At 64.9% G+C, this 57,671-nt stretch carries 44 protein-coding genes and 2 pseudogenes (1 of these 46 running past the window's edge); 14 read left to right on the top strand and 32 right to left on the bottom strand.

Going from position 1 to position 57,671, the window contains the following annotated elements; translation table 11 throughout:
- Positions 1–219, top strand: a pseudogene (locus H3V53_RS24965) (LysR family transcriptional regulator); the annotation flags it as partial.
- Positions 220–258: 39 nt separating this feature from the next.
- Here H3V53_RS24965 and H3V53_RS24970 read toward each other — a convergent pair.
- A complete protein-coding gene (locus H3V53_RS24970; protein ID WP_336600241.1) occupies positions 259–666 on the bottom strand; it encodes a hypothetical protein in 408 nt (135 codons plus the stop codon).
- A 105-nt stretch (positions 667–771) separates the two neighbouring features.
- On the opposite strand from H3V53_RS24970, the gene H3V53_RS24975 reads away from it, so the two are divergent.
- Positions 772–1,209, top strand: a complete 438-nt coding sequence (locus H3V53_RS24975; RefSeq protein ID WP_336600242.1) for an MbcA/ParS/Xre antitoxin family protein — start codon at positions 772–774, stop codon at positions 1,207–1,209.
- A gap of 29 nt (positions 1,210–1,238) precedes the next feature.
- Positions 1,239–1,907 carry an RES family NAD+ phosphorylase gene (locus H3V53_RS24980; RefSeq protein WP_336600271.1) on the top strand — a complete coding sequence of 223 codons (669 nt, stop codon included), beginning with the start codon at positions 1,239–1,241 and terminating at the stop codon, positions 1,905–1,907.
- 48 nt (positions 1,908–1,955) lie between these two features.
- Here H3V53_RS24980 and H3V53_RS24985 read toward each other — a convergent pair whose 3' ends face one another.
- From H3V53_RS24985 to H3V53_RS25000, 4 genes are all read right to left on the bottom strand, one after another.
- A complete protein-coding gene (locus H3V53_RS24985; protein WP_336600243.1) occupies positions 1,956–2,693 on the bottom strand; it encodes a metallophosphoesterase in 738 nt (245 codons plus the stop codon).
- A gap of 158 nt (positions 2,694–2,851) precedes the next feature.
- Positions 2,852–4,312, bottom strand: coding sequence for a cytochrome c (locus tag H3V53_RS24990; protein ID WP_336600244.1), 1,461 nt, complete (start codon positions 4,310–4,312; stop codon positions 2,852–2,854).
- A gap of 19 nt (positions 4,313–4,331) precedes the next feature.
- Positions 4,332–5,933: a GMC family oxidoreductase gene (locus H3V53_RS24995; RefSeq protein WP_336600245.1), complete on the bottom strand. Its 1,602-nt coding sequence runs from the start codon at positions 5,931–5,933 to the stop codon at positions 4,332–4,334.
- A gap of 211 nt (positions 5,934–6,144) precedes the next feature.
- Positions 6,145–6,918 (bottom strand): sugar dehydrogenase complex small subunit, encoded by a 774-nt coding sequence (locus H3V53_RS25000; RefSeq protein WP_336600246.1) that lies wholly within the window; start codon positions 6,916–6,918, stop codon positions 6,145–6,147.
- Positions 6,919–7,376: 458 nt separating this feature from the next.
- Between H3V53_RS25000 and H3V53_RS25005 the strand changes: the two genes are divergently transcribed.
- The 8 genes and pseudogenes from H3V53_RS25005 to treY all read left to right on the top strand — a co-directional run bounded on the left by H3V53_RS25005 (position 7,377) and on the right by treY (position 27,775).
- Positions 7,377–8,042: a DUF1345 domain-containing protein gene (locus H3V53_RS25005; RefSeq protein ID WP_336600247.1), complete on the top strand. Its 666-nt coding sequence runs from the start codon at positions 7,377–7,379 to the stop codon at positions 8,040–8,042.
- A 551-nt stretch (positions 8,043–8,593) separates the two neighbouring features.
- A pseudogene (locus H3V53_RS25010) lies at positions 8,594–12,036 on the top strand (maltotransferase domain-containing protein).
- Between the two features lie 9 nt (positions 12,037–12,045).
- A complete protein-coding gene (treS, locus tag H3V53_RS25015; RefSeq protein ID WP_336600248.1) occupies positions 12,046–15,516 on the top strand; it encodes a maltose alpha-D-glucosyltransferase in 3,471 nt (1,156 codons plus the stop codon).
- Complete coding sequence (gene glgB / locus H3V53_RS25020) at positions 15,509–17,734, top strand: 1,4-alpha-glucan branching protein GlgB (protein WP_336600249.1); 2,226 nt, start codon at positions 15,509–15,511, stop codon at positions 17,732–17,734. The genes treS and glgB overlap by 8 nt, the downstream gene beginning before the upstream one ends.
- 794 nt (positions 17,735–18,528) lie before the next feature.
- On the top strand, positions 18,529–20,742 hold the full coding sequence (gene glgX / locus H3V53_RS25025) for a glycogen debranching protein GlgX (RefSeq protein WP_336600250.1): 2,214 nt from the start codon (positions 18,529–18,531) through the stop codon (positions 20,740–20,742).
- A gap of 33 nt (positions 20,743–20,775) precedes the next feature.
- Positions 20,776–22,692, top strand: a complete 1,917-nt coding sequence (gene treZ, locus H3V53_RS25030) for a malto-oligosyltrehalose trehalohydrolase (RefSeq protein ID WP_336600251.1) — start codon at positions 20,776–20,778, stop codon at positions 22,690–22,692.
- Positions 22,693–22,757: 65 nt separating this feature from the next.
- On the top strand, positions 22,758–24,938 hold the full coding sequence (gene malQ, locus H3V53_RS25035) for a 4-alpha-glucanotransferase (protein WP_336600252.1): 2,181 nt from the start codon (positions 22,758–22,760) through the stop codon (positions 24,936–24,938).
- Positions 24,935–27,775, top strand: coding sequence for a malto-oligosyltrehalose synthase (treY, locus tag H3V53_RS25040; protein ID WP_336600253.1), 2,841 nt, complete (start codon positions 24,935–24,937; stop codon positions 27,773–27,775). The genes malQ and treY overlap by 4 nt, the downstream gene beginning before the upstream one ends.
- Before the next feature lie 3 nt (positions 27,776–27,778).
- Here treY and H3V53_RS25045 read toward each other — a convergent pair whose 3' ends face one another.
- Positions 27,779–29,122 carry a hemolysin family protein gene (locus H3V53_RS25045; protein WP_336600254.1) on the bottom strand — a complete coding sequence of 448 codons (1,344 nt, stop codon included), beginning with the start codon at positions 29,120–29,122 and terminating at the stop codon, positions 27,779–27,781.
- A 147-nt stretch (positions 29,123–29,269) separates the two neighbouring features.
- Entirely contained in the window at positions 29,270–30,070 is an 801-nt protein-coding gene (locus tag H3V53_RS25050) for a sensor histidine kinase (protein ID WP_336600255.1), read from the bottom strand.
- A 124-nt stretch (positions 30,071–30,194) separates the two neighbouring features.
- Here H3V53_RS25050 and H3V53_RS25055 point away from each other — a divergent pair, with 124 nt between their 5' ends.
- Entirely contained in the window at positions 30,195–30,536 is a 342-nt protein-coding gene (locus tag H3V53_RS25055) for an FKBP-type peptidyl-prolyl cis-trans isomerase (RefSeq protein WP_336600256.1), read from the top strand.
- 22 nt (positions 30,537–30,558) lie between these two features.
- A complete protein-coding gene (locus H3V53_RS25060) occupies positions 30,559–31,329 on the top strand; it encodes a helix-turn-helix transcriptional regulator (protein WP_336600257.1) in 771 nt (256 codons plus the stop codon).
- Positions 31,330–31,382: 53 nt separating this feature from the next.
- On the opposite strand, the gene H3V53_RS25065 is transcribed toward H3V53_RS25060, so the two are convergent.
- The 25 genes from H3V53_RS25065 to H3V53_RS25185 all read right to left on the bottom strand — a co-directional run bounded on the left by H3V53_RS25065 (position 31,383) and on the right by H3V53_RS25185 (position 56,674).
- Positions 31,383–32,573, bottom strand: coding sequence for an O-succinylhomoserine sulfhydrylase (locus H3V53_RS25065; RefSeq protein WP_336600258.1), 1,191 nt, complete (start codon positions 32,571–32,573; stop codon positions 31,383–31,385).
- Positions 32,574–32,878: 305 nt separating this feature from the next.
- Positions 32,879–34,429, bottom strand: a complete 1,551-nt coding sequence (gene purF, locus H3V53_RS25070) for an amidophosphoribosyltransferase (RefSeq protein ID WP_336600259.1) — start codon at positions 34,427–34,429, stop codon at positions 32,879–32,881.
- Positions 34,430–34,572: 143 nt separating this feature from the next.
- Positions 34,573–35,067, bottom strand: coding sequence for a CvpA family protein (locus H3V53_RS25075; RefSeq protein WP_336600260.1), 495 nt, complete (start codon positions 35,065–35,067; stop codon positions 34,573–34,575).
- Between the two features lie 7 nt (positions 35,068–35,074).
- Complete coding sequence (locus H3V53_RS25080; protein WP_336600261.1) at positions 35,075–36,016, bottom strand: SPOR domain-containing protein; 942 nt, start codon at positions 36,014–36,016, stop codon at positions 35,075–35,077.
- Between the two features lie 27 nt (positions 36,017–36,043).
- Positions 36,044–37,354 carry a bifunctional tetrahydrofolate synthase/dihydrofolate synthase gene (gene folC / locus H3V53_RS25085; protein ID WP_336600262.1) on the bottom strand — a complete coding sequence of 437 codons (1,311 nt, stop codon included), beginning with the start codon at positions 37,352–37,354 and terminating at the stop codon, positions 36,044–36,046.
- A 122-nt stretch (positions 37,355–37,476) separates the two neighbouring features.
- The gene (accD, locus tag H3V53_RS25090) at positions 37,477–38,349 is read right to left on the bottom strand and encodes an acetyl-CoA carboxylase, carboxyltransferase subunit beta (protein ID WP_054923560.1); all 873 of its coding nucleotides are present in this window, start codon (positions 38,347–38,349) and stop codon (positions 37,477–37,479) included.
- A gap of 84 nt (positions 38,350–38,433) precedes the next feature.
- On the bottom strand, positions 38,434–39,249 hold the full coding sequence (gene trpA, locus H3V53_RS25095; RefSeq protein ID WP_336600263.1) for a tryptophan synthase subunit alpha: 816 nt from the start codon (positions 39,247–39,249) through the stop codon (positions 38,434–38,436).
- A gap of 36 nt (positions 39,250–39,285) precedes the next feature.
- Complete coding sequence (locus H3V53_RS25100; RefSeq protein WP_336600264.1) at positions 39,286–40,200, bottom strand: DNA-methyltransferase; 915 nt, start codon at positions 40,198–40,200, stop codon at positions 39,286–39,288.
- An 11-nt stretch (positions 40,201–40,211) separates the two neighbouring features.
- Entirely contained in the window at positions 40,212–41,405 is a 1,194-nt protein-coding gene (trpB, locus tag H3V53_RS25105) for a tryptophan synthase subunit beta (protein ID WP_054923563.1), read from the bottom strand.
- Between the two features lie 60 nt (positions 41,406–41,465).
- Positions 41,466–42,173 (bottom strand): phosphoribosylanthranilate isomerase, encoded by a 708-nt coding sequence (locus H3V53_RS25110; protein ID WP_336600265.1) that lies wholly within the window; start codon positions 42,171–42,173, stop codon positions 41,466–41,468.
- Positions 42,170–42,982: a tRNA pseudouridine(38-40) synthase TruA gene (gene truA, locus H3V53_RS25115; protein WP_336600272.1), complete on the bottom strand. Its 813-nt coding sequence runs from the start codon at positions 42,980–42,982 to the stop codon at positions 42,170–42,172. The genes H3V53_RS25110 and truA overlap by 4 nt, the downstream gene beginning before the upstream one ends.
- Complete coding sequence (locus tag H3V53_RS43710) at positions 42,982–43,737, bottom strand: FimV C-terminal domain-containing protein (RefSeq protein ID WP_419539571.1); 756 nt, start codon at positions 43,735–43,737, stop codon at positions 42,982–42,984. Before H3V53_RS43710 ends, truA begins: the two co-directional genes overlap by 1 nt.
- Entirely contained in the window at positions 43,731–45,131 is a 1,401-nt protein-coding gene (locus H3V53_RS25125; protein WP_336600266.1) for a LysM peptidoglycan-binding domain-containing protein, read from the bottom strand. The genes H3V53_RS43710 and H3V53_RS25125 overlap by 7 nt, the downstream gene beginning before the upstream one ends.
- Positions 45,132–45,497: 366 nt before the next feature.
- On the bottom strand, positions 45,498–46,619 hold the full coding sequence (gene asd, locus H3V53_RS25130) for an aspartate-semialdehyde dehydrogenase (protein WP_336600267.1): 1,122 nt from the start codon (positions 46,617–46,619) through the stop codon (positions 45,498–45,500).
- 300 nt (positions 46,620–46,919) lie between these two features.
- A complete protein-coding gene (gene leuB / locus H3V53_RS25135) occupies positions 46,920–47,987 on the bottom strand; it encodes a 3-isopropylmalate dehydrogenase (protein ID WP_054923572.1) in 1,068 nt (355 codons plus the stop codon).
- Between the two features lie 61 nt (positions 47,988–48,048).
- Positions 48,049–48,702, bottom strand: a complete 654-nt coding sequence (leuD, locus tag H3V53_RS25140; RefSeq protein ID WP_336600268.1) for a 3-isopropylmalate dehydratase small subunit — start codon at positions 48,700–48,702, stop codon at positions 48,049–48,051.
- Between the two features lie 76 nt (positions 48,703–48,778).
- Positions 48,779–48,931, bottom strand: coding sequence for an entericidin A/B family lipoprotein (locus H3V53_RS25145; RefSeq protein WP_054923574.1), 153 nt, complete (start codon positions 48,929–48,931; stop codon positions 48,779–48,781).
- A 7-nt stretch (positions 48,932–48,938) separates the two neighbouring features.
- Positions 48,939–50,348, bottom strand: a complete 1,410-nt coding sequence (gene leuC, locus H3V53_RS25150; RefSeq protein WP_054923575.1) for a 3-isopropylmalate dehydratase large subunit — start codon at positions 50,346–50,348, stop codon at positions 48,939–48,941.
- A gap of 319 nt (positions 50,349–50,667) precedes the next feature.
- A complete protein-coding gene (gltA, locus tag H3V53_RS25155; protein WP_054923576.1) occupies positions 50,668–51,969 on the bottom strand; it encodes a citrate synthase in 1,302 nt (433 codons plus the stop codon).
- 79 nt (positions 51,970–52,048) lie between these two features.
- A complete protein-coding gene (locus tag H3V53_RS25160; RefSeq protein ID WP_054923577.1) occupies positions 52,049–52,321 on the bottom strand; it encodes a succinate dehydrogenase assembly factor 2 in 273 nt (90 codons plus the stop codon).
- 85 nt (positions 52,322–52,406) lie between these two features.
- Entirely contained in the window at positions 52,407–53,111 is a 705-nt protein-coding gene (locus H3V53_RS25165; protein WP_008924387.1) for a succinate dehydrogenase iron-sulfur subunit, read from the bottom strand.
- A 38-nt stretch (positions 53,112–53,149) separates the two neighbouring features.
- Entirely contained in the window at positions 53,150–54,925 is a 1,776-nt protein-coding gene (sdhA, locus tag H3V53_RS25170) for a succinate dehydrogenase flavoprotein subunit (protein ID WP_054923578.1), read from the bottom strand.
- A gap of 4 nt (positions 54,926–54,929) precedes the next feature.
- Positions 54,930–55,298: a succinate dehydrogenase, hydrophobic membrane anchor protein gene (gene sdhD, locus H3V53_RS25175; protein ID WP_054923579.1), complete on the bottom strand. Its 369-nt coding sequence runs from the start codon at positions 55,296–55,298 to the stop codon at positions 54,930–54,932.
- A gap of 4 nt (positions 55,299–55,302) precedes the next feature.
- Complete coding sequence (sdhC, locus tag H3V53_RS25180; protein WP_054923580.1) at positions 55,303–55,719, bottom strand: succinate dehydrogenase, cytochrome b556 subunit; 417 nt, start codon at positions 55,717–55,719, stop codon at positions 55,303–55,305.
- Between the two features lie 154 nt (positions 55,720–55,873).
- Positions 55,874–56,674 (bottom strand): UTRA domain-containing protein, encoded by an 801-nt coding sequence (locus H3V53_RS25185; protein WP_054923581.1) that lies wholly within the window; start codon positions 56,672–56,674, stop codon positions 55,874–55,876.
- 576 nt (positions 56,675–57,250) lie between these two features.
- Here H3V53_RS25185 and H3V53_RS25190 point away from each other — a divergent pair.
- A protein-coding gene (locus H3V53_RS25190) for a malate dehydrogenase (RefSeq protein WP_054923582.1) crosses the window boundary here: on the top strand, positions 57,251–57,671 show its beginning. It continues 563 nt past the right edge of the window; 421 of the gene's 984 nt are visible here — the first part of the coding sequence; it begins with the start codon at positions 57,251–57,253; its stop codon lies beyond the right edge, outside the window.

A 57,671-nucleotide genomic window follows, 5' to 3' on the forward strand; every position in this document is an offset into this window, starting at 1 on the left:
GTCGGCAGCGGCGTCGCGGCCGTGGGCGCGGCGGCGGCGGCAGGACTCGCCATATCGCCGCTGGCCAAACGCGTCGCGCCGCGCGGACTCGTCGATTCGGGCGCGCGGCTCGGGCTGCCGCCATTGCCGCAATCGCGCGTGACGCTGCATTCGCGCGTGCGCGACGCACGTTCCGTCGAATCGCTGCGGCTGTTGACGAACGGTTTGAGCGCCCAATGAGCGGCCAGTCGGCCAATAAGCGACGGCGCGCGAACGGCGTCAGTGGAGCATGGGCGGGAGTTCGCGCGGCGTCAGGCGGCTATTGACCGGGTCGGCCGGACTTTGCGCGACGACGCGCGGTTTGCTCGCCGCGGCGACGGGTTTTGACTGGGCAGGCGTGTGGGATGTCTCGCGTGGAGCAGACGCATGCGCTGTTTTGACGGCGGCGCTGCGCGGCTTGCTGGCTTTCGACGTTGCCGCCTGTTTGACGGCCGGCGCGCGTTTGCCCGCCTGATGCACGGGACGCCCGGCATGCGTGGGGTCCGCCCGCGCCGGCTTCGAATGCCCGCCGTGCTGAACGCCGCGCGCGGCTTCGGGCGGGTTCCACACTTCCTTGTATTCCGCGCGCGCCGCAAGAGACGCACACATCAATCCGATCGCCACCCACACCCTGAATCCGAACGACACCGCCGTCTCCGTGTAAAAACTTTAGGCGCCGATTATACCTTCGGCGCTTGCATTAATCCATAGATGGACTAATATTCAAAAACGGTTCAACTCAGGACTCCGATCATGTCTTCAGCCGCCCACGCTACGAACGCCGAGCGATATCCGCGACGACCGCCCGCCGAACCTTCCGTTGCCGAGATGTCCGCCGCGGGCCTGCGCGCGTTCTTCAAGATCGCCAGCGCGTGGGATTTGAGCGCCGAAGAGCAGATCACGCTGCTCGGCTCGCCCGGCCGCTCGACGTATTTCAAGTGGAAGAACGCGCCGCAAACGGCACGCCTCAACCGCGACACGCTGGAGCGTCTGTCGCTGCTGCTCGGCATCTACAAGGCGCTGCAGATCCTGCTGCCGCAGCCTGCCGCCGCCGACGTATGGGTCAAGCGGCCCAACAGCGCGCCGCCGTTCGGCGGCCGCCGCGCGCTCGACCGCATGCTCGCGGGCAATATCAGCGACCTCGTCGCGGTGCGCCAGTATCTCGACGCAATGCGAGGCGGCTGGGCGTGACTGAACTGCAATGGCAAGACCGCTGGCGCATGGTAACGCTTGCCTGGACGCCTGCGTATCGCGTGATTCCCACCCGCTTTCCCGCCGTCAACCTGTTCGACCGCGTCGCCAGCCCGGAAGACTTCGAAGCGCTCTATGCGCTCGAAGCGATGACCAATGACCGCATCCGCACGGAAGTCGGCGAACTCGATCTCGTGCCGCGCGACGAACGGCGCTTCGGTCCCGGCTACGGGCCGATCATGGCCGCGCTCACGCATCTGAATCCGCAAGGCAGCCGGTTCTCGGACGGCACGTACGGCGTGTTCTACTGCGCGCGCGCGCGCGAAACCGCGATCGCCGAAACGCGCTACCACTCCGCACTGTTCCTTGCCGCCACGCAGGAACCGCCGATGCGCCAGCAAATGCGGCTCTACACCGTGAGCGCACAGGGCGACGTGGTGGATTTGCGCGACGCCGATCCCGCCGACGCGTCGGTGCTGTCGCCGAACGATTACGCGCCCGGCCAGGCGCTCGGCCGCGCCGCGCGCGAGGCGGGCGCGCCGGGCATCGTGTATCCGTCGGTGCGGGACGCGGGCGGCCAATGTCTCGCCGCGTTCAGGACGACGCTGCTGCGCGACTGCCATCACGCAGCCTATCTGGAATACAACTGGAACGGCAGCGCCATCGATATCGTGTTCGAGCTGAACCAGGTGGGGTGACGGCCGGCCTTCGAATGGCGCGGCGCGGTCTGGTGTGGCTGACCCGCCTCAGGGCAGCGCGAGCGCCGACGCCCCGACCGAGCGCGCGACGTCGTTCGTCACGGACCAGCGCCGGGTGGTACGCGCTTCGACCATCGTCAGCTTGCCGCCCAGGCCGAAAGCACCCGTATCGATGAACACCTGCGCGCCGATCTGCTGCACGTCGCGCATGGGCGTGTGTCCGCAATACGTGAGCGACAGGCCGAGCTGGCTCAAGGGATCGCCCGAGCCCATCGCGAGGCTGCGGCCCCACAGCAGTTGCTGGCGCACTTCGTCGGAGAAATGATCGGCGTCGAGTTCGGCGTCGGTGCCGAGAAACTCGGCGTGCAGCACGTTGAAGCGCTCGCTGCCCGAGCCGACCACGCGCACGAGCGGCAGCGCGCGCAGACGCTGCGCATATGCGCGCAGCCTTTCCATCGGCACCTGCACGCTCCACAGCCCGCCGATGCCGTACCACCACTGCTTCTTCAGCCGGCCCTCCACGACGGCGCATAGCGCGTCTTCGTGGTTGCCGAGCACGGCATGAAACCACGGCTTGTCGAGCAGCGCGAGCGCCTCTTCCGACTGCGTGCCGCGATCGACCAGATCGCCGACGGAGAACAGCCGGTCGCGCGCCGGATCGAACTCGACCTCGCGCAGCAGGAAGCGCAATGCGTCGACGCAGCCGTGCAGATCGCCGACGATGAAATCGCGTCCTGCGCGATTGGCGGGATGATGTTGGACGGCGGTGACGAGGGTGGAATCCATACAGCATGATAGTGCGCGAGCACAACCCGCGTATGCGCGGCATCTCGCGTTTGCCCGCCGATCGTCAGCCGGATGCACGCCAAAACCGGTGTCTTTCGATGCATCGCGCATGCGTCCCTGTAGCGGCGGTTGCGCGCGCACGCGTCGCGAAGCCGACCCTATTGTGCCGTCGCGCGCAGCCTGCCGACCTGCTCGGCGTCGACTGTCGATTGCGGATTGCCGAACCGCGTGGTCACGTAGTTGGCGACGGCGGCGATCTGCGGGTCGGTGAGTTCGCGATCGAACGCGGGCATCAGCACGTCGACGTCCTGCGTCGTGCGGCGCACGCCGTGCAGGATCACCATCGTCAGATTGTTGGCGTCGCTCGCGCCCGCGACACTGTTGTGCATCAGCGGCGGATACGCGCCCGGCGCGCTCGCGCCGACTCCCTCGCCCGTCCACTGATGACAGCTCGCGCAGTTGGCGAGAAAAAGCTGCGCGCCGTTCACGCCTTCGATCTTCGTGCCGCGCAGCGCGAGTGCGTCGCTCGCGGGCGAGCCCCATTCGCCGCGCGAGCGCGTTTCGCCGCGGTCAACGGGCTTGAGCGAGCGCAGATACGTCGCCACAGAGCGCAGGTCTTCGCCGCTCAAATACTGCGTGCTGTCCTCGACCACTTCGGCCATCGGTCCCGCGGCGTTCGCGCGGCCAGGCGCGACGCCCGTCGCCAGATAGCCGACAAGCTCCTGATCCGACCAGCCGCCGATACCGCTCGTCTTGTGCGGCGTGATGTTGTACGCGTGCCAGCCGGCCTGGATCGCGCCTGAGAAACGCTCGGTGGTCTTCAGGCCCTGGGTGAGGTTGCGCGGCGTATGGCATTCGCCGCAATGCGCGAGCCCTTCGACCAGATACGCGCCGCGATTCCATTGCGCGCTCTGCTTCGGGTCGGGCACGAAGCGCCCTTCGTCGAAGTTGAACAGGTTCCAGAACACCATCAGCCAGCGCTGGTTGAAGGGGAAACCCAGACTGTTCGACGGCGGCGTGTAGCGCACGGGCACCACGGTGTTCAGGTACGCGCGGATCGCCCGCACGTCCTGGTCGGTGACTTTCGTGTACGACGCGTACGGAAACGCCGGATAGAGCCGCTCGCCTTCCTTGCCGATGCCCTCGTGCATCGCGCGCGCGAAGTCCCCGTCCGTCCAGCGGCCAATGCCCGTGTCGGGATCGGGCGTGATGTTCGGCGTGTAGATCGTGCCGAACGGCGTGCCGATCGCGCGGCCGCCCGCGAACGGACGCCTCTTGTCCGACGTATGGCACGCAATGCAGTTGCCCGCGCGCGTCAGATACTCGCCGCGCCTGACGAGATCGGGGCCCGGACCGGCCGCCCCGCTCGCGCGGCCACTGGCCTGGGCGACGGCCTGGCCGAGCGGCGATTCGTCGGTGTGATGCGGCGCGGCTTCGTCGTTCGCTTCCAGCCACGCCAGATACAGCGCGAACAGCGAGAACGCCGCCGCGAGCGTCGCCATTTTCCAGACGCGGCGGCGGCTCTTGAGCGCCGCGCGCCGGCTGCCCGCAAAAACCGTCGCATTCAGATCGGCGGCGCGACCCTGCGGGCGCTTCGCGCGGGACATGGGCTCGTTCATTGTTTCTCCGTGTGTCCCATCAGATTTCGCGCTTGAGCTTGTCGGCGAGCTTCAGCGACAGCGCCGCGATCGTCAGCGTGCAGTTCACCGACGCCGCGCTGGGCATCACGCCGCTGCCCGCGATGAACAGGTTCGGGTGATCGTGCGTGCGGCAGTCGGCATCGACGACGGAATCGGCCGGCTCCTTGCCCATGATCGTCGTGCCCATGATGTGGTTGTTGGGCGCGAACGCATCGTCGAACGACACTTCGGTGCCGCCGAACAGGCCCGCGATCTGCGCGTAGAGCTCGTGCGTGTGCGCGGCGCTTTTCTTCACGTAGTCATTGATCGAGTAGTGGATCTCGGGTTGCGCAATGCCGAGCGAATCCTTGCGATCGGCGCAAGGCACGATGCGGTTGTCCGGCTCGGGCAGATGCTCGTGAAAGCTGTTGACGACGACCATGCGCGCGGCGCGATCGCGTATCTGCCGGTCGAGTTCCGCGCCCGTCAGCCCGCTTTTGAGCAGCGCGGCCGCGATTGCGATCGTCGGCACGCCGTTCGACACATGCAGCTTCTTCGCGGCGTAATCCGAGCGGAATGCGCCATCGCGATAGTTCACCACCGACGTCATCTCCATCGGCCCGCGTCCCGGCCACAGCGACTCGTTGGCGAGAAACGTCACGCCCGTGCCCGGATGATCCATCAGGTTGCGGCCGACCTGGTCCGACTGGTTGCCGACGCCGCGCGGGAAAGCGTCGGACGTCGACATCAGCATCAGCTTCGGCGTTTCGATGCCGTTGGCCGCGAGCACGAACAGCTTGCCCGTCACGCGCGTGCTGTTGCCGTTCGGGTCCTTGTAGTGCACGGCCGTAACGAGGCCCTTGTCGTCCGCCTCGACGCGATAGACGACGGCCTGCGGGATCAGCTTCGCGCCCGCGCGCTCGGCCTTGTCGGCATGCACGATGCCGTTGTACATCGCGCCGATGGGACAGATCGGCATGCAGTTGTTGTTGCCGCAGCAGGTGGGGCGCGCGTCGTACGCACGGCTGTTGCGCGCGACGGGCTCGGGCACGACCTGGAAGCCGTTCGCGTTGAGCACGCTCGAGAAACGCTGGTCCAGGTACGACAGCGGCAGCGCCGCCATCGGATACGGCTTCGAGCGCGGCGAGCCCAGATCGACGGACGCATCCGGGCCGGACACGCCCAGCTGCACTTCGGCGGCGTAGTACCACGGCTCGAGCGTTTCGTACGGATACGGCCAGTCGCGGCCCACGCCGTAACGCGTTTTCAGCTGGAAGTCCGACGGCAGCAGACGCCACGTCGCGGCCGCCCAATGCCACGTGGTGCCGCCGACGAGCCGCAGATACTGCGGGTTGTACGGGTACTCGCCCTTCTGGATCAGGTAGCCGTTGGCGGGCGTGTATTGCGGATGCGGCGCATAGGGTGTCGACGGATAGGGCGTGGCGAAGTCCAGTTTGGCGGGCGAGTTGCGGAAGTTCTCGACGATCTGCCCGCGCTGCAGGCGCGGCCCCGCTTCGAGCAAGATCACCGACGCCCCCGCGAGCGCCATCTGATGCGCGACGAGACCGCCCGCGACGCCGGAGCCGACTACGACGACGTCGGCGGAAGTTGCGTTTGCCATGCTAGCCTCATGCTTGCCTCTTTCTTGTCGCGCTTTTTGTCGCGCTTTCGGCCACACTCGTCGGGCCCGCTCTGGACCGGTTCCGCTGCGCCCCGTCTGCGCGCGCATCTGCAGCCGCGCGTCACGCAAACCGCCGCGCGCGCTCCACGCGCCCGACGTGCGGCACGGATGCGCGTTGTCGCCAGCGCCGGCGCGTATGGCTGCGCCCGGCTCAAGCATTGGTCGGCTTTCGGGTCCAGTAAAACGGCACGTCGCGGCAATACGACGGCACCGTCAGGATGTCGTTGACGGGCTCGAACATCAGCGCCCGCTCGAACGCAATCACCTGCACGTTCGGCATCTCGCCGACGAGGCCCAGATACCACGCCCGCGCAATCGCGCCCACGGTCTTCGCGAGCTGCGGCTGCTGGGCCTCGAGCGCCTGCGTGACGATGTCCGACGGCACGCCGCCGTGCGTCGCGAGCCACGCATTGAGCGCGGCGACGTTTTGCGCGAATCCGGCGTCCGCGTTCGACAGCGCGTTGTACGCGCGCCTGCCGTGCACGGGGTCGAAGCGGGAGTGCCCGGTGAGCTTGCCCGAGAGCGCGATGAAGACGTCGTAACCACCGCCCGCGGGCGGCTTGTCGGCTGAAGCAGCGGCCGAGGCTGCGGCGGCCGCCGGAGCAATGCCCGCCATCCGCGCGACATCGGGCAGCACGCCGATGCGCGCCGCCGACGCAAATGCGAGCCCGGCCGCCGACGCAAACGCGCCGAGCATCCACGCGCGGCGGCGCAGCGAGCGCACACAGGGCTGCATGAGTGGATGCCCCGGCGCGCGCGCGACACGTCGGATAAGCGCGATACGTCCGCTGTGCCGTGCAGCGCCGCCTTGCGCGCCGGACGCCGTCGCATCGATGTCCGGACTTCCCTGCGCCTCGCGGGCGCCGATGCCGGCGTGCGCGCCCTCGGTCCGATGCGCAACAGCGTGTCGATCGACATCCGTCATGGGGGCTCCAGATGATGTTTGTATTCGACCGGCGCCGCCGTCCGACCATTGGCCGAATCCGCGAGCACGCCGGGCGTCCGCCCCAGCACTGGTCTTGCGCCGCTCTCTTGCGGTCTATGGTGTTCGGGCGCCAGCAGCGCCCGCCTGCTTGCCGATCCGGCAGCGGCCCGTGGCACAGGCCCGCGGCGCCACCGTTGCGCTGGCGGCCGTCGCTGCGTCGACGTCGAATTGATGCCGCCGTTGCGTGCGTCCGGCCTGCTCCGCGCGAGAACGGAGCGCCAGTGAAAGCCGCATGCAAGGGCACTGAGCAAAACTGCGGGAAAACTATACCTTCCAGACACACATTTCGACAAATCATTGCGCATGAAAAGCACACGCGAGAACGTAGGATCGCTGCCACTTTCGGCATCGCATTTCGACATCACGCCGTCACATGACCCTGCCAGGAGCCCGAGCAGATGAACGTCTACCCACAGGTATTGCGCAATCGCCCGCGCATGGTCTCGGGCCTCGCGTTCGGCGTGCTGATCGGCCTGCTGCTGGCGGGCACGCCGATGCGCCCGATGATCCGCGTACTCGTCTCGTGGGATACCGCCGTGTGGACCTACCTCACGCTGATGTGGATCGAGATGGCGCGCGCCGACCACACCCGCGTGCGCGAAATCGCGCAGCGCGAGGACGAGAACGCGACTGTCGTACTGTTCATCGTCTGTCTCTCGACGGTGGCAAGCATCGCGGCCATCGTGCTGGAACTGGCTTCGACGAAAGGAGGCTCGGGGTCGTCGGGCGCGGGGCTGTCGCATTACCTGGTGACGGCCGTCACGCTGATCGGCGCGTGGTTTCTGATTCCCACCATCTTCACGCTGCACTACGCGCGCCTGTACTTCGCGACCGACCGTCAGGAAACGGCGCTGAAATTTCCCGATCACAAGCTCGATCCGAACTACTGGGACTTCCTGTACTTCTCTTTCACGATCGCCGTCGCTTCGCAGACGTCGGACGTCGTGCTGCGTTCGACAGAAGTGCGCCGCGCAGCGCTCGCGCAATCGGTGCTGTCGTTCTACTTCAATGTCGCCGTGTTCGGGCTGTGCATCAATATGGCGGCGGGGCTGCTCGGCTCGTAGTGCCGCAAGGCTCATCGAGCGTGCATCGAGTGGTTAATCGAGCACGCATCGCGTGCTCCTCAAACGCTCGCGTGCCGTGCAAACGCGGCTGTGGCAACATCCCGTGTAACAGCCGGGGCACGACACGCCCGAATTACACGCCTTGCGGCTGTCTCGCGCCGCCATTCGTATGAACGACTCAGGTATGACGGCGCCCCGCATCCGTTTCATCGTGCCGTACCGGGCTGCACCCGCAGCAGTTGCACGCATGTCGCCGTTCAAGACGAAACCTTTGCTGTCGCGCTTTCTGGCATAACGCTTGCTGATAGACGGCCTGTTGACCGGTCCGGGCGCATCGCGCGGACCGTCGGCCTGTCGCGCCTCACAGTCTGGACGCGGTTCGCATCGAATCGTTGAACTGCCGCGCCGCATGTCGATCCATGCACTACATTGAGCAGTACGCGCCGTCGCAGGACGCATCGCGCGGCATCCGGCTCTGAAGCCTAATTGGCGGTCGTGATCGCACGGACGTGCATCCACGCCGCACAGCAGGACGAATCTGGAAACGACCGATGGAAGCTCCTCACGCCTACGCGCCGCGGATCTACTTTGTTCATTCCCCCCTCGTCGGACGGCTCGATGCGTGGCCCGCGCAATTCGAACACGCGGCTGCGCTCGGTTTCGATCATGTGCTGATCGGCGGGCTGTTTCAGCCGGGGCAGGCGGGACATGCGCAGATCGTCAGCGACCACGCGCGGCTGCATCCCGCGCTCGGCACCGATCAGCCCGCGCACGAAGTCCTGCAGCGCCTCGCCGAAACGGCGAGCCATCACGGCCTGACGCTGCTCGTCGATCTCGTGATCGACCGCGCGGCCGCCGATGGTCAGCTGTTTCGCGAGCATCGCGACTGGTTTCATCCGTTCGAGCCCGAAGAAGCGCGGCTCGATCCGCGCCACGCACGTCATGAAGACAACGTCGCGTATGCGAACTTCAGCAGCGAGCAGACCGCCGCGCCGCTGATCGACTGGTGGGCGCATGCGCTCGATGCGCTCGCGGATGCGGGCATCGGCGGATTCCGTTTCGACTCGCCGCACCGCGTGCCGCCGTTCGCGTGGCGCCGTCTCGAACAGGCCGTGCGCTCGTCGCGTCATCCGTCCACGCGCTTTCTCGCCGCCACGCCCGGACTCGCGCGCCAGGACCTCGCCGCGCTCGAAGGCGTGGGCTTCGATGCCGTATTCTCGTCGTCACGCTGGTGGGATTTTCGCGCGCCGTGGATGCTCGACGAACATGCCGTGCTGATGCGCATCGGCTCGCCGATTGCGTTTCCGGAAGCGCCGTACGGCACGCGCCTCGCGGCGGATCTCGAACACGTGCACGACTCGGCGATTGTCGAGCGCGCCTATCGCCGCGCGCTGTTTGCGGCGGTCGCAACGGGCACCGGCTGGTTGATGCCGATGGGCTTCGAATACGGCGTGGCGCAAGCGATGTCGCACACGCTCGGCAGCGCCGAAGACTACGCGCGGCAGCGCGACGCGGCGCGCTTCGATCTGTCCGAACGCGTGCGTCACGCCAACGCGATCCAGCGCGACACATGGTCGTTGCAGACCAATGGCGAACTGCGCTCGCTGTCGGGGCCGGATACGCATGCGGCGATCCTGCTGCGCGACAGCGCGATCTGCGCGACGCCGAAGAAGCCGTGCTCGTCGCGATCAATCCGGAACTGGGCACGCCCGTGCGCATCGACCCGGCGCGCTTTCTCGATGGCGTGCCCGGCGGCTTCACGCGCTTCGTTCCGCTCGGCACGGACGCGCGCGGCGCGCCGCAGCCGCTCGGCGCCTTCACGCTCGCGCCGGGCGCATGCCGGCTGTTGCGCGCCGTCGCCGACAAGCCGGTCCTGCTCGCGCCGCCCATCGACAAGAAGAACACCAAAACCTCCGGACACAAGAGCGTGATGGATGCGATCGCAGCGTCGCGCGTCGCGATCGAAAGCGTGGCGCCCGCCGTCGATCACGGGCGCTTTCCCGCCAAGCGCATCGTCGGCGAGCGCGTGCATGTGACGGCTGCCGTATTCGCCGAAGGCCACGACAAGATCGCGGCCGCCGTGATCTGGCGCGCCGCCGACGAAACTGCGTGGCACGAAGTGCCGATGACGCCCGCGCAGCCCGCCGGCAACGACATCTGGGAAGCGCGCATTCCGCTCGAACGGATCGGGCGTCATGAGTTCACGGTGATCGCGTGGCGCGACGACTTCGCGTCGCTGGTCGATCACATGCAGAAAAAGCTGAAGGCGGACCAGGCCGTCGATCTCGAAGTGGAAGAAGCGAAGCATCTGTTCGCGCTGGCGCTTGCCGAAACGGAAACGGCCGAAGGCTCGCAGCCGCAAGAGCTCGAAGCGATCGTCAACGAGTTCATGAAGGCCGACACGGGCGAGCGCCTCGCCATCGTGCTCGCGCCGACCACGGCCAACGCATTCGCGGCTGCACGGCATCGTCCGGGACTGTCGCGTGACCCCGTCGTCTATCGCGTCGATGCCGAACGCGCTGGCGCGCGTTTTGGCAGCTGGTACGAAATCTTCCCGCGTTCGATGAGCGACGACGAGCATCGTCACGGCAATTTCGACGACGTGATCGGCAAACTTCCGCGCATCCGCGACATGGGCTTCGACGTGCTGTACTTTCCGCCCATCCACCCGATCGGCATGGCGAACCGCAAGGGACGCAACAACACGCTGACGCCGGGCCCGGACGACGTGGGCAGTCCGTATGCGATCGGCAGCGAAGCGGGCGGCCACGACGCGGTGCATCCGCAGCTCGGTACGCTCGACGACTTCAAGCGCATGCTCGCCGCCGCGCACGAGCACGGCCTCGAAATCGCGCTCGATTTCGCGATTCAATGTTCGCCCGATCACCCGTGGCTGAAGCAGCATCCGACGTGGTTCGCGTGGCGGCCCGACGGCACGCTGCGCTACGCGGAAAATCCGCCGAAGAAGTATCAGGACATCGTGAACCCGGACTTCTACGCACGCGACGCGAAGCCCGATTTATGGATCTCGCTGCGCGACGTGATCCTTTTCTGGATCGACGCGGGCGTGCGCATTTTCCGCGTCGACAATCCGCACACGAAGCCCTTCCCGTTCTGGGAATGGATGATCAACGACGTGCGCGCGCGGCATCCCGACGTGATCTTTTTGTCCGAAGCGTTCACGCGTCCGCGCGTGATGGCGCGGCTCGCGAAACTCGGCTTCTCGCAGTCGTACACGTACTTCACGTGGCGCGAATCGAAGCGCGATTTCACCGAGTATCTGACGGAGCTCACGCAAAGCAACTTGCGCGAGTTCTTCCGCCCGAACTTCTTCGTCAACACGCCGGATATCAACCCGCGCCATCTGCAATCGCAGGGGCGTCCGGGCTTCCTGATCCGCGCGGCGCTCGCGACGATGCTGTCGGGCCTGTGGGGCGTCTATAGCGGCTTCGAACTGTGCGAAGCGGCCGCGCTGCCGAATAGCGAAGAGTATCTGGATTCGGAGAAGTATCAGATCCGCGCGTGGAACTGGAACCGGCCCGGCAACATCGTGCGCGAGATCACGGAGCTGAACCGCATTCGCCGCACGAACCCGGCGCTGCACACGCATCTGAACCTCACGTTCCTGCCCGCGCACAACGACCACATCCTGTTCTTCGAGAAAGCGACCGAGACGCGCGACAACGTCATCATCGTCGCGATCAATCTCGATCCGCACAACGAGCAGGGCGCGGATATCGAGTTGTCGTGGGCGACATTCAACCGCTGGGGCCTGCACGATCACGCCACCATCGACGTGATCGACCAGATGTCGGGCGACCGGTTTCAATGGCACGGCAGATGGCAACACGTGCGGCTCGACCCCGGCACGCGGCCGTTCGCGATCTGGCGCATCGTGCCGGCGGGCGGCCTGCCGCGCGAGCCCGTTCCCGACGCAGCCTTCGACGATGGCGACGCGCATCGGGCCGCTCACGACACGACATTCAAGGAATGAAGGTGCGATATGAAACGTGACGATTCCGCCGAAAGCACGTCGCAGGCCCATATCACCGACACGACGGCCGCCGCCGCGCCGTCGAAGGCGCGCACCTCGCGCCGCGGCAGGGTCTCGACGCTGGCCGACGATCCCCTCTGGTACAAGGACGCGATCATCTACCAGGTGCACATCAAGTCGTTTTTCGATGCGAACAACGACGGCGTCGGCGACTTCCCCGGCCTGATCGCGAAGCTCGACTACATCGCGGAACTGGGCGTGAGCGCGATCTGGCTGCTGCCGTTCTACCCGTCGCCGCGCCGCGACGACGGCTACGACATCGCCGACTACCGCAACGTGCATCCCGATTACGGCACGATCGCCGACGTCAAGCGCTTCATCCAGGAAGCGCACGCGCGCGGCCTGCGCGTGATCACCGAGCTCGTCATCAACCACACGTCGGACCAGCACCCGTGGTTCCAGCGCGCGCGCCGCGCGAAGCCGGGCTCGAATCATCGCAACTACTACGTGTGGTCCGACACGGACAAGAAGTACGAGAAAACGCGCATCATCTTCATCGATACGGAGCCGTCTAACTGGACGCACGACCCCGTCGCGGGGCAGTACTACTGGCACCGCTTCTATTCGCACCAGCCCGACCTGAACTTCGACAATCCCGCTGTGATGCGCGAAGTGCTGCAGGTGATGCGCTTCTGGCTCGACATGGGCATCGACGGACTGCGGCTGGATGCCGTGCCGTATCTCGTCGAACGCGAAGGCACGAACAACGAGAACCTGCCCGAGACGCACGCGATCCTCAAGAAGATTCGCGCCGCCATCGACGCCGATTATCCGAACCGGATGCTGCTCGCCGAAGCGAACCAGTGGCCCGAAGACGTGCAGGAATATTTCGGCAACGAAGACGAATGCCACATGGCGTTCCACTTCCCGCTGATGCCGCGCATCTACATGTCGATTGCGAGCGAGGACCGCTTCCCGATCACCGACATCATGAAGCAGACGCCGGATCTCGCCCCGTCGAATCAATGGGCGATCTTCCTGCGCAATCACGACGAACTCACGCTCGAAATGGTCACCGACTCCGAGCGCGACTATCTGTGGAATACATATGCGAGCGATCGCCGCGCGCGCCTGAATCTCGGCATCCGCAGGCGTCTCGCGCCGCTGATGGAGCGCGACCGCCGCCGCATCGAGCTGATCAATTCGCTGCTGCTGTCGATGCCGGGCACGCCCGTCATCTACTACGGCGACGAACTCGGCATGGGCGACAACATTCACCTCGGCGACCGCGACGGCGTGCGCACGCCGATGCAGTGGTCGTCGGACAGAAACGGCGGCTTCTCGCGCGCCGATCCCGAACAGCTCGTGCTGCCGCCCGTGATGGGCTCGCTGTATGGCTTCGACGCCGTCAACGTCGAAGCGCAGAGCCGTGATCCGCATTCGCTGCTCAACTGGACGCGCCGCATGCTTGCGACGCGCCGCGCGAAGCATGCGTTCGGGCGCGGCTCGATCCGTTTCCTGAAGCCCAGCAACCGCAAGATTCTTGCGTACCTGCGCGAGATGCCTGGCGAGGCGCCCATCCTGTGCGTGGCGAACCTGTCGCGCGCGCCGCAGGCCGTCGAACTCGATCTGTCCGAGTTCAATGGCGCCACGCCGATCGAAATGACGGCGGATTCCGTGTTCCCGCGCATCGGCCAACTGACGTATCTGCTGACTTTCCCGCCGTACGGCTTCCTGTGGTTCCTTCTTTGTGAAGGCCAGGGCCGACCGACATGGAGCCAGCCGCCGTCCGAGCCGTTGCCCGATTTCGTCACCATCGTGATCCGCGAAGGCCAGACGGGACCGACGCCGGAGAACGTGCGGCTGCTCGAATCGGAAGTGCTGCCGTCGTGGCTGGGACGCCGCCGCTGGTTCGCGTCGAAGGACCAGAAGATGCATGCCGTGCGGCTCGCCGCCCTCACGACGATTCCCGAAGCAGGCTTCGCGTTCACCGAGATCGAAGCGGATGTGGGCAACCACACCGAACGTTACGTGCTGCCTCTCGCCATCAGCTGGGGCGCCGACACGACGACGCCGCTCTTCATGCAGCTCGCGCTCGCGCGCGTGCGGCGTGGGCGCACCGTCGGCCATCTGACGGACGCCTTCGCGCTGCCGCTGTTCGCGTACGGCGTGCTGCGCAAGCTGCGCGAGCGCGCGGGCGTGCCTACCGTGCAGAAGAGCACGATTCACTTCACGCCGACCGAGCGCTTCGCCGAACTCGACGCTGGCGAACACCCTCTCGGCGATCAGCCGGAAATCCGCTGGCTCGCCGCCGAGCAGAGCAACAGCTCGCTCGTGATCGCCGACAAGGTCGTGCTGAAGCTGGTGCGGCGCCTCTTGAAGGGCGTGCATCCGGAAGCGGAAATGAGCCGCTATCTGACGCAGGTCGGCTATGCGAACACGGCGCCGCTCTACGGCGAAGTGGTGCGCGTCGACCCTGAGAACGTGCCGCACACGCTGTGCATCCTGCAAGGCTTCGTCGACAACCAGGGCGACGCGTGGAACTGGGCGCTGGACACCTTGCGCCGTTCGATCGACGAACTCGCGCTCGTCTATGACGGCGACAACGAGAACCAGGCGAACCAGGACCGCGTGAACGAGGAAGAATCGATCGAAGGCTACGCGTCGTACATCGGCGTCATCGGCAAGCGTCTGGGCGAACTGCATGTCGCGCTCGCGGCGCCTTCGGACAATCCCGCGTTCAATCCCGAGCCCGCCGACGCGCAGCAGGTGCAAGCGTGGATCGACGGCACGCAGAAGCTGCTTGCGACCGCGCTCGAACTGCTCGAAAAGAACGTCGAGCATCTCGGCGAAGATGCGGCGCTGCTCGGCCGCAGCATTCTCGACCGGAAGGACAAGCTTGTCGAAGCGGTGTCGAATCTTGTGAAACCCGATGCCCTCGCGCTGCGCACGCGCATTCACGGCGACTTCCATCTGGGTCAGGTGCTGGTGTCACAAGGCGACGCGTTCCTGATCGACTTCGAAGGCGAGCCCGCGCGCGAGCTCGAAGAACGCCGCGCGAAGTCGAGCCCGCTTCGCGATGTGGCGGGCCTGCTGCGTTCGCTGTCGTATGCGAGCGCGGCCGCGCAATCGACGATGGAAGCCGCGCCGCAAATGACCGCCGATCGCAAGCGCGCGCTGTTCGAGCGTTTCCGTCATGCCGCCGCCGAAGCATTCCTTGCCCAATACCGCGCCGCGACGCAAATGGCCGCGCAGCCGCTCGTCGCGCCGGACCACGAACAGGCATTGCTCGATCTGTTCCTGATCGAGAAGGCCGCGTACGAAATCCGCTACGAGGCAGCCAACCGGCCGACGTGGCTCAGCTTGCCGGTGCGCGGGCTCGCCGCGCTGACGAGCCGCCTGCTCGGCGACACGGGCGCGGCGCCGCATTCGCCGGCGGCCTCGGCGCCTCCCGCGGAATCAGAGGGTGATTATGAGTGAGCAACACAACGTACAGCTTGGCGCGGCTGGTCTGAATCGCGTGGACCTGGATGCCCTCGTCGATGCACGGCATCACGACCCGTTCTCGCAGCTCGGCATGCACCAGACGGCGGCAGGCCCCGTCGTGCGTGCGATGCTGCCGAACGCGTCGCGCGTGTGCGTGATCGCGCGCGACGACGGGCGCCTGCTCGGCGAACTCGAACAGTTGCATCCGGGCGGCCTGTTCGCCGGGCCGGTCAGCGAGGCCGTGCCGTACCGTTTGCGGATCGACTGGCATGGTGTCATTCAGGAGATCGAGGACACCTACTCGTTCGAACCCGTGCTCGGCGACGAACCGCTGCAGCGCGTCGCATGGGGTGATCCGTATGCCGTGCTCGAATGCCTCGGCTCGCGCCCGTACACGATGGACGGCGTGCCCGGCGTGCGCTTCGCCGTGTGGGCGCCGAACGCGCGGCGCGTGTCGGTGGTGGGCGACTTCAACGCGTGGGACGGCCGCCGTCATCCGATGCGGCTGCGGCATCAGGCGGGCGTGTGGGAGCTGTTCGTGCCGCGCATCGGTGCGGGCACGCGCTACAAGTACGAGATGCTGACGCGCGACGGCCATCCGCTGCCGCTGAAGTCCGACCCCTGCGCGATGCAGACCGAGAAGCCGCCCGCGACGGCATCCGTGGTCGCGCATGTCGACGACATCGAGCGCTTTGCATGGACGGACGGCGACTGGATGCAAACGCGCGCCGCGAAGCAGACGCCGCAAGCGGCGATCTCGATCTACGAGGTGCATGCCGAATCGTGGCTGCGCGTGGCGGAGGAAGGGCATCGCGGGCTGACCTGGCCGGAGCTGGCGGACCGCCTGATTCCGTACGCGAAGGAAATGGGCTTCACGCATATCGAGTTCATGCCGATTGCGGAGCATCCGTTCGGTGGCTCATGGGGCTATCAGCCGTTGTCGCAATTCGCGCCGTCCGCGCGCTTCGGCGCGCCGGAGCAGTTCGCGCATTTCGTGAACCGTGCGCACGAGGCGGGGCTCGGCGTGATACTCGACTGGGTGCCCGCGCACTTTCCGAACGATGCGCACGGGCTCGTGCAGTTCGACGGCACACCGCTCTATGAGCACGCAGATCCGCGCGAAGGCTATCACCAGGACTGGAACACGATGATCTACAACCTCGGGCGCAACGAGGTGAGCGCGTTCCTGATCGCATCGGCGCTGGCGTGGCTCAAGCGCTATCACGTCGACGGCCTGCGCGTGGACGCCGTCGCATCGATGCTCTATCGCGACTATTCGCGCGCGGCGGGCGAATGGGTGCCGAACGTGTATGGCGGGCGCGAGAATCTTGAATCGATCGCGTTCCTGAAGCGGCTGAACCACGAAGTGCAGCACATGCCCGACGTGCACGGCGCGATCACGATTGCGGAGGAATCGACAGCATGGCCGGGCGTGACGGCGCGCATCGAGGATGGCGGCCTCGGCTTCCAGTTCAAATGGAATATGGGCTGGATGCACGACACGCTGCATTACATGCACGAAGACCCGATCAATCGACGCTGGCATCACCACAACATGACGTTCGCGATGGTGTATGCCTACTCGGAGAAGTTCGTGCTGCCGCTGTCGCATGACGAAGTCGTGCATGGCAAGGGGTCGCTCCTCGGCAAGATGCCCGGCGACCGCTGGCAGAAGTTTGCGAACCTGCGCGCGTACCTGGCGTTCATGTGGGCGCATCCTGGCAAGAAGCTGATGTTCATGGGCGGCGAGTTCGGGCAGATGGCCGAGTTCGATCACGACGGCTCGCCGCATTGGCACCTGCTCGACGACGAACTGCATCATGGCGTGCAGCGTCTCGTGCGCGATCTGAACCGGCTGTATCGCGAGGAACCGGCGCTGCATCGGCTCGACACCGAGCCGGGTGGATTCGAATGGATTATCGGCGACGACACGGCGAATTCCGTTTTTGCATGGCGGCGCATGGACGGCGCGGGACGCGAACTGATTACCGTATGCAACTTCACGCCCGTGCCGCGACATGGCTATCGGATCGGCATGCCGCGTGGCGGCAAGTGGGTCGAGGTCGTGAATAGCGATGCGGGTGTGTATGGCGGGTCGAATGTCGGCAACGCCGGTTTGCTGTACACCGAGGAGATCGCGGCGCATGGGCGGCCCCAGTCCGCTGCGCTGGTGTTGCCGCCGTTGGGGACGGTGGTGTTGAGGGCCGATTAGCGGTTGTGCCTTCGTGGCGCGGGCGCTGCCGGGGTGTGTTTGCCCTTTGCGTGGGCGTCCGCGTTTGCGCCTTCGCGGCGCGGGCATTTCCGTTGTGTGGTGCCCTTGTGCGCTGGCATCCGCGATGGCGCCTTTGCGGCGCGGACATTTCCGGTGTGTGTTGCCGTTTGCGTTGGCATCCGCGATGGCGCCTTCGCGGCGCTAGCGTTGCCCCTGTGCGGGGCGGCAGTTACTTTCTTTGCCGCCGCAAAGAAAGTAAGCAAAGAAAGCGGGCTCACACCGCCAGTGCTAGTTTCTACCCACGGGCCCCCAACGTCCCCGCGTTTCATGCGGCAACGCTCCGGCTTTTGCTCGTTGCCAACGTGCTCGGCGTGCGCCTCACCCGCTTCACGGGTGCGTATCCCAGTTGGTCGCGTGCGTGGCTTATACGTCGTTATGCGGCAAACCGTATGTAGGTTGTCTCGCCGTTGAAGGCAGCGCCCGAACCGAAAACCATCGCAAGGCGAAGCCGCAATGGGAAGCCTCCGCGCAAAGTCTTCGCGGGCGGTGCGGCGGCCGACACAGAGTTTGCAACGCCCGCGCCGCGAAGCCGCTATCACAACTGCCTGCCAGGCAAAAAACCGCAAACCGACCGGCTGCAAGCCCAAAAACCAACCCAACACCGCGGACAAAACAAAGCACATCCCCGACAAGCAAAACCAAACCTCACCCAAAGCACGAAAACCGAAGGCAAAGTACCAACCACAAGCCGCTTGCAAAGCAAAAAACAGGCGGAAAACAACGGAAAACCTGTCATGCCGCACGTACTGCCAGACCGACTGTTGCCGGGCACTCCATACCCACTGGGCTCGAGCTGGGATGGACTCGGCGTGAACTTCGCCGTGTTCTCCGCCAACGCGCAAAGAATCGAGCTATGCCTGTTCGAACCGACCGGCCGAAAAGAGCTAAAACGCTATGCCCTCCCCGAATGCACCGACGAGGTCTGGCACGGCTATCTGCCCCACGCCCATCCCGGCACCGTCTACGCGTTCCGCGCCCACGGCCCCTATCAGCCGCAGCAAGGCCATCGCTTCAACCCGCATAAGCTGCTGCTCGATCCGTACGCGCGAAAACTCATCGGACAGTTCCGCTGGTCCGATGCGCTGTTCGGCTATCGCGTCCATTCGAACAGAATGGATCTGTCGATCGACCGCAGAGACTCCGCGCCCGCGATGCCCAAATGCGTCGTCGTCGACGAAGCCTTCGACTGGTCCCACGACACGCGCCCCAATGTGCCGTGGAGCGAAACGGTCATCTACGAAACGCACGTGCGCGGCGCGTCGATGCTGCGCAAAGACCTGCGCGCGCCCGAACGCGGCACGTTCGCCGCGCTCGCGTCGCCGGAGTTCATCGAGCATCTGCTGAAGCTCGGCGTCACGGCCGTCGAACTGCTGCCCGTGCATGCGTTTCTCAACGACCGCTTTCTGGTCGAGCGCGGGCTGCGCAACTACTGGGGCTACAACACGGCCGCGTTCTTCGCGCCGGAGCCGTTGTATCTGTCGACGCATCGGCTGGATGAAATGCGCATCGCCGTCCGTCAACTGCACGCGGCGGGAATCGAGGTGATACTCGACGTCGTCTACAACCACACGTGCGAAGGCAATGAAATGGGCCCCACGGTGTCGTGGCGAGGACTCGACAACGCCAGCTATTACCGCCTCATTCCCGGCGACGAACGCCATCACATCAACGACACAGGCTGCGGCAACACGCTGAATCTGCCGCATCCGCGCGTGCTGCAGATGGTGATGGATTCGCTGCGCTACTGGTCGACGGCGTTCAATATCGACGGCTTCCGTTTCGATCTCGGCGTCACGCTCGGGCGCGAGCACTCGGGCTTCGATCCCGGCTCGGGTTTCTTCGACGCGCTGCGCCAGGACCCCGTCCTGTCGCAGCGCAAGCTGATCTCCGAGCCGTGGGACATCGGTCCGGGCGGCTATCAGCTCGGCAATCATCCTCCCGGCATCAGCGAATGGAACGACCGTTTTCGCGATTCCGTACGCCGTTTCTGGCGCGGCGACGCGGGCATGCGGCCGGATCTGGCCGCGCGGCTGACGGGTTCCGCCGACCTGTTCAACCGGCGTTTTCGCAAGCCGACGGCGTCCGTCAATTTCGTCACGTCGCACGACGGCTTCACGCTCGCCGATCTCGTCTCGTATTCGCACAAGCACAACGAGGTCAACAAAGAAAACAACAACGACGGCCACAATGAAAATTTCAGCTCGAACTGGGGCGTCGAAGGTCCGACCGACGAACCCGCCGTCGTCGAAACGCGCGAGCGCGTGTCGCGTTCGCTGATCACGACGCTGTTCGTCGCGCTCGGCACGCCGATGATGCTTGCCGGCGACGAGATGGGCCGCACGCAGCGCGGCAACAACAACGCGTACTGCCAGGATAACGAAATTTCGTGGATAGATTGGGAACGTGCCGCGCTCCCACACGGGCGCAAAATGACTATGTTCTTCGCGCGCGTGATTGCATTGCGCAAGCAGCATCCGCTGCTGCGCGAAAACCGCTTCCTGTTCGGCGATCGTGAAGTGTTGCCGGGCCTCTACGATATCGGCTGGTTCGACGAACAGGGCGAGCCGCTGACCATCGAAGCATGGCAAGACCACGAAGGCCGCGCCTTCACGCTGCGGCGCGCGGGCCCGGGTCTGAACGGAGAAACGGAAGTATTGTTGATGATGTTGAACGCATCGGCGGCGGCGTTGCGCTTCGCGCCGCCGCCGCCGCACCTGGAATGGCATGTGCTGCTGGATACGGCGGACCCCGAGGCGCCGCCTGTGCCGCTCGCCGCGCCCGATGTCGAAGTTGCCGCGCACAGCGTAATCGTGCTCGCGGCGCAGCCGACGGGCGAAGCAGACTGGCAGGCGAGCTGGCGTGCGGGCGCGCATTACGGGCCGCGTCTGTTGACGGCGCTGCCGCCGGACCCCGGCACATCGATGCCGGACCCGGAACAGCCCGCGTAATCCGCGGCCAGCACGGAGAACATGGTGACCATCATGCACGAACGTCCGATCGACCCTCACACGCATCATTACGCGCACTGCCTGCCGTTCGGCGCGCAGCTGCTCGGTGCGGCGAGTACGAAGCCGCGCACCCGCTTCAGGCTGTGGGCGCCTTCGTGCGCGAAGGTGCAGGTCGTGATCGAAAACGGCGCGGCGCACGAAGCGTCCGGCGCGCACGACATGAGTTCGACGGGCAACGGCTGGTTCGAAGCGGAACTCGAGTGCGGCGCGGGGACGCTGTATCGGTACAAGCTCGACGGTGCGCTGCTGATTCCCGACCCCGCCTCGCGCTTTCAGCCGCAAGACGTGCACGGTCCGAGCGAAGTGATCGACCCGCGCGCCTACAGGTGGCAGCACACGCAATGGCATGGACGGCCGTGGGAAGAAACCGTGCTGTACGAATTGCATGTGGGCGCACTGGGCGGTTATCGCGGCGTGATGGAACGTCTGCCCGCAATCGCCGCGCTCGGCGTCACGGCCATCGAGCTGATGCCGCTCAACGACTTCCCCGGCACGCGCAACTGGGGCTACGACGGCGTGCTGCCCTATGCGCCCGACTCTGCATACGGCCGTCCCGACGACCTCAAGGCATTGATCGACACCGCGCATGGTCACGGCCTCGCCGTGTTCCTCGATGTGGTCTACAACCACTTCGGCCCGGACGGCAACTATCTGCATCAGTACGCGAAACCGTTCTTTCGCGAAGGCACGCACACACCGTGGGGGCCGGCAATCGATTTCGGGCGCGGCGAAGTGAGCGAGTTCTTCTGCGACAACGCGCTCTACTGGATCGACGAATTCCGCTTCGACGGACTGCGGCTCGACGCCGTCCACGCCATCGACAACGACGCGTGGCTGCGCACGTTCGCCGATCACGTGCGCAGCCACGTGCAGCACGGACGCCATGTGCATCTCGTGCTGGAAAACGAGCGCAACACGGCGAGCCTGCTCGACACGCACTTCACCGCGCAATGGAACGACGACGCGCACAACACGCTGCACGTGCTGCTGACGGGCGAGCACGAAGGCTATTACGCCGCCTATGCCGATCAACCGATCGAGCGACTCGCGCGCATCCTCGGCAGCGGCTTCGGCTACCAGGGCGACCCATCGCCGATCCACGACGGCCAGCCGCGCGGCGAACCGAGCGGACATCTGCCGCCGACGTCGTTCGTCGCGTTCCTGCAGAACCACGATCAGATCGGCAATCGCGCGATGGGCGAGCGGCTGCGCGCGTTGTGCAGCGACGACGCGTTGCGCGCCGCGACGGGACTGTTGCTGCTGTCGCCGCAGATTCCGCTGCTGTTCATGGACGAGGAATACGGCTCGAAGCAGCCGTTTCTGTTCTTCACCGATTACACCGGCGATCTGGCCGATGCCGTGCGCGAAGGACGCCGCAAGGAATTCGCGTGCTTCTCCGCCTTCGCCGACGAAAAGCGCCGCGCGCTGATTCCCGATCCGAACGATCCGCAGACGCTCGCGGCGTCGTCCCCGCCCAGGCGGCCTGGCGATACAGCGGACGACAAAGACGCGCTCGAATGGATGCACTTTTACAAGTCGGCGCTCGCCGTGCGCGCGAAGCTCATCGCGCCGCGCCTGCGGCACGCGAAGGCACTCGGCGCGACCGTGCTGAAAACGGCGAACGGTCAGCAGACGAACGCGCTGACGGCGCGCTGGAAACTCGACGACGGCGAAACGCTCACCATCGCGTTGAATCTGGCGGGCAAACAAGCCGGCGAAGCGGCGCGCCTCGACGAACGGCCCGCCGGCAAAGTGATTTTCGAAACGCCGCCGCGCGCGCGCGATCGCGCCGACGCGGGCGAACTGCCATCGAACGCGTTCGTCGCCTGGCTGACGGGCGACGTCAGCGAATACGCGTTCGGCCATGACGCGCGCAAGCACGTCGAATAGCAACCCTTGCATGAGACGGGAGCGAGGCGCCAATCCGCGCGCTCCCGCCGACAGGAGTGACACGCTTGGCCACGACCCGACGCCCCGGCATTACCCTCGACGCCCTCGCCGCGCGCGCAGGCTTCGAAGTCGAATGGGAAGACGCGCATCACAACCGCAAGCGCGTGCCCGACAGCACGCTCGCCGCGCTGCTCGACCGCATGGGTCTGCCGTGCGGCAATGCCACGCAGATTCGCCAGAGCGCGGCCGCGCTCGAAGCCGAATTGTCCGGCCGCAAGCTGCCGCCGCTGATGACGGTCGAGTGCGGGCGCGGCATCGCGCTGCCTGCTGCGTCGGTCAAGTCGGGCAGCCATTACCGGATCGAACTGGAAAGCGGCTCGCTGATCGACGGGCGCTTCACCGCGCCCAAAGGCGAAGCCGCGCTGCTCTCGCCCATCGACGAACCCGGCTATCACACGCTCGTGCTCAACGATCACCGGATGACGCTGGCCGTCGCGCCCGCGCAGTGCTACACCGTCGCCGACGCGTGGCGCGCGCTGCACGCGGATGACGCGAAGCCGCCGCCGCTGTGGGGCATCGCCGCGCAGATCTATGGCTTGCGGCGCATCGGCGACGGCGGCATCGGCGATTACACGGCGCTCGCCACGCTCGCCATCGAAAGCGCAAAGCGCGGCGCGCACGCACTCGCCGTCAGCCCGACGCACGCGATGTTCAGCGCACTCCCGCAGTCGTTCAGTCCATATTCGCCATCGTCGCGTTTGTGGCTGAACGTCACGCACATCGATCCCGCCGCCGTGTTCGGCGCGCAGGCCATGCAAGCCGCGCTCGATGCGGCGGGCGGCACCGAAACCTGGGCGAAGCTCGAAACGCTGCCGCTGATCGACTGGCACACGGCGACGCCGCTCAAGCTCAAGGTGCTGCGCGTGCTGTTCGAGCGCTTCTGCGCCAACGACCGCGCGCAGGATTCGCCGCGCGCGCTGGAATTTCACGGCTTTTGCGAGCGCGGCGGCCGTGCGCTCGAAGACCATGCGCGCTTCGAGGCGTTGCACGCGTATCAGCTGCTGCACGACGGCGAAGGCTACTGGCGCAAATGGCCACAGCCGCTGCAAGACTCGCGCAGCGCCGAAGTGGAAGCGTTCGCCAACGAGCATCGGCATGAAGTCGAGTTCCATCTGTTCCTGCAGTGGCTCGCCGCCAAAGGGCTGTCGCACGCGCAGCACGCGGCGCGCGACGCAGGCATGGCCGTCGGCCTGATCGCGGATCTCGCCGTCGGTTGCGACAGCGGGGGCAGCCACGCGTGGTCGTATCGCGACGACATGCTGCAAGGCGTGTCCGTCGGCGCGCCGCCCGATCTGTTCAACCAGGCGGGTCAGGCGTGGGGACTCACCACTTTCTCGCCGCGCGCGATGCGCAATCAAGGCTTCTCGGCGTTCATCGACATGCTGCGCAGCGCGTTCGCGTTCGCGGGCGGCATCCGCATCGATCACATTCTCGGCCTGCGCCGTCTGTGGCTCGTGCCCGAAGGCGAGCCCGCGAAGAACGGCGCGTACCTGCGCTATCCACTCGAGGACATGCTGCGGCTGATCGCGCTCGAATCGTGGCGGCATCGCGCGATCGTGATCGGCGAGGACCTCGGCACCGTGCCGCCGGGCTTCCGCGAGCGGCTCAGCGAGCATGGGCTGTCGGGCATCCGCGTACTGTGGTTCGAGCGCACGAAGGACGGCAAGGGCTTCATGGCGCCCGCCGAATGGGATCGCGAAACCGTCGCGACGACGACCACGCACGATCTGCCGACCGTCACGGGCTGGTGGCGCGGCGAGGACATCGTGTGGCGCAATCGCGTCGGGCAGACTGCCGCTCGCGCAGACGGGCGCGACCCTGTTGCGCTGGCGCAGGCCGAGCGTGCCGACGACCGCGCCGCGCTCTGGCAGGCGTTCCAGCAGGCGGGCATCGCCCCGCCCGATGTCGCCGCGCCGCCGCCCGCCGAAGCGCCCGTCGACGAAGCGCTCGCGTTCGTCGCCGCGACGCCGTCGCCGCTCGTCACCTATCCGCTCGAAGACCTGCTCGCCCTGGCGGATCAGCCGAACCTGCCCGGTTCGATCGACGAGCATCCGAACTGGCGCCGGCGCGTGATCCAGCCCGTCGACGCGCTGTTCGCCGACGATACGTTTTGCGACCGCCTGCTCGCAGTCGGGCAGGCGCGCACCGACTCAACCTCCGCTTCTTCGTTGTCCGACACACCATGACTGTTCCGCGCGCCACGCTCCGACTCCAGTTCCATCGCGACTTCACGTTCGACGACGCGCTCGCGCACGTCGATTACTTCGCCGCGCTCGGCGTGAGCCATCTGTACGCGTCGCCGGTTACAACGGCCACGCCCGGCTCCACGCACGGTTACGACACGGTCGACTACGGCCAGGTGAGCGCCGAATGCGGCGGCGAACAGGGTCTGCGCCGTCTGACCGACAAGCTGCACGAACTCGGCATGGGCCTCGTCGTCGACGTCGTGCCGAATCACATGGGCATGAGCCGTCACAACGCGTGGTGGCAGGACATCCTCGAATGGGGACGGCATAGCGCGCATGCGCGCTACTTCGACGTCGACTGGCATTCGCCCGATCCGGCGCTGCGCGGCAAGGTGCTGATGCCCGTGCTGGGCGCGGCCTACGGCGAGGAGTTGATCGCTGGGCGCATCGTGCTGCGCTTCGATGCCGCCCGCGGGCGCTTCAACATCGTCTATGGCGAGCACGAATGCCCCGTGTGCCCGATCGATTACGCGGCGATCCTGCAATCGGCGGATCGCGCGGATCTCGCCGCGCTTGCCGAGCGCTTCACGTCCGTCACGACGCAGCCCGCCGATCAGCCGCGCGCCAACGAAGGCCGCGAAGCGTTGAGCGAGTTCGTGCGGCAGAACGGCGCATCGGCGATCGAGTTCGTGCTCGAAGCGTATTCGCCGAACGAACCCGTCACGCGCGACCGCCTGCACCGGCTGATCGAGCGGCAGCACTTCCGGCTGGCATGGTGGCGCACCGCTTCCGACGAAGTGAACTGGCGGCGCTTCTTCGATATCAGCACGCTCGCAGCCGTGCGCGTCGAGCGGCCCGAGGTGTTCGAAGCCGTGCACGCGCTGATTTTCCGGCTGTATGCGGAAGGCGTGATCGACGGCGTGCGCATCGATCATATCGACGGGCTCGCCGAGCCGCGCGAGTACACGCAGCGGCTGCGCCAGCGGCTGTCGGAACTGCGCGACGGCGCGACGCCGTATATCGTCGTCGAGAAGATACTCGCACGCGGCGAGACGCTGCGCGACGACTGGCCCGTCGACGGCACGACGGGCTACGACTTCATGAACGACACAGGCGCCCTGCTGCATGATCCCGCCGGCGCCGCGCCGCTCGCGGCAGCGTGGGCGGCGCTGAGCGGCCGCCCCGCGAATTTCGCCGACGAAGCGCTGCCCGCGCGCCGCAAGATACTTGCGGAAAATCTCTCCGCCGAACTGGACCGCGCGTCGCGCGCGCTGCATCGGCTTGCGCGCGACAGCATCACCACGCGCGATGTCACGTACACAGCCATCCGCCGCGTGACCAACGAGCTCGCCGCGCACTTTCCCGTCTACCGCATCTATCCGCAAAACGGCTTGCGCAGCGCCGCCGACAACGCGTACTTCCAGGTTGCGCTCGACGCGGCAAAGCAAACGCTGTCGCGCGCCGATCATGGCACGCTCGCACGCGTCGACGCGTGGCTCGGCAGCGGCGACGACGAGAACGGCAGCGGACGCGGCGCGGCCTATCCGTCGCCGCAACAGCAGAACGGCAACGCGGCTGCGTTCAATCACACGGCGTCGGCGCGCCGCACGGTGCAGACGCTGTTCTCGCAGTTGACGGCGCCCGTCGCCGCGAAGGCCATTGAAGATACCGCGTGCTATCGCTACGGGCGTCTGCTGTCGCGCTGCGAAGTGGGCGCGGACCCGGGTGAATTCGCGCTGTCGGTCGAGCAGTTCCACGCGGGCAACCAGGAACGCGCGCGGCGTTTTCCTCACGCCATGCTCGCAACCGCGACGCACGATCACAAACGCGGCGAAGATACGCGCGCGCGGCTGGCCGTGCTCAGCGAAATCGCCGACGACTGGATCACGACGCTGCGCGCCTGGACCACGTTGAACACGCCGCACCGGCGCGTGCTCGATGGCAACGCCGACGACTGGGCGCCCGGTCCGGCCGCCGAGGCGATGCTGTATCAAACGCTGGTGGGCTGCTGGCCGCCCGGTCTTTCGCCCGACGATGAAGCAGGTATCAAGGCGCTCGCCGAACGCGTCGCGCAATGGCAGCTGAAAGCGCTGCGCGAAGCGAAACTGCGCACCACATGGCTCGCGCCCGATGAAGCCTTCGAAAACGCCTGCCGCGATTTTCTGTTCGACATACTCGCGCCGCAGCGTCGCGAAGGTTTCCTGAGCGAACTCAGCGACTTCGTTGCGCGCATCGCAAGAGCGGGCGTCGTGAACAGCCTGCAGCAGGCGGTGCTGCGTCTCGCGTCGCCCGGCGTGCCCGATCTGTATCAGGGCACGGAGCTATGGGATTTCAGTCTCGTCGATCCCGACAACCGCCGGCCCGTCGATTTCGCGCAGCGCGCGGCGCTGCTCGCCGAAGCGCCGCCGTCCGAATACCTGTCTGACTGGCGCGATGGCCGCGTGAAGCTCGCCATCATTCAACGCATGCTCGCGTTACGCATGCGCATGCCGGAGCTGTTGAGCAAGGGCAGCTATTTGCCGCTGACGGTCCAAGGCAAGCACGCGGACCGCGCGATCGCGTTCGCGCGGCGACAAGGCAATTGCTGGGCCGTGCTGATCGCAACGCGGCTTTCGATGGCGCTGTTCGATGCCGGCAGCGATCTGCCGCTCGTCGACCCCATCGCGTGGGACGACACGGCCGTGCAGATGCCCGAAGAGCTGTTCGGGCGCGCGTTGTTCGATTGCCTGAGCCCGGCTGCGCCGAAGGTCGAAGATACCGGGCTGCTGTATCTGCGCGATGCGCTGACGGCGATGCCCGTGGCCGTGCTGGTCGAGGATGGCGTGCCGCGCGTGTGACGCTCAACCGCCTTCGTCGTCGTAGATTTTCGGATACACGCGCACGAGCACGATGCGCGGTCCCTTCATGCGCTTCACGACGACATCGAAACGGTCGAAATCGACGCGCTGCCCTTCCTCCGGCAAATCGCCGAGCGCATTGATCACGAGACCGCCGACGGATTCGGCGCTGCCTTCGTCGATGTCGATGCCGAGCGCACGCTCCAGCGACACCACGGGCAAACTGCCCTTGCCCATCAGCGTGCCGTCGTCCATGCGCGTCCAGTCGGCGTCGCCCTGGCGGAACTCGTCGTGAATCTGGCCGACCAGCGCGCCCAACAGGTTGTCCAGCGTCAGAAAGCCGATCGGCTTCGCGTTCTTGCGGCCCACCAGCGCGAGATGCGGCGCACCTTTGCGAAAGCGCCGGAACAGTTCGAGCGCGGGCATCTCGGGCTTCACGTACTGCACGGGGCGCACGTAATGCGACAGGTCGTCGAGCGTGCTGCCCGCATGACGCGCAAGCAACAGATCCTTCAAATGGATCGTGCCCGCGACGCGCTCGCCCGTCGCGTCTTCGAGCAGCGGATAGCGGCTGAAACGGTGACGCGCGACGATCTGCATGTTGTCGCGCCACGGCAGATCGCGGCGCAGGCTCACGAGTTCATGCGCCGGCCGCATCAGATCGGACACCGTCATGCGTGAGAAGTCGAGCGAATGCGCGATCGTGTTCCATTCGTCCTGCGAGTAGGCGTCCTTCGGACCGTCGAGCTCGCTCGTCACGCTCGCGCGGCGGCCGCGCAAAATCAGCTTCAGTTCGTCCGTCGAATAATGCGTGTCGCCGCCGTGGCCGGCATCGAGCCCCGCGATGCGCAGCACCGCATTCGCGCTCGTGTTGAGCAGCCAGATGGCGGGATACATCGCCCAGTAGAAACCGTACAGCGGCATCGCGATCCACAGCGCAACCTGCTCGGACTGCCGGATTGCGAGCGACTTCGGCGCCAGCTCGCCGACGACGATATGCAGGAACGAAATGCACGAGAACGCGAAAAACAGCGAGATGCCGTGTATCAGCTGCTCGCTCTCGACGCCGAGCAGATGGAACACGGGGTTCAGCAGTTCAGCGAAGGCAGGCTCGCCGATCCAGCCCAATCCCAGCGAAGCGAGCGTGATGCCCAGCTGGCACGCCGACAGATACGCGTCCAGCCTGCCGTGCACTTTTGCGAGCAGCTTGCCGCGCATGCCGTGCTTCTCCGCGAGCGTCCGAACGCGCGTCTGCCGCAGCTTGACGAGACCGAACTCGGCGGCAACAAAGAAACCGTTGAGGGCAACGAGCAACAACGCGCCAATGAGGGCGACGAACTGGATCAAAGCGAAGGACTCCGGCAACAAAAGCCGTCAGTATAGAGCGTGAAAGGCGCCTGAAAGTGTGCGGTGCCTGCGGGATAGCCATCCGGCCAGGGATTCAGCGGGTATGCCGTTGCATGCCTGCTTTGAGCGCCTGCCGTACGTGCCTCTTTAAGCGCCCGCGAGCGGCACGCGCAGCTTGAGCGCGGTCGGCTGGCCGTCCGACCATTGGCCTTGCTCGAATGCGCCTTCATGCGCTTCGGCGACGCGCTTGCATAGCCCGAGCACCCACGCAATGCGGCCCGCCTCGCGCGGGTGCGTGGCTTGCTGGCGTGCAAAGTTTTCGAGCACGTGCGGCAGCGCCGGGTCGGTCAGCGCGGCGAGCGACGGCTGCCACGTGACGGTCGCGCAGAACTTCGACGCATCGACGTCGCCTTCGAGCGTGACCGTCGCGCCGCTCGCGCTCGCTTCGACCGCGAACGCCACGAGCAGCCACAACGCCGCGGCAAGACGCTCGCGGTCGCCGTCCATCTGTTGATCGGTCAGCGGCGATGCGAGTTCGATGGCCACGCCGCGCTGGTCGGCCAGTCCGCCTCGCACGTCGCGCACCGTTTCGTCGAGCAGTGCGCGCAATGCGAACGGCGCGCGCTTCAAGGCCAGTGCCCTGGTTTCGGCGCGCGTCGTATCGACGATCGATTCGAGCAGCTTCACCTGCTGGTCGACGCCGTTGCGGATGCCTTCCAGTGCGCGCTGCGCCGTGGCGTCGTTTGCATCGACCTTGCGGTCGAGCACGTAGGCCCAGCTGTGAATCGCGTTGAGCGGGCTGCGCAGGTCGTGCGACACGAGCGACAGCACGTGATCGCGCATGAACAGCGCGGTTTCGGCGCAGCGTTGCGCGGTGCGCCCGGCGACGGCGGGCGTCTCCTCGTGGCTGCCCGAAAAAGACGGAGTAGACGTGGTCACGATCGACATCCTCGTTGGCGGTTCATCGTTGGTTGCGGTCTGGACATTATAGGCATGGCCGTTCGGCCGATCTTCGCGACCCTGCGACAACACGCCTACAATAGCGGTTTCGAACGATTACAAGGAGCATCGCATGACTACTGTCACCACCGAATCGGGCCTCAAGTACGAAGACCTGAAGGAAGGCACGGGCGCCGAAGCCAAGGCTGGCCAGACCGTCAGCGTGCACTACACCGGCTGGCTCACCGACGGCCAGAAGTTCGATTCGAGCAAGGACCGCAACGACCCGTTCGCCTTCGTGCTGGGCGGCGGCATGGTCATCAAGGGCTGGGACGAAGGCGTGCAGGGCATGAAGGTTGGCGGCGTGCGCAAGCTGACCATTCCGCCGCAACTCGGCTACGGCGTGCGCGGCGCGGGCGGCGTGATTCCGCCGAACGCGACACTCGTGTTCGAAGTGGAATTGCTCGAAGTCTGAGCGTTTCTGCGCTGATCTTCGTATGACCAACGCCGTCATCGACGCGCCTCACGTCTCCCTGCGCCGCTATGGCGCAGTGGAAGCGTCTGACGTGCACGACTTTCATCAGATCGTGCTCGGTGTGGACGGTGCGATGGTGATGGCCGTGAACGGCGTCGCGCAAGAAATCGACCGCACGTCCGCGTGGCTGATTCCGGCGGGTGCGCGGCACGATTACGCAGGCGTCGGAGAAAACCGGCAGCTCGTGCTCGATCTGCCCGCTTCGTCCGTGGCGGTGCCGCAGCGTCTGTTCGACCGCGCGCGCGCCGTGTCGATCGACTCGACGCTCACGCAACTGGTTTCGCACATCGCGGGTCGCGCAACACGACACATCGACGGCGGTGCTGCGTGGCGGCGCTTCAATTGGGATGCGGCCGCGCGTCTTTGCGCGGCGATCGTCGAAGACACAGGCACAGCCGATGCTATGCCCGCTGCGGGCCTCGACTTCGCGCGCATCGACGGCTGGCTGCGCGCGCATCTTTCGGAACCGCTGCGCATCGCGGACCTCGCGGCGCATTGCGGCTTCGGCATGCGGCGCTTTCACCAGCTTTTCATCGACGCATTCGGCGAGACGCCGCATCGCTATTTGCAGCGTCTGCGGCTCGACACGTCAATCACGCTGCTGTCCGACCCGTACCGCTCGCTAACGGATATCGCGCTCACGGTCGGGTTCGGCGACCAGAGCGCATACACGCACGCGTTCACGCGCAGGTTCGGCATGGCGCCGGGTCAATGGCGCGCTCTGCTGCATTGAGTTTCGCTTCTTGACGACCGGGCGCGTCGCAGCACCCAGTTCGTATCACGTCGTCAGCCCGTGAGGCCGCGCGCGAGATCGTCGCGGATATCGGCGGCATTTTCCAGACCCAGGGCCAGGCGGATCAGCCCTTCCGTGATGCCCGCCGCCGCGCGCGCTTCCGGCGTGATGCGCCCATGCGTCGTGGTGGCGGGATGCGTGATCGTCGTGCGCGTATCGCCGAGATTGCCGGTGATCGAACAGATTTTCGTGCTATCGATCACACGCCATGCGTTCGCGCGCATCTGCTCGGGCGTGTCGCCCTTCAGCTCGAACGACACGATCGCGCCGCCCGCCTTCTGCTGACGCTTCGCGATCTCGTACTGCGGATGCGATTCGAGCCCCGGATAGAAAACGCGCTTCACGGCGGGATGCTGGTCGAGCCAGCGCGCGATTTCGAGCGCGTTCGCCGACTGGCGCTCGACGCGCAGCGACAGTGTCTCCATGCCCTTGAGCAGAATCCACGCATTGAACGCCGACAGGGTCGGCCCCGCGCTGCGCACGAACGGGAACACCTTTTCCATGATGAACTGCTTCGAGCCGACCAGCGCGCCGCCGAGCACGCGGCCCTGACCGTCGAGAAATTTCGTTGCGGAGTGCATCACCACGTCCGCGCCCAGCTTCAGCGGCTGCTGCAGCGCGGGGCTGCAAAAACAGTTGTCGACCACGAACAGCGCGTTCGCCGCTTTCGCAATCTTGCCGATCGCTTCGATATCGGCGATTTCGGTCAGCGGATTCGACGGCGTTTCGAGGAAAAACATCTTCGTTTCGGGACGCACCGCGTTGTTCCACGCGTCGAGATCCGTCGGATCGACGAACGTGGTCGTGATGCCGAACTTGCTGAAAATTTGCGAGAACATGCCAAGCGTCGAACCGAACAGGCTCTGCGAGCTGACGAGATGATCGCCCGCCTGCAACGCCGACATCACCACCGACATGATCGCGCTCATCCCCGACGCCGTCGCCATGCACGCCTCGCCGCCTTCGAGCGCCGCCAGCCGGTCCTGGAACATCGTCACCGTCGGATTCGTAAAACGCGAGTACGTGTAATAGTCTTCGGATTTCTTAAAGCGCTCGGCGGCTTCCGCAGCATTCGCAAAGACAAAGCTCGACGTCAGAAAGAGCGCTTCGGAATGTTCGCCGAAATCGCTGCGCAAGGTGCCCGAGCGGACCGCGAGAGTGTCGAAGTTGAGGGAGTCGTCCATGTTCGCTCTGTTCCGTTTTTCGATGCCGCGTGCGCATGGCTGCGCGTGCGAAAGCAACAACAAAAAAGCCCGCTTTGCGTCGGCATAAGCGGGCTTCATGTGCGGGCTTCATGTGCGGGATGCTATGAGCGGCGCTGGCGATACTGCTCGGTCCGCCGTTCGCTTTAGCTGTTTCGGGTTGCCCCGCGTCCGCAAGCTGAGATCAAATCGACGCAAGACCCGATGGTAACACCGCGCTGCGTGTTATGGCTTGCAGCGCCGCGCGAGAGATTGCTGGAACACGCCTCTCGCGCAGCGTTTCGGCATTACTCCACCGACAGCTGCAAATGCAGCTGCGAACGCGCGGCACCGCCGTCGATCGCATCGCTCGCCGCGTCGCGGTCCGATTGCGCGGACGGCGCGAGACGGGCCGATTCGATGCGGTCGAGGTATTCCGTCGTCACGTCGCCGGTGATGTAGTTGCCGTCGAAGCACGATGACTCGAACTCCTTCAGCGCCGGGTTGATGTCGCGCACCGCGTTCTTCAGCGCATCGACGTCCTGGTAGACGAGGAAATCGGCGCCGATCAGACGCGCCACTTCTTCGTCCGAGCGGCCATGCGCGACGAGTTCGCTGCGCGTGGGCATGTCGATGCCGTACACGTTCGGGAACTTCACGGGCGGCGCCGCCGACGCGAAGATCACCTTGTTCGCGCCCGCATCGCGCGCCATCTGCACGATCTCGTGCGACGTTGTGCCGCGCACGATGGAATCGTCGACGATCAGCACGTTCTTGCCCTTGAATTCGATGCCCATCGCGTTCAGCTTCTGGCGCACCGACTTCTTGCGCACCGCCTGGCCCGGCATGATGAAGGTGCGGCCCACGTAGCGGTTCTTGAAAAAGCCTTCGCGATACTCGACGCCGAGCTTCGCCGCGACCTGCATGGCCGCGGGGCGGGACGAATCGGGAATCGGCATCACGACGTCGATCTTCACGTCTTGCGGCAGTTCGCGCAGGATCTTCTCGGCGAGATAGTCGCCCATGCGCAGACGCGCGTTATAGACGGGCACGCCATCGAGCACGGAATCGGGACGTGCGAGATACACGAGCTCGAAAATGCAGGGATTCAGGCTGGCGTTCGTCGCGCATTGCTGCGAATGGAAGTTGCCGTCGAAGTCGATGAAGATCGCCTCGCCCGGTGCCACATCGCGCACGAACTCAAAGCCGATGCCTTCCAGCGCCACCGATTCCGACGCCAGCATCCATTCCGTGCCCGACGCCGTTTCCAGCTTGCCGATACACAGCGGGCGGATGCCAAACGGGTCGCGGAAGCCGAGCAGACCGTAGCCGGAAATCAGCGAGACGATCGCGTACGAGCCGCGCACGCGGCGGTGCACGCCCGACACCGCCTTGAACAGCGCAGCGGGATCGAGTTGCAGGCCGGAGCTCGCTGTCTGCAACTCGTGCGCGAGCACGTTCAGCATGACTTCGGTGTCGGAATTCGTGTTGATGTGGCGGCGATCGACGCGGAACATCTCGTCTTTCAGCTGCTGCCAGTTCGTCAGGTTGCCGTTGTGCGCGAGGATGATGCCGAACGGCGCGTTCACGTAGAACGGCTGGGCTTCTTCTTCGCTCGACGCGGAGCCCGCCGTCGGGTAACGCACCTGGCCGATGCCGCTCGTGCCCGGCAGGCTGCGCATGTTGCGCGTGCGGAACACGTCGCGCACCATGCCGTTGGCCTTGTGCATGTGGAAAGTGCTGCCGTTCGCCGTGGCAATGCCAGCGGCGTCCTGACCGCGGTGCTGCAGCAGCAGCAGGCTGTCATAGATCAGCTGATTGACGGGAGACTGGGAAACTACGCCTACGATGCCGCACATGGCATGTCCTTCAAAGGGTACGAAATTCGCTCAGTGGCGCTTGCCTGCGGGTGCGTGAGAAGCAGCCGCGCGCGCCGTCGTCCTGCTTGCTTCCCATCGGCCCGCCATGTCTTCGCCTTCGCCCTTTGCGCGCAACGCGTTCGTTACACGTGGACGTAGGCGGCGAGCGTTTCGGGAAGCAGAGGCTTCAACTCTCGCACGCCCTGCTCGGCGTAGGGCCGCAGCAGCGCGTTGCGCCAGAATTCCTGTTTGGGCAATTCGGTCAAGCCAGCGAGGGCGACCAGAATCAGCACCAGTATGACCCCGCGCACGAGGCCGAACATCAGTCCAAGCGAGCGGTCCACACCGCCCAGGCCGGACACCTGCACCAGCCGGCTCAGCAGCGCATTCGCCACGCTCGCCACGAGCATCACGCCGATCACAATCAGTCCGAATGCGATCAACCACTGTGTCAGCGCGCCGCCCGGCCAGTTCGCCGGAATGAACGGCACCAGCAGACTCACGAAGCGCGCCGCCACCAGAAAGGCGACGATCCAGCCGATCAGCCCGAACACCTCGGACAAAAAGCCGCGCCACGTGCCGCGCAGCGCCGACAGCCCGATCACCGCCATTACAGCGTAGTCGAACGCGGTGAACATCGCCGGACTACTGCGCCGAGCCGTTGTTCGCACCCGACGTCAAGCCGGCTTCGCGCACCTTCGCGATCGCCGACGACGCCGCCGCGCGATCCGCAAACGGACCGGCACGCAACAGGGTACGCGTAGTGCCGTCAGCCTGCTTGCGGCGTTCCGTATATGCGGGCACGCCCGCCGCTTTCAACTTTGTTTCCCACGCGTGCGCGCTGCTGTCGTCCTGGAATGAGCCCAACTGGACCGCAAAGCGGTTGCCGGGGGGCGCCGCGGGCGTGCCCGTTTCGGTCCCGGATGCGGCTGCCGATTGCGCTGCCTGCGCGGGTTTCTGTTCCGGTTTTGCTGCCAGCCTGGGGGCCGACGCTGCTTGCGGCTTCGCGGCCGGCCGAACTGCCGGGCTTTCCGCCGGAGCCGGCGCATTGTTCGCGACGGCAGCGGGCGCGGGCGGCTTCGCCGGCGTCATCGCGATCGGCGCGTTCTTGCTGTTGCCGCCGGACGCGACGGCGCCCGTCGCCGACGTGCCCGATGCAGCAGGCGCAAGTCCCGAGGCGACCAGCGCCGCTTCCGGCGCGGCGGGATTGTCGGGTGCGACGCCCGCTTGCGTGTCGGCGTCGTCGGCGACTGCGCGCGGCTTTGACGCGGGATGATTGGGAATATCGATGGAAATGTCGTCGATGACGGGCTTCGGGTGTGAATCCAGTACCATCGGCAGGATCACGACGGCCGCGATCACTAGCGCAATCGCCCCGACGAGGCGGCGGCGCGCGCGCTGCTTTTCCGGAAGTGTGGGATCGAGCAGCATGGCGTCGGCGTCGCCGGAACGCTCCGTTCGGCGGCTGCGCCGTTCGACCCGCTCCGCGCGTTCCGCGCGCTCGGTACGGCTACCCCGACTGGAACTGGAATTTGCGCCGCGCCGCGTAGGTGCGTCGTCTTTCTTGCCGAACGAGAAAATACCCATGAATGGCTTGGTTCGAGGCCCGCGCGTTCAGTGTTGCTGCGATTTACGGTACGCCATCACGCCTGCAACCGTATAGAAACTGCCGAAAACCACAATTCTATCATTGTCGGAGGCGCGTTTTAGCGCGTCCCGGAAAGCTTCTGCCGGAGTGGCAAAACGCGTCACGCTGCTGTCCGGCCCGTCCGTCACCCCCGAGTCGCGCAGCGCTGCTTCCAGTTCTTCGGCGCTGGCCGCGCGCGGCGTGGGCAGATCGGTGATGCACCAATGGTCGATTTCGTTTTTCAGGTGGCTCAGCACGCCTGTGATGTCCTTGTCGCGCATGGACCCAAATACCGCGTACGTGTAGGGAAAATAGCCCATGTTGCCAAGATTCTGCGCCAGAACGGCGGCAGCGTGCGGATTGTGGCCAACGTCCAGCACGATCGACGGCTTGCCTGGCAGCACCTGAAAGCGGCCCGGCAGTTCCACATTGGCAAGCCCGAGCCGGATGTCTTGCGCGGAGACGGGCAGACGGTCGCGCAGCGCTTCGAGCCCCGCCAGCGCGGCTGTCGTATTGATCAGCTGATTCGCGCCGCGCAACGCTGGATAGGCCAGCGCCGAACGGCGCATCGTCGGGCCGATGTAGCTCCATTGCTGGCGCTCGTTGCCCGGCTGGGCTTCGTAGCGGAAATCGCGGCCAAAAAGCCACAAATCGGCCCCAATTTCGGCGGCGCGGTCGATCAGCGTTTGCGGCGGGACCGGATCGGCGCAGATTGCCGGCTTGCCTGCGCGGAAAATGCCCGCCTTTTCGAAAGCGATTTTCTCGCGCGTATAGCCCAGGTACTCGGTGTGATCGATGTCGATGCTGGTGATGATCGCGCAATCGGTATCGAGGATGTTCACGGCGTCGAGACGCCCGCCCAGACCGACTTCGAAGATGACGGCGTCCAGCCCGCGCGCCGCGAACAAATGCATGATCGCGAGCGTCGTGAATTCGAAATAGGTCAGCGAAACGGGCTCAGCCAGCGACAGCCGTGCTTTCTCGACCGCCTCGAAATGCGGCAGCAGTTCGGCATCCGTTGCCATCTCGCCGTTGATCCGGGCGCGCTCATTGAACGTCAAAAGGTGCGGCGATGTGTGACAGCCCACGGCGTAGCCCGCACGCAGCAGGATCGTTTCGAGGATCGCGCAGGTGGAGCCCTTGCCGTTCGTTCCGCCGACGGTAATCACGGGGCACGCGAACGAGAGTTCCAGCGCGTCGCGCACCTTGCTGATACGCGCGAGGCCCATATCGATACCAACCGGGTGAGCCGATTCCAGGTGCGTGAGCCACGCGTCGAGAGTGGGGAAAGTGGTCATCAGAAAAACTAGCAGTGCGGACCGGAATTATCCTGGAAATGACAACGCGCCGCTTGAATCCCTCTTGCGGCGCGTTGGCTTTTCTTGTTTGCCGTGTGCATTGTCACGGCGCGTCAGCGATTTCAGGCGACAGCGTCGGCCGGCTGGCGGGTCAGCAACGCCATCAGCTTCGCGAGCTCTTCGCGCAGCTTGCGGCGGTCGACGATCATGTCGATCGCGCCCTTTTGCAGCAGGAATTCGGCGCGCTGGAAGCCTTCCGGCAGCTTTTCGCGCACGGTCTGCTCGATCACGCGCGGGCCGGCAAAGCCAATCAGCGCCTTCGGCTCGGCGATCACGACGTCGCCCAGGAACGCGAAGCTGGCCGACACGCCGCCCATCGTCGGATCGGTCAGCACGGAGATGAACGGCAACTTGGCTTCGGCGAGCTTGGTCAGCATCGCGGTGGTCTTGGCCATCTGCATCAGCGACAGCAGGCTTTCCTGCATCCGCGCGCCGCCCGAGGCGGTGAAGCAGATGAACGGCACGTGCTGCTCGAGGGCGTTCTGCGCGCCGCGGGCGAAGCGCTCGCCGACCACTGAGCCCATCGAGCCGCCCATGAACGCAAATTCGAAGCACGCAACCACGACGGGCAGCGTGTGAATCGCGCCGCCCATCACGACCATTGCGTCGGTTTCGTCCGTTTCGTCCATCGCCTCTTTCAGGCGATCAGGATATTTGCGACTGTCCTTGAACTTGAGCGCGTCGACCGGGAGGATTTCCTGGCCAATCTCATAGCGGCCTTCCGGATCGAGCAAGCCGTCGAGCCGTTCGCGCGCGCCGATGCGCATATGGTGGTCGCACTTCGGACAGACGTGCAAATTGGCCTCGACGTCGTTGCGGTACAGCACCGCTTCGCACGACGGGCATTTGATCCACAGCCCTTCCGGAATGCCCTTGCGGTTCTTCGGATCGGTTTGCTTGATTTTCGGCGGCAACAGTTTGTCGAGCCAGCTCATGACGATTCCTTCCAGGATTCGCGGTACGCAAAAACGGCGCAGCAGTCACTGCGCCGCCATGCTAACCGCGCCAAAAATTGTTGTTTATCGGGCAGTCGCGCCAATGCTGTCGAGCGCCTGACGGATTCCGGCAACGAATTCCGTCAACTTGCCCGAAGCGGCCTCCGGCGCCGCTTCTTCGAGCAGTTGCACGATACGGCTGCCGATCACGACGGCATCGGAGACCTCGGCCACCGCGCGCGCGGATTGCGCGTCGCGAATGCCGAAACCGACGCCTACCGGCAGCGGTACGCGCGACTTGATGGCCGGGATTTTACCCGCGATGCTCAAAACGTCCAGATTTGCAGCGCCCGTCACACCCTTGAGCGACACATAGTAGACGTAACCGGACGCGATTTTACCAACCTCGGCGATACGCTCGTCGGTCGACGTGGGCGCTAGCAGGAAGATCGGATCGATCCCTACGGCCTTCATCTTTTCGGCGAAGTTAGCCGACTCTTCGGGCGGGTAGTCGACGACCAGCACGCCATCGACGCCTGCCTCCTTCGCGGCCGCCGCAAACGCGTCAGCGCCCATGCGCTCGATGGGATTCGCGTAGCCCATCAGGACCACGGGCGTCGTGTCGTTCGTCTCGCGGAAACGCCTGACGTCGGCGAGCACGTGTTTCAGCGACACGCCCTTCGCCAGCGCCCGCTCCGACGACTGCTGAATGACGGGCCCGTCCGCCATCGGGTCGGAGAACGGCACGCCGAGTTCGATGACATCGGCGCCGCCCTTCGCGAGCGCGTGCATGAACTCGACAGTGCGCGCCGGATCGGGGTCGCCCGCCGTCATGAACGGAATCAGACCTTTCTTGCCCTGGGCGGCTAACGCCGCAAACGTGGATTGAATACGGGACATGGGATTTTTCTCGAATGAGTGGCTGCGCGATGAGGATCAGGCCGTCGCCGCGTTGTCGGCGGCCGCCCTCCGGCGCGAAACGGATTTTGGCGGATTTGCCGCCAAACCGACGCGTTCTCGCGCTATCGCGCAGTAACTTTCATTAATTTCATAGCCGACAAATTCGCGCTTCTGACGGGCGCAAGCGACGGCTGTCGTGCCGCTCCCCATGAACGGATCGAGCACGCGGCCACCCGGCGGACAGCTTGCCAGCACCATCCGCTCGACGATCTCGAGCGGCTTCTGCGTCGGGTGATCGACGCGCTCGGCATGTTGCCGGTGCAGACGCGAAACCGACCAGACGTCCTTCGGGTTATAGCCGAGCTCCAGCCACTTGCTTCCTTCGAACAACTTACGCGAACGCGCCTTCTTCGTAGCGGCATCGTACGGGATACGGACGGGATCGAGGTCGAAATAATAATCTTTCGACACCGCGAAATAGCCGATGTTGTCGTGCACGGACGTGAAACGGCGCGTCGTGCCGCCCATGCTCGGCACGCGCCGGTCCCAGATGATCTCGTTGACCATCATCAGACGGCTCTTCAGAAACACGAAGATTTCCGGCGCGTACTGCCATGTGCAGAAGATGTACAGCGAACCCGACGGCTTGAGCTTCGGAATGGCGAGATGGAGCCATGCGCGCGTCCAGGCGAGAAAATCCTCGCCCGAGCGCATGTCCGAATCGTTGCCATAGTCCTTGCCGAGTCCGTACGGCGGATCGGCCACGATCAGATCGATCGAGCCGTCCGGGACATTCGCTGCATCGGTCAAAAAATCGCGGTTCAGGAGGTCGATGCCGGCTGGTACCGGCAACAGCGCGGCGGCGTCCGCTGTCTGCAATGCATCGGCGACGCCTGCTTCGGCGCCGCCGTTCAGCGCGGGCGGCTGCGGCTCCTCGAACTCGTCGCGCATCGTCGCGGCGCTCAGAACTGGATGCCCGATCGCTCGGCGACCGTGTGCATGTCCTTGTCGCCGCGACCCGACAGGTTTACCAGAAGGATCTTGTCCTTCGGCAAGGTCGGCGCGAGCTTCGTCGCGTACGCGAGCGCGTGGCTCGACTCCAACGCGGGAATGATGCCTTCGATCCGGCAGCAGTCGTGAAACGCCTTCAGCGCCTCTTCGTCCGTGATGCCGACGTATTCCGCGCGGCCACTGTCCTTGAGCCACGCGTGCTCAGGGCCGACGCCCGGATAGTCAAGTCCCGCCGACACCGAATGCGTCTCGATGATCTGGCCGTTCTCGTCCTGCAGCAGATATGTGCGGTTGCCGTGCAGCACGCCGGGACTTCCGCCGATCAACGACGCCGCGTGACGGCCCGTATCGATCCCGTCGCCAGCCGCTTCCACGCCGATCAGTTTGACGGATTTGTCGTCAACATACGGATAAAAGATACCCATCGCGTTCGATCCGCCGCCAACGCACGCGATCACGGCATCGGGCTGACGCCCCGTCAGCTCGGGCATCTGCACCTTGCACTCGTCGCCGATCACGCGCTGGAAGTCGCGTACCATCATCGGATAAGGATGCGGCCCCGCTACCGTGCCGATGATGTAGAACGTGTTTTCGACGTTCGTGACCCAGTCGCGCATTGCTTCGTTGAGTGCGTCCTTCAGCGTGCGCGAGCCCGATTCGACGGGCACGACGGTCGCGCCGAGCAGCTTCATCCGGTAGACGTTGGCGGCCTGGCGGCGCACGTCTTCCGCGCCCATATAGACGACGCATTCCATGCCGAAGCGTGCCGCAATCGTCGCCGTGGCAACGCCGTGCTGGCCCGCGCCCGTTTCGGCGATCACGCGCGGCTTGCCCATGCGCTTGGCGAGCAGCGCCTGGCCGATCACGTTGTTGATCTTGTGCGCCCCAGTGTGGTTCAGGTCTTCGCGCTTCAGATAAACCTGGGCGCCGCCAAGCAGTTCGCTCCAGCGTTGCGCGTGATAAACGGGTGAAGGACGACCGACGAAGTACTTCAGCTCGCGCTCGTATTCGGCGATGAAGTCCGGGTCTTTGGAGAATTTTTCGTATGCCTCGCGCAACTGGTCGAGCGCGAGCATCAGCGTTTCAGCGACGAACACGCCGCCATATTGGCCGAAATGGCCACGTTCATCGGGTAAGTTGTACATATTCCGTCACTCTTCTCAGTTTGCCGCATGCCGCGCGTATGGCGCGCTGCGGACTGAAACTCATCGGGCGTCCGCTTCGCGCACCGCGCGTACGAACGCCGCCATCCGGGCGTGATCTTTCACGCCCTTGGCGCCCGGCACCTCGATGCCGCTCGAGACATCGACCGCGTACGGGCGCACGCGATGAATCGCATCACTGACGTTTTGCGTGCTCAACCCACCACTCAAAACGGCCCGACGCGCGAGCTCTGCTGGAATAAGTGACCAATCGAAGACCTTCCCGCCGCCGCCGTAGCCATCGACATGTGTGTCGAACAGGAGACCACTGGCGGCCGAATAGTTAAGCGCCGATTTTACCAAATCGGCCGCTTGAGTATCGGGCGAAACCCGCAGCGCGCGCAACCAAGGCAAACCCGCAACGCCCGCGAGCTTTTCGCACTGCTCGGGCGTTTCGTCGCCATGGAATTGCAGCATCGTCAGCGGCACGTTGCAGGTGACTTCGCTGAACCACTCGTCCGTCGGGTTCACGAACAATCCGACAATCGATACGAACGGCGGCACGAGCCGCGTCATCTCCACCGCCTGCGCGACGCTCAACGCGCGCGGACTGGGCGGATAGAACACCAGCCCGATCGCGTCCGCGCCGAGCGCGACGGCATGCGCGACGTCGGCGGCATTGCCGAGGCCGCACAGCTTGATGCGCGTGCGATGCGGGACGGTGTCGGCGGCGGTCGAAACGGTTTCGGCGTGATTCTGAGACGAAGTCATGAGTCGGTCCAAACGGTGCTCCACGGGACGCTGCCCGCTTGCGGCGCGGGCACGGCGAATTCCTCAGGATAGCCCACCTGAGCGAGATACAGCCCGTCGGGCATGAAAGTGGGCGCAGCGCGGTTGCGATCACGGCCTTGCAGGACCTCGTGCATCCACGCGACGGGATAGCGCGCGCGCCCGACGGCAACGAGGCACCCCATCAGGTTGCGCACCATGTGATGCAGGAACGCGTTCGCGCGAAAGCGAAAGTGGATGAAATTGCCTTGGGGCCGGATGTCGATCTGATACAGATGCTTGACGGGCGTCTTCGCCTGGCATTCCGACGAGCGAAACGCCGAAAAGTCGCGTTCGCCGATCAGACAAACCGCCGCCTCGCGCATCGCGTCGACGTCGAGCGGCGTGTGAATCCAGCCTGCGCGGCCAGCGAGCATCGGCGAGCGCACGGGATGAACGTACAGCGCGTAGTAATACGTGCGCTCGAAAGCCGAAAAACGCGCGTGAAACGTATCGGGCATCGGCTTGGCCCATTGCACGGCCACCGACTTCGGCAGGAACGCGTTGGTGCCGCGCACCCATGAGAAGTCGGCGCGGTCGAGCTCCGTATCGAAGTGCACGACCTGCCCCAGACCGTGAACGCCCGTATCCGTGCGCCCCGCCACGACCGTCTGCAGCGGCGTCTGCGCAAACTCGCGCAGCGCCCGCTCGAGTTCGTCCTGAACCGTCTTGCCGTGCGGCTGCGACTGCCAGCCGCAAAACGCAGCGCCGTCGTACTGGATGCCGAGCGCGATTCGCGTCACTTCCGGCATCACGAAAGCGGCGCGAGCGTCGACAGCAACGCGCGGGCGTCGGCGCGCGAGTCCGCGTCGTTCGACTCGATGACTTCGTTGATCAGCGTGCGGGCGCCGACCACGTCGCCGAGATCGATATATTCGACGGCGAGATCGAGCTTGTTGCGGGCGATCCGCGCGACTTCCTCCGGCGTGAACGTTGGCACGGCCTGAGCCGGTGACGGCGGCAGCTCGAGGTCGAAATCGAGCTTCAACGCGCCGAATCGAGCGGCGCCCAAGCCCGCGACAGCGGCCGCGCCGGCCGTGCCCGCGATGATCTGATCGGCGGCGCCCGGCTGCGGCGCCTGTTGGGGAACCGCCTGCTGCGCGGTGATTTCAGGCGAGACGACGGGCTGCGACGTCAGTGATCCCGGCGGCGTCACGACCTGTCCCGCCGGCTCGGACGACTCCGACGACTCGCTGCGCGGCGGCAGCGCAAAATCGTCGATGCTGTCGAGCGCGCGCATGGCGTCGCGCGGAAATTCGATCGGCGCGGCCGGCTCAAGCGGCGGCGGCGCGCCGAGCGGCAGCGACGCCGACACTTGCTCGACCTGATCGTCGGCATGGGCGTCGTGCGTTTGATCCGTGGCTTCGGGCAACGGCTCGATCAGCTGCGCGTGCTGGGCCGCGGGTTCCACGTGACCCAGCTGGATGGCCGGCGCGGCGGGCGCGCCGGCCGGCTCGAAGGCGGGCTCCTGCGCCCCGCTGCCCGGCACGGGATCAAGGTTCAGCACGAGCGGCGGCTTCTGTGCGGCGTCGGATGCGACGCCCGGCGCCTCGATCGGCTCGACGAAATGCGGCTCGCGTGGCGCTTGCGCGCGAATCGGCGCTTCGTCCAGCGACAGGCCGGCAGACTGCGTATCGATGCGCGGCTCGTCGCGTAGCGCCGGCGCCTCTTCGCGCGCCGCCTGTTCGAGTTCAGCGGCCGCGGCGGCACGCGCTTCGTCGCGCAACGGGTCCAACGATTCGCGCGGCAACGCATCGGCGCCGAGCGCCGCGGCGGCGTCGAATGCGGCTTCGGCAGACGCGCGATCGAACGTTTCCGGTTCGGCCTTCGCCTCGGCCTCATAGATCGAGGCCGCCGATGCCGCGGATGCCCGCCCGCGACGGCGTCTCGTTGCGCCTCATCCGCTGGCGACTCTCTCGCAGCAAAGGCCGCGTCGTCGTCGCGATGCGCACCAGCAACCGGCTCCGCGACGGCCGCCGCAGCAGGCGGGGTTTGATCGTGAGCGACGGGCGCCACTTCCTCGCGCGCCGCTTCCTGCGCGCGCGCGGCGTTGCGGCGCCGACGCATCCCCAGACCGGCCAGCAAGGCCACCAGTCCCGCGCCAACAATCGCCGCGCCGCCCAGATACGCTTGCGGAATACCAGCGACCTGATTGGCAGGCTGCATCGCGGGCGCGGCGTGGGCCGCGTTGGCCGACGCGCCAGCGCCGGACGAGGCGGCAACGGGAGGTTGCGCCAAACCTGGTGCAGCGGCCGCGCTGCCGCTCGCGCCTTGCGGCTTGCCGATGCCATGCTTCTGCAATTCCATCAACACGCGGTTTTTCAGCGCCAGCAGTTGCTGCAAGCTCGACGGACGTGTCTGCGAAGCAGTCTGCGCGCCCGTTGCGGCAGCTGCGCCGGGCGCCGCGGCGCCCGCTTCGCTGCCCTGGATCGAACCCGTGTACGAATGCGTGCCGCCCGGCGCGGAAGCCGACGGCGCAGCCGTGGCGCTCGTCGCTTGCGGACTGGCTGCGGAGCCGGGCGCCGCTTCGGGCGCTGCCGTCGCGCTCGCGCCTGGTGTCGTCGCGGCAGTCGCTGCCGGCGCGGCGCTAGCGCCCGCATTCGCCGTTGCTGCTGTGGTTGCTGCCGCCGAGGTTGCTGCCGTCGTTGCTGCCGTCGCGGCAGCAGACGTCCCGCTTGTCGCTGAAGCGGAAGCGCCGTTGCCGTTCGCAGCTTGCGACGACGACGCGGGCGCGGCCTCCGCCGCGCTGGCGGGCGCACCCGATGCATCGACGGCCGGCAGGTTCAGGACAGCGCCCAGCCGCAGACGACTCGGATCATGCCCCATGAACGCATTCGGATTGGCGTCGAAGATCGCCTTCGCCGCGCGCGCCAGCACCGCGCGATCGCGAGAACCCGTCATCGCGATTGCTGCGTCGTTCAGTGATTGCCCAGGCTGGACCGTGAACGACGAGCCGCCGGTCGCACTTGCGGCGACAGCGGCGCTCGCGGCGCCCGGAGCGGCCGTCTGCGCGTACGACCCAGTGGGAATTGAAAGTGCACCGCCGAAGACAATCGCGACCGCCGCCGCGATCCGGAGCGAGCCGCTGTGCGCGGCAGTGACAGAAGAAGGGAACCGGGCCGTCATCGGGACCTTTGGCGCGTGGCCGTGCAGCGCATGTTGTGTTGGCGACAAGATTCTGAAATGCCCAATGAAAAAAGCGCCGCGAGAATCGCGACGCTTTTTATGTTTTCTACGCGTCGTAAAGCTGATCGCGCGTAGTTTACTTTACTTGTCGAGCAGAATGCGAAGCATACGACGCAGCGGCTCCGCAGCGCCCCACAGCAGTTGGTCGCCGACCGTGAATGCCGACAGATATTCGCCGCCCATCGCCAGCTTGCGCAGCCGGCCGACAGGGACCGTCAACGTCCCCGTCACCACGGCGGGCGACAGATCGCGGATCGACGCTTCGCGCTCGTTCGGCACGACCTTGACCCAGTCGTTCGCCGACGCGAGGATGCCGTTCACTTCGTCGAGCGGCACGTCCTTCTTCAGCTTGATGGTCAGCGCCTGCGAGTGGCAGCGCATGGCGCCGATCCGCACGCACAGACCGTCGACGGGAATCGACCCCGGCTCGCCCATGGCCGGCTTGCCGAGAATCTTGTTGGTTTCCGAACCGCCCTTCCACTCTTCCTTCGACATGCCGTTGCCGAGATCCTTGTCGATCCACGGAATCAGCGAGCCGGCGAGCGGCACGCCAAAATGGTCGGTGGGCATGCGCTCGCTGTTCATTGCCGCGAGCACGCGGCGGTCGATGTCGAGAATCGCCGACGACGGATCGGCGAGATCTTCCTTCGCCGCGCCGTACAGCGTGCCCATCTGCTGCAGCAGCTCGCGCATGTTCTGCGCGCCCGCGCCCGATGCGGCCTGATACGTCATGGCCGTCATCCAGTCGACGAGGTTTTCGCGGAACAGACCGCCCAGCGCCATCAGCATCAGGCTGACCGTGCAGTTGCCGCCGATGAAATTCTTCTGGCCCTTGACCAGCGCGTTCTTGATCACGTCGAGGTTGACGGGATCGAGAATGATGACGGCGTCATCCTTCATGCGCAGCGCCGACGCCGCGTCGATCCAGTAGCCGTTCCAGCCCGCCGCGCGCAGCTTCGGGAACACTTCGTTCGTGTAGTCGCCGCCCTGGCACGAGATGATCGCGTCGCACTTCTTCAGGTCGTCGATATTGGTTGCGTCTTTGAGCTTGGTCTCGTTCTTCGCGAACGACGGCGCATTGCCGCCCGCGTTGCTGGTGCTGAAAAACACCGGTTCGATCAGATCGAAATCGCGTTCTTCCTGCATGCGTTGCATGAGAACGCTACCGACCATGCCGCGCCAACCTACGAGACCTACGTTCATGACTTCATACCCTTCGAGTGGACACTTCCCCGCATCTTTGCCCGCAGTGACCGCGCGGGGAAGATGGGCGGGCACGACGGACGATCAGCGCTTCGTGATCGTTTTCGGGGTAATCGTTTTGATGGAAATGGCGAGCGCAACCACGCGGGCCGTTTTGCCGCGCAGTGTCGAAATCGAGGTGATTTGAGGAATCGTCGCCATCAGCAGAGTCTACACGAAAACCCGTTTTGTGCGGCGCGAGCACCGCAATTTGCGTGAATCAGCCGCAAAACGGCAGATTCACGCGTATTTGCTCAAGAATTACAGCGCCGCAACGACAGCGTCACCCATTGCTTGCGTGCCGACCTGCTTGCAGCCGGGCGTGAGGATGTCGCCCGTGCGATAGCCCTGTTCGAGCACCTTTTTTACCGCGCCTTCGATGCGGTCCGCCTGCTCGGCCTTGTTCAGCGAATAGCGCAGCATCATCGCGGCCGACAGAATCGTCGCGAGCGGATTGGCAATGCCTTTGCCCGCGATGTCCGGCGCCGAACCGTGCGACGGCTCGTACAGACCCTTGTTGTTCTTGTCGAGCGAAGCCGACGGCAGCATGCCGATCGAGCCCGTCAGCATCGCGGCCTCGTCGGACAGGATGTCGCCGAACATGTTGCCCGTGACGATCACGTCGAACGATTTCGGCGCCTTCACGAGCTGCATGGCCGCGTTGTCGACGTACATGTGCGACAGCTCGACGTCCGCATATTCCTTCGACACATCGATCATGATGTCCTTCCAGAATTGCGACGTTTCGAGCACGTTGGCCTTGTCGACGGACGTCAGCTTCTTGCCGCGCTTTTGCGCCGCCTGGAACGCGACGTGCGCGATGCGGCGGATTTCCGGCTCCGAATAACGCATCGTGTCGAAGCCTTCCTTCGCGCCTTCGAACAGGCCGTCCGGCGCCTGACGCACGCCGCGCGGCTGGCCGAAGTAGATGTCGCCGTTCAGTTCGCGCACGATCAGGATGTCGAGGCCCGACACGATCTCTTCCTTCAGCGACGACGCACCCGTCAGTTGCGGATAGCAGATGGCCGGACGGAAGTTCGCGAACAGTTGCAGATGCTTGCGCAGCCCGAGAATGGCCTGCTCCGGTCGCAGCGCGCGCTCGAGCGAATCGTATTTCCAGTCGCCGACGGCGCCGAACAGGATCGCGTCCGCTTCCTTCGCGAGCTTCAGCGTGGCTTCGGGCAGCGGATGACCGGCCGCCTCGTAGCCCGCGCCGCCGACGGGCGCTTCTTCGAGCTCGAACTTCTCGCCGAGCACGTTCAAAACCTTGACGGCTTCCTTGACGATTTCCTTGCCGATGCCGTCGCCCGGCAGCACTGCGATCTTCATGCGTATTCCTTGTTGGTTTCGATGTGGCTTCTGGCCTGGTTCAGCCGCTTGGGCGCGAGCTTCAGCGCACGAGACGGTTGTTCAGCCACGGCTGCTTCGCGATGCGCTCGGCCTCGTACTGGCGAATCTTGTCGGCATGACGCAGCGTGAGGCCGATGTCGTCGAAGCCGTTCAGCAGACAGTACTTGCGAAAAGCGGCCACTTCGAACGGATATTCGGCGCTGCCGTCCGTCGTGCGCACGACCTGCTTCTCCAGATCGACGGTGAGCTGGAAGCCGGTGAACGCGAATGTTTCGTTGAACAGACGGTCGACTTGCTGTTCCGTCAGCACGATGGGCAGCAAACCGTTCTTGAAGCAGTTGTTGTAGAAGATGTCCGCGAAACTCGGTGCGATGATCGCGCGAAAGCCGTACTGTTGCAGCGCCCACGGCGCGTGCTCGCGCGAGCTGCCGCAGCCGAAGTTCTGGCGTGCCAGCAACACCGACGCGCCCTGATAACGCGGCTGGTTCAGCACGAAGTCGGGATTGAGCGGACGCTTCGAGTTGTCCTGGCCCGGCTCGCCGTGATCGAGGTAACGCCATTCGTCGAACGCGTTCGGACCGAAACCCGTGCGCTTGATCGACTTGAGAAACTGCTTCGGAATGATCGCGTCCGTGTCGACATTTTCGCGATCGAGCGGCGCCACGACGCCGGTATGTACGATGAATTTTTCCATGACGCTTTGGCCTGTTCGAAGCCGGAGGGCGATGCGCATCGGCATCGCTCACGCCCTCCGGCGAATCAAAAACCGCTTACTGTGACGCCTTGTTGCTGATTGACCCGCCCAGATGCTGCAGGTCTTCGCCAAAACCATGCACCGTGTTGCATCCCGCGAGGCCGAGCAGCAGCCCGGCAAGCGCGGCGAGTGCGAATCGGCGCAGAAGTGCGATGCGATCGATGTTCATGTGGCGTTCATCCCAGCTTGCGAATGTCGACGAAATGCCCTTCGATGGCAGCAGCCGCGGCCATCGCGGGACTCACGAGGTGCGTGCGTCCGCCCGCGCCCTGACGCCCTTCGAAGTTGCGGTTCGACGTGGACGCGCAACGCTCGCCCGGCTCCAGCCGGTCCGCGTTCATTGCGAGACACATCGAGCAGCCCGGCTCGCGCCATTCGAAGCCGGCGTCGGTGAAGACCTTGTCGAGGCCTTCGTGCTCCGCTTGCGCCTTCACGAGACCCGAGCCGGGCACGACCATCGCGAGACGGATGTTCGACGCGACGCGGCGGCCGAGCTTCTTCACGACCCACGCGGCGGCGCGCAGATCTTCGATGCGCGCGTTCGTGCACGAGCCGATGAAAATCTTGTCCGGCTTGATCGATTCGATGGGCAGGTTCGGTTCGAGCGCCATGTATTGCAGCGCGCGCTCCATCGCGTCGCGCTTGACGGGATCTTTCTCTTTTTCCGGGTCCGGCACACGTCCGTCGATGGACGTGACCATTTCCGGCGACGTGCCCCACGTGACTTGCGGCACGATCTCGGCGGCGTTCAGTTCGACCACGCGATCGAAATGCGCGTCGGGATCGGACGTGAACTGCTTCCAGTATTCGACGGCCTGATCCCACTCCACGCCCTGCGGCGAGAACGGACGGCCCTTCAGGTAGTCGACGGTCGTATCGTCGACGGCGACCATACCGGCGCGCGCGCCCGCTTCGATCGCCATGTTGCAGACGGTCATGCGGCCTTCCATCGACAGCGCGCGAATGGTCGAGCCGCCGAATTCGATCGCATAGCCCGTGCCGCCCGCCGTGCCGATCTTGCCGATGATGGCGAGCACGATGTCTTTCGCCGTGCAGCCGCGCGGCAGCGGACCTTCCACCTTGACCAGCATGTTCTTGCTCTTCTTCTGCAAGAGCGTTTGCGTGGCCAGCACGTGCTCGACTTCCGACGTGCCGATGCCGTGCGCGAGCGCGCCGAACGCGCCGTGTGTGGACGTATGCGAGTCGCCGCAGACGATCGTCATGCCGGGCAGCGTCGCGCCCTGCTCCGGCCCGATGATGTGGACGATGCCCTGACGCATGTCGTTCATCTTGAACTGCGTGATGCCGAACGCATCGCAGTTCGCGTCGAGCGTATCGACCTGCAGCTTCGAGACGGGATCGGCGATGCCGTGGCTGCGATCCGTGGTGGGCACGTTGTGATCCGACACCGCCAGATTCGCACTGATGCGCCACACGGGGCGCTGCGCCATCTTCAGGCCTTCGAACGCCTGCGGGCTGGTCACTTCATGCAGCAGTTGACGGTCGATGTAGAGAATCGCCGTACCGTCTTCTTCCGTGTGGATCACGTGCGTGTTCCACAATTTGTCGTAGAGAGTCTGTGCCATGGTATGCGGGGTAGTAATGACGACGGGCAACCTGTGTCCAGTCGATTATGCCACGCAGTTGGCTTTCCAGGCTCATCGGATATCGAGAAAACCGATAAAAAACATGGAGTTGGCTGGTAGTGCCGATACCTGTATCGGCACTACCAGCGGTGAGGAATTGCCCGCACGCGCGCTCACATCACAGCATGAAGGGCTATGCGTGCGTCGGACGTGTCCGCAGAAATCGGGCCGCAAAGCAAAACACCCCAACGGCGAACCGTTGGGGTGTTCAGGACGATGCGCTTTCAACGCGTCCGAATCACCTGACGCGCGGCCAAGCTTAGCGCTGAGCGATCGGCTTCGCCTCGCGCGGCGTTTCGCCGACGAACAGCTGACGCGGACGGCCGATCTTCTGCTCGGGATCGGCGATCATTTCGTTCCACTGCGCGATCCAGCCCACTGTACGCGCCATCGCGAAGATACACGTGAACATCGACGTCGGGATGCCCAGCGCGCGCTGCACGATGCCCGAGTAGAAGTCGACGTTCGGGTACAGCTTGCGCGACACGAAGTATTCGTCTTCCAGCGCGATCTTTTCGAGCGCCATGGCGAGCTTGAACAACGGGTCGTCGTGCAGGCCCAGTTCGTTCAGCACTTCGTGGCAGGTCTCGCGCATCAGCTTGGCGCGCGGATCGTAGTTCTTGTAGACGCGGTGACCGAAGCCCATCAGCTTCACGCCCGAGTTCTTGTCCTTCACCTGCTTGATGAACTCAGGAATATTGTCGACCGAGCCGATTTCTTCCAGCATGTTCAGCGCGGCCTCGTTCGCGCCGCCGTGCGCCGGGCCCCACAGACACGCGATACCGGCCGCGATACACGCAAACGGGTTCGCGCCCGACGAACCCGCCAGACGCACCGTCGACGTGGACGCGTTCTGCTCGTGATCGGCGTGCAGGATCAGGATGCGGTCGAGTGCGCGGACGAGCACTTCGTTGACCTTGTACTCTTCGCACGGGTTCGAGAACATCATGCGCATGAAGTTCGCGCTGTACGACAGATTGTTCTGCGGATACACGAACGGCTGGCCGATCGAGTACTTGTACGCCATCGCCACCAGCGTAGGCAGCTTCGCGATCATGCGGATTGCCGAGACTTCGCGGTGACGCGGGTTATTGATGTCGAGCGAGTCGTGGTAGAACGCCGACAGCGCGCCAACTGCGGCGACGAGAATCGCCATCGGGTGCGCGTCGCGGCGGAAGCCACGGAAGAAGAACTGCATCTGCTCGTGAACCATCGTGTGGTTCGTGACCGTCTTCACGAACTCGTCCTTCTCCGCCTGGTTCGGCAGTTCGCCCTTCAGCAGCAGGTAGCACGTTTCGAGGAAGTCGGCGTTTTGCGCGAGGTTGTCGATCGGGAAGCCGCGATACAGCAGCTCGCCCTTGTCGCCGTCGATGTAGGTGATAGCCGAGTTGCACGACGCCGTCGACATGAAGCCCGGATCGTACGTGAACTTGCCGGTCTGACCGTACAGTTTGCGGATGTCGATCACATCCGGGCCCATCGTGCCCTTGTAGATCGGCATTTCAACGCTCGGCGAGTTGTCGCTGAACGATAGCGTGGCTTTAACATCTGACGGGGTCATAGCACATCCTCAATCGAAGTATGGAAACAGGGTTTCGATAATTGCACGCCTGGATCAAACTCACCTGCGCACCGTTGCCTCACACGGTGCGCAGCATCTCCAGCACCCGCCTGACGTCGGCGTCGGCGAGATCGCCTTCCGGTTCCTTGCGTGCGAGCAGCAAGTCCATCAGGTCGTTATCGCTCAGTTCGAGCAGGCGCGTGAGCGCGCCTACGTCCGCATCACTGAGGTCATGCTCATATCGGCTGAAAAAACGCTCGAAGATCAGATCGTTTTCCAGCAAACCGCGCCGTGCGCGCCAGCGGAGACGCGCGCGGCGAAGAGGGTCGGACTGATGCGAAGTTTCATCCATGTCAGTACGCGCAGGGCCGCTCCCTAGCGCACTGACCGCCCCTTCGGGGGGCAGCGGCCGAAAGGGAGCGTGGGGGTTAATCATCCTAGACAGCGCGGCGAACCATCAATTCCTTGATCTTGCCGATCGCCTTCGTCGGATTGAGGCCCTTCGGGCACACGTCGACGCAGTTCATGATCGTATGGCAACGGAACAGACGATACGGATCTTCCAGGTTGTCGAGACGCTCGCCCGTTGCCTGGTCGCGGCTGTCCGCGATGAAGCGATAGGCTTGCAGCAGGCCCGCCGGACCGACGAACTTGTCCGGGTTCCACCAGAAGCTCGGGCACGACGTCGAGCAGCTCGCGCACAGAATGCACTCGTACAGGCCGTCGAGCTCGTCGCGTTCTTCCGGCGACTGCAGACGTTCCTTTTCCGGCGGCGGCGTATCGTTGATCAGGTACGGCTTGATCGAGTGATACTGGTTGAAGAACTGCGTGAAGTCGCAGATCAGGTCGCGCACGACGGGCAGGCCCGGCAGCGGACGCAGTACGATCTTCTGCGGCAGGTCGTTCAGGTTCGTCAGACAGGCAAGACCGTTCTTGCCGTTGATGTTCATTGCGTCCGAACCGCACACGCCTTCGCGGCACGAGCGACGGAACGACAGCGTTTCGTCCAGGGCCTTCAGCTTGACGAGCGCGTCGAGCAGCATGCGCTCGTGCGAGTCGATTTCGATCTCGTACGTCTGCATGCGCGGTGCTGCATCCTTGTCCGGGTCGTAGCGGTAGATTTCAAAAGTACGCTTGGCCATTTCTCAGATCCTTTGACTTGTGCCTTGATAGGACGCGCTTAGAAAGTACGTGCCTTCGGAGGCACCGATTCGACCGTCAGCGGGTTCATGTGAACCGGCTTGTAGTCGAGGCGATCGCCTTCGCTGTACCACAGCGTATGGCGCAGCCAGTTTTCGTCGTCGCGATGTTCGAAGTCGCTTTGTGCGTGCGCACCGCGGCTTTCCTTGCGGGCTTCCGCCGACACCATCGTCGCGCGCGCCACTTCGATCAGGTTCTCCACTTCGAGCGCTTCGACGCGCGCCGTGTTGAACACCTTCGACTTGTCCTTCAGGTGAACGCCAGCCGCGCGTTCCTTCAGTTCCTTCATCTTCTCGACGCCTTCAGCCAGCAGCTTCGAGGTGCGGAATACGCCTGCGTGCGCCTGCATCGTCGAACGGATGTCGTTCGCGACCGTTTGCGCGTATTCGCCCGAGCTCGAGTTGTCGAGCTTGGCGAGACGCGACAGCGCGAAGTCGGCAGCATCTGCCGGCAGCGGCTTGTGTTCCTTGATTTCCTTCACGTGCTTGACGATGTGGTTGCCGGCAGCGCGGCCGAACACCACGAGGTCGAGCAGCGAGTTCGTGCCCAGACGGTTCGCGCCGTGCACCGACACGCACGAGCACTCGCCCACTGCGTAGAAGCCGTTGATCGGGTCTTCGTGGCCCTTCGCCGTACCGACGACCTGACCGTGGATGTTCGTCGGAATGCCGCCCATCTGGTAGTGGATGGTCGGCACGACGGGAATCGGCTCCTTGATACAGTCGACGTTCGCGAACTTCAGCGCGATTTCGCGGATCGACGGCAGACGCTTCATGATCGTCTCGGCGCCGATGTGCGACAGGTCCAGCAAGACGTGGTCCTTGTTCGGACCGACGCCGCGGCCTTCCTTGATTTCCTGGTCCATCGAGCGCGAAACGAAGTCGCGCGGCGCCAGATCCTTCAAGGTAGGCGCGTAGCGCTCCATGAAGCGCTCGCCGTTCGAGTTACGCAAGATGCCGCCTTCGCCGCGCACGCCTTCCGTGATCAGCACGCCTGCGCCCGCCACGCCCGTCGGGTGGAATTGCCAGAATTCCATGTCCTCGAGCGGGATGCCCGCGCGTGCGGCCATGCCCAGGCCGTCGCCCGTGTTGATGAACGCGTTCGTGGATGCCGCGAAGATGCGGCCTGCGCCGCCCGTGGCGAACAGCGTGGTCTTGCCTTCGAGGATGTAGACGTCGCCCGTTTCCATTTCGAGCGCGGTCACGCCGAGCACGTCGCCGTCGGCGTCGCGGATCAGGTCCAGCGCCATCCATTCGACGAAGAACGTGGTCTTGGCCGCGACGTTCTGCTGATACAGCGTGTGCAGCAGCGCGTGGCCGGTACGGTCAGCCGCTGCGCAAGCGCGTTGCACGGGCTTTTCGCCATAGTTGGCGGTGTGGCCGCCGAACGGGCGCTGATAGATCGTGCCGTCCGCGTTGCGGTCGAACGGCATGCCGAAGTGTTCGAGCTCGTAGACGGCGTTCGGTGCTTCACGGCACATGAACTCGATCGCGTCCTGGTCGCCGAGCCAGTCGGAGCCCTTGATCGTGTCGTAGAAGTGGTAGTGCCAGTTGTCTTCGCTCATGTTGCCAAGCGATGCGCCGATGCCGCCTTGCGCCGCGACCGTATGCGAACGCGTCGGAAACACCTTGGACAGCACGCACACCGACAGGCCCGCGCGCGCGAGCTGCAGCGAAGCGCGCATGCCCGAGCCGCCCGCGCCGACGATGACCACGTCGAAGCGGCGACGCGGCAGAGAATTCTTGATTGCAACCATTCTTTTACACTCTCCAGAGAATCTGCGCAGCGTAGCCCGCACACGCGAGCAGCCAGACGATCGTCAACGCTTGCAGCAGAAGCCGCGTGCCAACGGGCTTGATGTAGTCCATCCAGATGTCGCGCACGCCAACCCAGGCGTGATAGAACAGCGAGAGCAGCGTGACGAAGGTGGCGAGCTTCATCCATTGCGTGGCGAAGATCGACGCCCAGCCGTCGTACGAGAATGCCTGCGCCGCGAAGAACCAGGCGAGCAGAATGATGGTGTAGACGGCCATGATGACGGCCGTGATGCGCTGTGCGAGCCAGTCGCGCAGACCGTAGTGAGCGCCGACGACGAGGCGCTTCGAGCCAACACGGTTATTAGCTGACATATTCTTAGAATGCTCCGAACAGTTTGAGCGCGAAGGCGATCGTCAGGATCGACGAAACAACGAGCACGACGACTGACGTGCTCTTGCCGCGTTCCTTCGACACCGCGTCATGGTTCATGTCCATCGTGAGGTGACGGACACCGGCGCAGAAGTGGAACAGGAACGCCCACGCCAGAACCAGCGTGATGAGCTTGACGATGATGTTGGACAGGAAGCCCTTGAAAACTTCGAAACTGAGTTCAGATGTGAGACTCTGATCGAAGAGGTACAGCAGGAACGGAAGGAAGATGAAGAGCAGACCACCGCTCACGCGATGGAGAATCGAAACGCGTCCCGCGAGTGGGAGACGATACGCTGTCAATATCTGCCCGATACCGATGTTCCGGAATTCCGGCCTCGGTTTTTTTACGGCTTCAGCCATGCTAGACCCCTACTTATGTTGTCACACTAATCCGCAATTTTAGCGCCTTTTCATTTCGCGCTGCAGCGAAACTCTGCTCAAGACAGCGTTACGCCGCGCACAGCTAATGGCGCCAGGCAAGCCTCGCCGCAAGCCTGCGGCAACGCTTGTTCGTTCAACTCAAGTCGTTCTGATAGTAATACCCGGTTGTGACATACCATCCTCGCCGGACTTCGACGGGACGGTCACCATAGGTATAGGACACGCGCTCCACGGACAGCAATGGGAAACCTGTGGGCACGTGCAGCAGATCCGCAACGGACGGGTCCGCCGCGACGGCGCGAATCTTCTCCGATGCGCGGATCATGCGCGTGCCGAACTCCGTCTCGAACATCGCGTAGAGCGGCCCTTTGTACTCCGACAGACGCTCGAGCGTCAGCCCGCGAAACACGCCGCCCGGCAGCCAGATTTCGTCCAGCACCGTGTCTTCGCCGTCGAAGGTGAGCAGACGCTTGATCAGCACGACGGGATCGGCGGGCTTCAGGTCCAGTTGCCGCGCGATCTCCGCCGACGCGCGCAGCCGCCGGCACTCCAGCAGACGGCTGATGTGCGGATGCTCGGCGCCATCGTCGGCGAGCAGACGCAGGAAACGGAATTGCGCGCGATCTTCGTTGTGCGTGGCAACAAAAGTGCCCTTGCCCTGACGGCGCACCAGCAGATTGTCGGCGGCGAGCTCGTCGATCGCCTTGCGCACGGTGCCTTGACTCACCTTGTAGCGCGCGGCCAGTTCGACTTCGCTCGGAATGATCTCGCCCGGCTTCCATTCGCCCGACTCGAGACTCTGCGTGATCAGCGCCTTGATCTGCTGATAGAGAGGACTGAACGTTGGCGATGGCGCCGGCGCAGAGACAGGCGCAGCCTCACCCGCGCCCGGCGCGCCGGTAGGGTTCGCTGTGCTGGCCTGGTTCGAATTCATGCGCGCATTTCAACACAAAGCGCCTCGCGCCGTCCACATTTTTCCCGCAACAAATATGTCTTATATAAGACATAAGATACGGTTGACTTTGTGCCACCCGAATCCTACACTCCTTGTCGAGCAAGGGTTTGCGGGTTGCGCCGCGCATTTTTGACACCGCTTTATGTCAATAGCGTGATGCACCAAAAGGCCACCCTGCATCACGCCGTTCCCTCACGCAGTTCAGGTTTCTTCGCCCTGCATTGCTTGCCGCACACGCGCCGCAATGCCCGCCGAAACGCGCTGTTTGCAGGAGCCCGCGCCATGCAGCGGCCTGATGTGGCGTTATCCTTGCGCCCGTCGTGGCGTCCGCCCGGCGGCGCAGGTCGCCGGCATCGAGGCAACATCCCGTCCCCTTGCCCGGCAGCACTGGTTAACTGGCGCGGCGGCTTCGCCGGCAGCGCGTCTTCTGGCATTCTTCGGACCGCCTCGGGGCTCGCGCAGCGGATTTGCCGTGCTTAAAACAACGCTTCGCGTAACGCGCATATAGAATGGCGTTTTCCCTAGCGTTCAACGCATCGTCCTGGAGATTTCTCAATGGCTAAGCCCGCAAAGCGCGTTGCCGTCACTGGCGCCGCAGGTCAAATCGGTTATTCCCTGCTGTTCCGCATCGCCAATGGCGACATGCTCGGCAAGGATCAGCCGGTCATCCTGCAGCTGCTCGACCTGCCGCAAGCGCAAGCCGCCGTCAAAGGCGTCGTGATGGAACTCGAAGACTGCGCGTTCCCGCTGCTCGCGGGTGTCGTGGTCACTGACGATCCCAAGGTTGCATTCAAGGACGCAGACGTCGCACTGCTCGTCGGCGCGCGCCCGCGCTCGAAGGGCATGGAGCGCAAGGACCTGCTGTCGGCGAACGCCGAAATCTTCACGGTGCAAGGCAAGGCGCTGAACGAAGTCGCCAGCCGCGACGTGAAGGTGCTGGTCGTCGGCAACCCGGCCAACACGAACGCCTACATCG

The sequence above is a fragment of the Paraburkholderia bengalensis genome (assembly GCF_037126505.1).
GTDB classification, from domain to species: Bacteria; Pseudomonadota; Gammaproteobacteria; order Burkholderiales; family Burkholderiaceae; genus Paraburkholderia; species Paraburkholderia bengalensis.

Coding starts and splice junctions, on each gene's coding strand:
- H3V53_RS24975 (WP_336600242.1), top strand. CDS start 772: ATGTCTTCAGCCGCCCACGCTACGAACGCCGAGCGATATCCGCGACGA.
- H3V53_RS24980 (WP_336600271.1), top strand. CDS start 1,239: ATGGTAACGCTTGCCTGGACGCCTGCGTATCGCGTGATTCCCACCCGC.
- H3V53_RS24985 (WP_336600243.1), bottom strand. CDS start 2,693: ATGGATTCCACCCTCGTCACCGCCGTCCAACATCATCCCGCCAATCGC.
- H3V53_RS24990 (WP_336600244.1), bottom strand. CDS start 4,312: ATGAACGAGCCCATGTCCCGCGCGAAGCGCCCGCAGGGTCGCGCCGCC.
- H3V53_RS24995 (WP_336600245.1), bottom strand. CDS start 5,933: ATGGCAAACGCAACTTCCGCCGACGTCGTCGTAGTCGGCTCCGGCGTC.
- H3V53_RS25000 (WP_336600246.1), bottom strand. CDS start 6,918: ATGACGGATGTCGATCGACACGCTGTTGCGCATCGGACCGAGGGCGCG.
- H3V53_RS25005 (WP_336600247.1), top strand. CDS start 7,377: ATGAACGTCTACCCACAGGTATTGCGCAATCGCCCGCGCATGGTCTCG.
- treS (WP_336600248.1), top strand. CDS start 12,046: ATGAAACGTGACGATTCCGCCGAAAGCACGTCGCAGGCCCATATCACC.
- glgB (WP_336600249.1), top strand. CDS start 15,509: ATGAGTGAGCAACACAACGTACAGCTTGGCGCGGCTGGTCTGAATCGC.
- glgX (WP_336600250.1), top strand. CDS start 18,529: ATGCCGCACGTACTGCCAGACCGACTGTTGCCGGGCACTCCATACCCA.
- treZ (WP_336600251.1), top strand. CDS start 20,776: ATGCACGAACGTCCGATCGACCCTCACACGCATCATTACGCGCACTGC.
- treY (WP_336600253.1), top strand. CDS start 24,935: ATGACTGTTCCGCGCGCCACGCTCCGACTCCAGTTCCATCGCGACTTC.
- H3V53_RS25050 (WP_336600255.1), bottom strand. CDS start 30,070: ATGTCGATCGTGACCACGTCTACTCCGTCTTTTTCGGGCAGCCACGAG.
- H3V53_RS25055 (WP_336600256.1), top strand. CDS start 30,195: ATGACTACTGTCACCACCGAATCGGGCCTCAAGTACGAAGACCTGAAG.
- H3V53_RS25060 (WP_336600257.1), top strand. CDS start 30,559: ATGACCAACGCCGTCATCGACGCGCCTCACGTCTCCCTGCGCCGCTAT.
- H3V53_RS25065 (WP_336600258.1), bottom strand. CDS start 32,573: ATGGACGACTCCCTCAACTTCGACACTCTCGCGGTCCGCTCGGGCACC.
- purF (WP_336600259.1), bottom strand. CDS start 34,429: ATGTGCGGCATCGTAGGCGTAGTTTCCCAGTCTCCCGTCAATCAGCTG.
- H3V53_RS25075 (WP_336600260.1), bottom strand. CDS start 35,067: ATGTTCACCGCGTTCGACTACGCTGTAATGGCGGTGATCGGGCTGTCG.
- H3V53_RS25080 (WP_336600261.1), bottom strand. CDS start 36,016: ATGGGTATTTTCTCGTTCGGCAAGAAAGACGACGCACCTACGCGGCGC.
- folC (WP_336600262.1), bottom strand. CDS start 37,354: ATGACCACTTTCCCCACTCTCGACGCGTGGCTCACGCACCTGGAATCG.
- accD (WP_054923560.1), bottom strand. CDS start 38,349: ATGAGCTGGCTCGACAAACTGTTGCCGCCGAAAATCAAGCAAACCGAT.
- trpA (WP_336600263.1), bottom strand. CDS start 39,249: ATGTCCCGTATTCAATCCACGTTTGCGGCGTTAGCCGCCCAGGGCAAG.
- H3V53_RS25100 (WP_336600264.1), bottom strand. CDS start 40,200: ATGCGCGACGAGTTCGAGGAGCCGCAGCCGCCCGCGCTGAACGGCGGC.
- trpB (WP_054923563.1), bottom strand. CDS start 41,405: ATGTACAACTTACCCGATGAACGTGGCCATTTCGGCCAATATGGCGGC.
- H3V53_RS25110 (WP_336600265.1), bottom strand. CDS start 42,173: ATGACTTCGTCTCAGAATCACGCCGAAACCGTTTCGACCGCCGCCGAC.
- truA (WP_336600272.1), bottom strand. CDS start 42,982: ATGCCGGAAGTGACGCGAATCGCGCTCGGCATCCAGTACGACGGCGCT.
- H3V53_RS25125 (WP_336600266.1), bottom strand. CDS start 45,131: ATGACGGGTTCTCGCGATCGCGCGGTGCTGGCGCGCGCGGCGAAGGCG.
- asd (WP_336600267.1), bottom strand. CDS start 46,619: ATGAACGTAGGTCTCGTAGGTTGGCGCGGCATGGTCGGTAGCGTTCTC.
- leuB (WP_054923572.1), bottom strand. CDS start 47,987: ATGAAGATCGCAGTGCTGCCGGGCGACGGCATCGGCAAGGAAATCGTC.
- leuD (WP_336600268.1), bottom strand. CDS start 48,702: ATGGAAAAATTCATCGTACATACCGGCGTCGTGGCGCCGCTCGATCGC.
- H3V53_RS25145 (WP_054923574.1), bottom strand. CDS start 48,931: ATGAACATCGATCGCATCGCACTTCTGCGCCGATTCGCACTCGCCGCG.
- leuC (WP_054923575.1), bottom strand. CDS start 50,348: ATGGCACAGACTCTCTACGACAAATTGTGGAACACGCACGTGATCCAC.
- gltA (WP_054923576.1), bottom strand. CDS start 51,969: ATGACCCCGTCAGATGTTAAAGCCACGCTATCGTTCAGCGACAACTCG.
- H3V53_RS25160 (WP_054923577.1), bottom strand. CDS start 52,321: ATGGATGAAACTTCGCATCAGTCCGACCCTCTTCGCCGCGCGCGTCTC.
- H3V53_RS25165 (WP_008924387.1), bottom strand. CDS start 53,111: ATGGCCAAGCGTACTTTTGAAATCTACCGCTACGACCCGGACAAGGAT.
- sdhA (WP_054923578.1), bottom strand. CDS start 54,925: ATGGTTGCAATCAAGAATTCTCTGCCGCGTCGCCGCTTCGACGTGGTC.
- sdhD (WP_054923579.1), bottom strand. CDS start 55,298: ATGTCAGCTAATAACCGTGTTGGCTCGAAGCGCCTCGTCGTCGGCGCT.
- sdhC (WP_054923580.1), bottom strand. CDS start 55,719: ATGGCTGAAGCCGTAAAAAAACCGAGGCCGGAATTCCGGAACATCGGT.
- H3V53_RS25185 (WP_054923581.1), bottom strand. CDS start 56,674: ATGAATTCGAACCAGGCCAGCACAGCGAACCCTACCGGCGCGCCGGGC.